The sequence below is a fragment of the Streptomyces sp. NPDC006372 genome, from assembly GCF_040612515.1.
In the GTDB taxonomy this organism is placed as follows: domain Bacteria; phylum Actinomycetota; class Actinomycetes; order Streptomycetales; family Streptomycetaceae; genus Streptomyces.
In genome coordinates, this window is sequence record NZ_JBEXQJ010000011.1 from 122,239 (window position 1) to 178,427 (window position 56,189).

At 70.4% G+C, this 56,189-nt stretch carries 56 protein-coding genes, 4 tRNA genes and 1 other RNA gene (2 of these 61 only partly in view); 42 read left to right on the top strand and 19 right to left on the bottom strand.

Annotated elements, in window-relative coordinates:
* From ABZ016_RS19260 to ABZ016_RS19275, 4 genes are all read left to right on the top strand, one after another.
* A protein-coding gene (locus ABZ016_RS19260) for a penicillin acylase family protein (RefSeq protein WP_356917824.1) crosses the window boundary here: on the top strand, positions 1-2,093 show its 3' portion. It extends 34 nt beyond the left edge of the window; the window shows 2,093 of its 2,127 coding nt (coding positions 35-2,127); its start codon lies beyond the left edge, outside the window; it ends in the stop codon at positions 2,091-2,093.
* On the top strand, positions 2,086-2,694 hold the full coding sequence (locus ABZ016_RS19265) for a GNAT family N-acetyltransferase (RefSeq protein WP_356917825.1): 609 nt from the start codon (positions 2,086-2,088) through the stop codon (positions 2,692-2,694). The genes ABZ016_RS19260 and ABZ016_RS19265 overlap by 8 nt, the downstream gene beginning before the upstream one ends.
* The gene (locus tag ABZ016_RS19270; RefSeq protein ID WP_356917827.1) at positions 2,691-3,182 is read left to right on the top strand and encodes a cupin domain-containing protein; all 492 of its coding nucleotides are present in this window, start codon (positions 2,691-2,693) and stop codon (positions 3,180-3,182) included. The genes ABZ016_RS19265 and ABZ016_RS19270 overlap by 4 nt, the downstream gene beginning before the upstream one ends.
* Positions 3,183-3,304: 122 nt before the next feature.
* A complete protein-coding gene (locus tag ABZ016_RS19275) occupies positions 3,305-5,218 on the top strand; it encodes a copper resistance protein CopC (RefSeq protein ID WP_356917882.1) in 1,914 nt (637 codons plus the stop codon).
* On the opposite strand, the gene ABZ016_RS19280 is transcribed toward ABZ016_RS19275, so the two are convergent.
* Complete coding sequence (locus ABZ016_RS19280; RefSeq protein ID WP_356917828.1) at positions 5,118-6,128, bottom strand: DUF72 domain-containing protein; 1,011 nt, start codon at positions 6,126-6,128, stop codon at positions 5,118-5,120. The two genes, ABZ016_RS19275 and ABZ016_RS19280, sit on opposite strands and share 101 nt — an antisense overlap.
* Positions 6,129-6,308: 180 nt before the next feature.
* On the opposite strand from ABZ016_RS19280, the gene ABZ016_RS19285 reads away from it, so the two are divergent.
* The 4 genes from ABZ016_RS19285 (at position 6,309) to ABZ016_RS19300 (ending at position 13,503) form a co-directional block, all read left to right on the top strand.
* Entirely contained in the window at positions 6,309-8,927 is a 2,619-nt protein-coding gene (locus ABZ016_RS19285; RefSeq protein WP_356917829.1) for a SpoIIE family protein phosphatase, read from the top strand.
* An 11-nt stretch (positions 8,928-8,938) separates the two neighbouring features.
* Entirely contained in the window at positions 8,939-9,406 is a 468-nt protein-coding gene (locus ABZ016_RS19290; RefSeq protein WP_356917830.1) for an MSMEG_6728 family protein, read from the top strand.
* 156 nt (positions 9,407-9,562) lie between these two features.
* Entirely contained in the window at positions 9,563-11,878 is a 2,316-nt protein-coding gene (locus tag ABZ016_RS19295; RefSeq protein WP_356917831.1) for a hypothetical protein, read from the top strand.
* 5 nt (positions 11,879-11,883) lie between these two features.
* Entirely contained in the window at positions 11,884-13,503 is a 1,620-nt protein-coding gene (locus ABZ016_RS19300; RefSeq protein WP_356917832.1) for an ABC transporter substrate-binding protein, read from the top strand.
* Between the two features lie 23 nt (positions 13,504-13,526).
* Here the strand turns inward: ABZ016_RS19300 and ABZ016_RS19305 are convergent, their stop codons facing one another.
* The gene (locus ABZ016_RS19305) at positions 13,527-13,787 is read right to left on the bottom strand and encodes a hypothetical protein (RefSeq protein ID WP_356917833.1); all 261 of its coding nucleotides are present in this window, start codon (positions 13,785-13,787) and stop codon (positions 13,527-13,529) included.
* Between the two features lie 360 nt (positions 13,788-14,147).
* Positions 14,148-14,369 (bottom strand): hypothetical protein, encoded by a 222-nt coding sequence (locus ABZ016_RS19310; RefSeq protein WP_356917834.1) that lies wholly within the window; start codon positions 14,367-14,369, stop codon positions 14,148-14,150.
* Between the two features lie 457 nt (positions 14,370-14,826).
* On the opposite strand from ABZ016_RS19310, the gene ABZ016_RS19315 reads away from it, so the two are divergent.
* The 3 genes from ABZ016_RS19315 (at position 14,827) to ABZ016_RS19325 (ending at position 16,763) form a co-directional block, all read left to right on the top strand.
* The gene (locus tag ABZ016_RS19315; protein WP_356917883.1) at positions 14,827-15,837 is read left to right on the top strand and encodes a hypothetical protein; all 1,011 of its coding nucleotides are present in this window, start codon (positions 14,827-14,829) and stop codon (positions 15,835-15,837) included.
* A 27-nt stretch (positions 15,838-15,864) separates the two neighbouring features.
* On the top strand, positions 15,865-16,116 hold the full coding sequence (locus ABZ016_RS19320) for a hypothetical protein (protein WP_356917835.1): 252 nt from the start codon (positions 15,865-15,867) through the stop codon (positions 16,114-16,116).
* A gap of 86 nt (positions 16,117-16,202) precedes the next feature.
* Positions 16,203-16,763 (top strand): cysteine hydrolase, encoded by a 561-nt coding sequence (locus tag ABZ016_RS19325; protein WP_356917836.1) that lies wholly within the window; start codon positions 16,203-16,205, stop codon positions 16,761-16,763.
* A 108-nt stretch (positions 16,764-16,871) separates the two neighbouring features.
* On the opposite strand, the gene ABZ016_RS19330 is transcribed toward ABZ016_RS19325, so the two are convergent.
* Positions 16,872-17,345, bottom strand: coding sequence for an ArsI/CadI family heavy metal resistance metalloenzyme (locus ABZ016_RS19330; RefSeq protein ID WP_356917837.1), 474 nt, complete (start codon positions 17,343-17,345; stop codon positions 16,872-16,874).
* 79 nt (positions 17,346-17,424) lie between these two features.
* Here ABZ016_RS19330 and ABZ016_RS19335 point away from each other — a divergent pair, with 79 nt between their 5' ends.
* The 6 genes from ABZ016_RS19335 to ABZ016_RS19360 all read left to right on the top strand — a co-directional run bounded on the left by ABZ016_RS19335 (position 17,425) and on the right by ABZ016_RS19360 (position 22,202).
* A complete protein-coding gene (locus ABZ016_RS19335; RefSeq protein WP_356917838.1) occupies positions 17,425-17,832 on the top strand; it encodes a metalloregulator ArsR/SmtB family transcription factor in 408 nt (135 codons plus the stop codon).
* A 23-nt stretch (positions 17,833-17,855) separates the two neighbouring features.
* Complete coding sequence (gene arsB / locus ABZ016_RS19340; protein ID WP_356917839.1) at positions 17,856-18,932, top strand: ACR3 family arsenite efflux transporter; 1,077 nt, start codon at positions 17,856-17,858, stop codon at positions 18,930-18,932.
* Positions 18,925-19,344, top strand: a complete 420-nt coding sequence (locus ABZ016_RS19345; RefSeq protein WP_356917840.1) for an arsenate reductase ArsC — start codon at positions 18,925-18,927, stop codon at positions 19,342-19,344. Before arsB ends, ABZ016_RS19345 begins: the two co-directional genes overlap by 8 nt.
* Entirely contained in the window at positions 19,341-19,847 is a 507-nt protein-coding gene (locus ABZ016_RS19350) for an N-acetyltransferase family protein (RefSeq protein WP_356917841.1), read from the top strand. Before ABZ016_RS19345 ends, ABZ016_RS19350 begins: the two co-directional genes overlap by 4 nt.
* Before the next feature lie 649 nt (positions 19,848-20,496).
* A complete protein-coding gene (locus ABZ016_RS19355) occupies positions 20,497-21,093 on the top strand; it encodes a hypothetical protein (protein WP_356917842.1) in 597 nt (198 codons plus the stop codon).
* Between the two features lie 5 nt (positions 21,094-21,098).
* The gene (locus ABZ016_RS19360; protein WP_356917843.1) at positions 21,099-22,202 is read left to right on the top strand and encodes an XRE family transcriptional regulator; all 1,104 of its coding nucleotides are present in this window, start codon (positions 21,099-21,101) and stop codon (positions 22,200-22,202) included.
* A 147-nt stretch (positions 22,203-22,349) separates the two neighbouring features.
* Here the strand turns inward: ABZ016_RS19360 and ABZ016_RS19365 are convergent, their stop codons facing one another.
* From ABZ016_RS19365 to ABZ016_RS19380, 4 genes are all read right to left on the bottom strand, one after another.
* Complete coding sequence (locus ABZ016_RS19365; RefSeq protein WP_356917844.1) at positions 22,350-22,832, bottom strand: hypothetical protein; 483 nt, start codon at positions 22,830-22,832, stop codon at positions 22,350-22,352.
* 805 nt (positions 22,833-23,637) lie between these two features.
* On the bottom strand, positions 23,638-24,027 hold the full coding sequence (locus tag ABZ016_RS19370; protein WP_356917845.1) for a hypothetical protein: 390 nt from the start codon (positions 24,025-24,027) through the stop codon (positions 23,638-23,640).
* Positions 24,027-24,452 (bottom strand): ATP-binding protein, encoded by a 426-nt coding sequence (locus ABZ016_RS19375; RefSeq protein WP_356917846.1) that lies wholly within the window; start codon positions 24,450-24,452, stop codon positions 24,027-24,029. The genes ABZ016_RS19370 and ABZ016_RS19375 overlap by 1 nt, the downstream gene beginning before the upstream one ends.
* 46 nt (positions 24,453-24,498) lie before the next feature.
* Positions 24,499-24,906, bottom strand: a complete 408-nt coding sequence (locus ABZ016_RS19380) for an NUDIX hydrolase (protein ID WP_356917884.1) — start codon at positions 24,904-24,906, stop codon at positions 24,499-24,501.
* Positions 24,907-25,013: 107 nt separating this feature from the next.
* On the opposite strand from ABZ016_RS19380, the gene ABZ016_RS19385 reads away from it, so the two are divergent.
* The 11 genes from ABZ016_RS19385 (at position 25,014) to ABZ016_RS19435 (ending at position 32,244) form a co-directional block, all read left to right on the top strand.
* Positions 25,014-25,802, top strand: coding sequence for a GntR family transcriptional regulator (locus tag ABZ016_RS19385; RefSeq protein ID WP_020274970.1), 789 nt, complete (start codon positions 25,014-25,016; stop codon positions 25,800-25,802).
* A 166-nt stretch (positions 25,803-25,968) separates the two neighbouring features.
* Positions 25,969-26,325: a hypothetical protein gene (locus ABZ016_RS19390; RefSeq protein WP_094055939.1), complete on the top strand. Its 357-nt coding sequence runs from the start codon at positions 25,969-25,971 to the stop codon at positions 26,323-26,325.
* Positions 26,325-27,701 (top strand): FtsK/SpoIIIE domain-containing protein, encoded by a 1,377-nt coding sequence (locus ABZ016_RS19395; protein WP_356917847.1) that lies wholly within the window; start codon positions 26,325-26,327, stop codon positions 27,699-27,701. The genes ABZ016_RS19390 and ABZ016_RS19395 overlap by 1 nt, the downstream gene beginning before the upstream one ends.
* 88 nt (positions 27,702-27,789) lie before the next feature.
* Positions 27,790-28,452: a DUF2637 domain-containing protein gene (locus ABZ016_RS19400; RefSeq protein ID WP_356917848.1), complete on the top strand. Its 663-nt coding sequence runs from the start codon at positions 27,790-27,792 to the stop codon at positions 28,450-28,452.
* Positions 28,453-28,468: 16 nt separating this feature from the next.
* Entirely contained in the window at positions 28,469-28,654 is a 186-nt protein-coding gene (locus tag ABZ016_RS19405) for a hypothetical protein (RefSeq protein WP_356917849.1), read from the top strand.
* A gap of 2 nt (positions 28,655-28,656) precedes the next feature.
* Positions 28,657-28,848, top strand: a complete 192-nt coding sequence (locus tag ABZ016_RS19410) for a mobile element transfer protein (RefSeq protein ID WP_102910782.1) — start codon at positions 28,657-28,659, stop codon at positions 28,846-28,848.
* 15 nt (positions 28,849-28,863) lie between these two features.
* Positions 28,864-29,058, top strand: a complete 195-nt coding sequence (locus ABZ016_RS19415; protein WP_102910781.1) for a hypothetical protein — start codon at positions 28,864-28,866, stop codon at positions 29,056-29,058.
* A gap of 24 nt (positions 29,059-29,082) precedes the next feature.
* Positions 29,083-29,328 carry a SpdD protein gene (locus tag ABZ016_RS19420; protein WP_356917850.1) on the top strand — a complete coding sequence of 82 codons (246 nt, stop codon included), beginning with the start codon at positions 29,083-29,085 and terminating at the stop codon, positions 29,326-29,328.
* A gap of 136 nt (positions 29,329-29,464) precedes the next feature.
* The gene (locus ABZ016_RS19425) at positions 29,465-30,766 is read left to right on the top strand and encodes a replication initiator (RefSeq protein WP_356917885.1); all 1,302 of its coding nucleotides are present in this window, start codon (positions 29,465-29,467) and stop codon (positions 30,764-30,766) included.
* Positions 30,759-30,995, top strand: coding sequence for an excisionase family DNA-binding protein (locus ABZ016_RS19430; RefSeq protein ID WP_356917851.1), 237 nt, complete (start codon positions 30,759-30,761; stop codon positions 30,993-30,995). The genes ABZ016_RS19425 and ABZ016_RS19430 overlap by 8 nt, the downstream gene beginning before the upstream one ends.
* 10 nt (positions 30,996-31,005) lie before the next feature.
* Complete coding sequence (locus ABZ016_RS19435) at positions 31,006-32,244, top strand: tyrosine-type recombinase/integrase (RefSeq protein ID WP_356917852.1); 1,239 nt, start codon at positions 31,006-31,008, stop codon at positions 32,242-32,244.
* A gap of 79 nt (positions 32,245-32,323) precedes the next feature.
* Here the strand turns inward: ABZ016_RS19435 and ABZ016_RS19440 are convergent.
* Positions 32,324-32,411, bottom strand: a tRNA-Ser gene (locus tag ABZ016_RS19440).
* Between the two features lie 72 nt (positions 32,412-32,483).
* Between ABZ016_RS19440 and ffs the strand changes: the two genes are divergently transcribed.
* The 6 genes from ffs (at position 32,484) to ABZ016_RS19470 (ending at position 41,380) form a co-directional block, all read left to right on the top strand.
* An RNA gene (ffs, locus tag ABZ016_RS19445) (signal recognition particle sRNA small type) lies at positions 32,484-32,580 on the top strand.
* A 71-nt stretch (positions 32,581-32,651) separates the two neighbouring features.
* Positions 32,652-35,090: a DNA polymerase III subunit gamma and tau gene (locus ABZ016_RS19450; protein ID WP_356917853.1), complete on the top strand. Its 2,439-nt coding sequence runs from the start codon at positions 32,652-32,654 to the stop codon at positions 35,088-35,090.
* A 136-nt stretch (positions 35,091-35,226) separates the two neighbouring features.
* On the top strand, positions 35,227-36,477 hold the full coding sequence (purD, locus tag ABZ016_RS19455; protein WP_356917854.1) for a phosphoribosylamine--glycine ligase: 1,251 nt from the start codon (positions 35,227-35,229) through the stop codon (positions 36,475-36,477).
* A 375-nt stretch (positions 36,478-36,852) separates the two neighbouring features.
* Positions 36,853-38,634, top strand: a complete 1,782-nt coding sequence (locus ABZ016_RS19460; RefSeq protein WP_356917886.1) for a hypothetical protein — start codon at positions 36,853-36,855, stop codon at positions 38,632-38,634.
* A gap of 298 nt (positions 38,635-38,932) precedes the next feature.
* Positions 38,933-40,411, top strand: coding sequence for a N,N-dimethylformamidase beta subunit family domain-containing protein (locus ABZ016_RS19465; RefSeq protein ID WP_356917855.1), 1,479 nt, complete (start codon positions 38,933-38,935; stop codon positions 40,409-40,411).
* A 69-nt stretch (positions 40,412-40,480) separates the two neighbouring features.
* The gene (locus ABZ016_RS19470; protein ID WP_356917856.1) at positions 40,481-41,380 is read left to right on the top strand and encodes a phosphoribosylaminoimidazolesuccinocarboxamide synthase; all 900 of its coding nucleotides are present in this window, start codon (positions 40,481-40,483) and stop codon (positions 41,378-41,380) included.
* Between the two features lie 46 nt (positions 41,381-41,426).
* On the opposite strand, the gene ABZ016_RS19475 is transcribed toward ABZ016_RS19470, so the two are convergent.
* From ABZ016_RS19475 to ABZ016_RS19510, 8 genes are all read right to left on the bottom strand, one after another.
* Positions 41,427-41,502 (bottom strand) — tRNA-Gly (locus ABZ016_RS19475).
* A gap of 22 nt (positions 41,503-41,524) precedes the next feature.
* Positions 41,525-42,145, bottom strand: a complete 621-nt coding sequence (locus ABZ016_RS19480; protein WP_356917857.1) for a response regulator transcription factor — start codon at positions 42,143-42,145, stop codon at positions 41,525-41,527.
* Entirely contained in the window at positions 42,142-43,422 is a 1,281-nt protein-coding gene (locus ABZ016_RS19485) for a sensor histidine kinase (protein WP_356917858.1), read from the bottom strand. Before ABZ016_RS19485 ends, ABZ016_RS19480 begins: the two co-directional genes overlap by 4 nt.
* A gap of 41 nt (positions 43,423-43,463) precedes the next feature.
* Positions 43,464-44,267, bottom strand: coding sequence for an ABC transporter permease (locus tag ABZ016_RS19490; protein ID WP_356917859.1), 804 nt, complete (start codon positions 44,265-44,267; stop codon positions 43,464-43,466).
* Entirely contained in the window at positions 44,264-45,235 is a 972-nt protein-coding gene (locus tag ABZ016_RS19495; RefSeq protein WP_356917860.1) for an ABC transporter ATP-binding protein, read from the bottom strand. Before ABZ016_RS19495 ends, ABZ016_RS19490 begins: the two co-directional genes overlap by 4 nt.
* A 146-nt stretch (positions 45,236-45,381) precedes the next feature.
* Positions 45,382-45,454, bottom strand: a tRNA-Gly gene (locus ABZ016_RS19500).
* 83 nt (positions 45,455-45,537) lie between these two features.
* Positions 45,538-45,609, bottom strand: a tRNA-Gly gene (locus ABZ016_RS19505).
* A gap of 134 nt (positions 45,610-45,743) precedes the next feature.
* The gene (locus ABZ016_RS19510) at positions 45,744-46,061 is read right to left on the bottom strand and encodes an Lsr2 family protein (protein ID WP_356917887.1); all 318 of its coding nucleotides are present in this window, start codon (positions 46,059-46,061) and stop codon (positions 45,744-45,746) included.
* Between the two features lie 268 nt (positions 46,062-46,329).
* On the opposite strand from ABZ016_RS19510, the gene purS reads away from it, so the two are divergent.
* From purS to purM, 7 genes are all read left to right on the top strand, one after another.
* On the top strand, positions 46,330-46,593 hold the full coding sequence (gene purS / locus ABZ016_RS19515; RefSeq protein ID WP_003991326.1) for a phosphoribosylformylglycinamidine synthase subunit PurS: 264 nt from the start codon (positions 46,330-46,332) through the stop codon (positions 46,591-46,593).
* On the top strand, positions 46,590-47,270 hold the full coding sequence (purQ, locus tag ABZ016_RS19520) for a phosphoribosylformylglycinamidine synthase subunit PurQ (RefSeq protein ID WP_356917861.1): 681 nt from the start codon (positions 46,590-46,592) through the stop codon (positions 47,268-47,270). The genes purS and purQ overlap by 4 nt, the downstream gene beginning before the upstream one ends.
* Positions 47,267-49,525 carry a phosphoribosylformylglycinamidine synthase subunit PurL gene (purL, locus tag ABZ016_RS19525; RefSeq protein ID WP_356917862.1) on the top strand — a complete coding sequence of 753 codons (2,259 nt, stop codon included), beginning with the start codon at positions 47,267-47,269 and terminating at the stop codon, positions 49,523-49,525. The genes purQ and purL overlap by 4 nt, the downstream gene beginning before the upstream one ends.
* Before the next feature lie 118 nt (positions 49,526-49,643).
* A complete protein-coding gene (locus ABZ016_RS19530; protein WP_356917863.1) occupies positions 49,644-50,441 on the top strand; it encodes a sterol carrier family protein in 798 nt (265 codons plus the stop codon).
* Between the two features lie 37 nt (positions 50,442-50,478).
* Positions 50,479-51,252 carry an META domain-containing protein gene (locus tag ABZ016_RS19535; protein ID WP_356917864.1) on the top strand — a complete coding sequence of 258 codons (774 nt, stop codon included), beginning with the start codon at positions 50,479-50,481 and terminating at the stop codon, positions 51,250-51,252.
* Positions 51,253-51,314: 62 nt separating this feature from the next.
* Positions 51,315-52,844 (top strand): amidophosphoribosyltransferase, encoded by a 1,530-nt coding sequence (purF, locus tag ABZ016_RS19540; RefSeq protein WP_356917865.1) that lies wholly within the window; start codon positions 51,315-51,317, stop codon positions 52,842-52,844.
* A 44-nt stretch (positions 52,845-52,888) separates the two neighbouring features.
* On the top strand, positions 52,889-53,968 hold the full coding sequence (purM, locus tag ABZ016_RS19545; RefSeq protein WP_356917866.1) for a phosphoribosylformylglycinamidine cyclo-ligase: 1,080 nt from the start codon (positions 52,889-52,891) through the stop codon (positions 53,966-53,968).
* Positions 53,969-54,049: 81 nt separating this feature from the next.
* Here the strand turns inward: purM and ABZ016_RS19550 are convergent, their stop codons facing one another.
* Together ABZ016_RS19550 and ABZ016_RS19555 are read right to left on the bottom strand one after the other, a co-directional pair.
* Positions 54,050-54,301, bottom strand: coding sequence for a DUF3073 domain-containing protein (locus ABZ016_RS19550; protein ID WP_345661650.1), 252 nt, complete (start codon positions 54,299-54,301; stop codon positions 54,050-54,052).
* 307 nt (positions 54,302-54,608) lie between these two features.
* Complete coding sequence (locus ABZ016_RS19555; RefSeq protein WP_356917867.1) at positions 54,609-55,715, bottom strand: Glu/Leu/Phe/Val dehydrogenase dimerization domain-containing protein; 1,107 nt, start codon at positions 55,713-55,715, stop codon at positions 54,609-54,611.
* A gap of 223 nt (positions 55,716-55,938) precedes the next feature.
* Between ABZ016_RS19555 and ABZ016_RS19560 the strand changes: the two genes are divergently transcribed.
* On the top strand, positions 55,939-56,189 hold the 5' portion of the coding sequence (locus ABZ016_RS19560; RefSeq protein WP_356917868.1) for a hypothetical protein. The gene runs 595 nt beyond the window's last position; only the first 251 of its 846 coding nucleotides appear in the window; the start codon lies at positions 55,939-55,941; the stop codon falls past the right edge of the window.

The following is a 56,189-nucleotide window of genomic DNA, read 5'->3' on the forward strand; positions in this document are numbered from 1 at the left end:
TTCCGCATCTGCGCGCGGGCAGCGCGGCCGAACTCGCCCACGCGCAGGGTCTCGTCACGGCCCGGGACCGGGCCTGGCAGCTGGAGACCGAGCGGCACCGGGCCGAGGGCACCTCGGCGTCCTTCCTCGGCACGAACGCCCTGGACTGGGACGTTTTCGCGAGACGCGCAAGACTCGACGACACGGCCAGGCGCTGCTTCGCGGACCTGGAGAAACGGGACCCGGAGACGGCGGACTGGGTGCGGGCGTACGTGGACGGGGTGAACGCGGGGCTCGCGGAAGGCGCCGAGGACGCCCCCGAGTTCCGCCGCACCGGCCTCACCCCCGGCACCTGGCACCCCTGGACCCCCCTCGGCGTCTGGCTCGCCACGCACATCCTCTTCGCCGGGTTCCCGGCGAAGCTCTGGCGGGAGCAGGTCGTGGCCCACCTGGGCGCGGACGCCGTCGGGCTGTTCGCCACCGACGGACCGGGCACCTCCGGCAGCAACGGCTGGCTGGTGAGCGGGGAGCGGACCGTCACCGGGCAGGCGGTCATCGCCGGTGACCCGCACCGCTGGATCGAGGACCCGGGCGTCTACCAGCAGATCCACCTGTCCTGCCCGGAGTTCGACGTCGTGGGCCTCGCCGTACCGGGCATCCCCGGCATCGCCCACTTCGGCCACACCGGCACGGTCGCCTGGGCCATCACCAACGCCATGGCCGACTACCAGGACCTGTACCGGGAGCGGCTGCGGCGCACCGGGGCCGGAGTGGAGGCCCTCGGACCGGACGGCGTCTGGCACCGGGCGGCCCGGCACACGGAGGTCGTCGAGGCGGCGGGCGAAGAGCCCGTCGAGATCGAGGTGATCGAGACCGACCGCGGCCCGGTGATCATCGGAGGCCCCGAAGGGATCGACGGCGATCCGGCCGACCGGGCCGACCGGGACGATCGGGCCGACCGGGAAGATCCCTTGGGGGCCGTCGCGATCAGCCTTCGTTACCCGCCCCGCGTCACCGGCGACCTCGGCTTCGGCGCGCTGCTGCCGCTGCTGCGCGCCCGTCGGGTCGATGACGTGGACCGGGCGTTCGACCGGTGGGCCGAGCCGGTCAACGTCGTCCAGGCCGCCGACACCGAGGGCGGTGTCCTGCACCGCGTGGCCGGGTGGGTGCCGTCGCGCGCCGAGGCCGACCGCCTGCGCCTGGTGCCCGCCTGGGAACCCGGCCACGAGTGGCACGGCCGGCGGGAGACGCCCCGGGCCGGGCTCACCGACGGCGTCGCCGTCATGGCCAACCAGCGCGGCCCGGCGGCACCCCTCGGCGTCGAGTTCGCCCCGCCGCACCGCGCCGACCGCATCACCGAGCTGCTCGCCGGCAAGGAGCGCTGGTCCGCCGCCGACATGCCCGCGATCCACACGGACACCCACCTCGCCTCCGCGTCCGCCCTCCTGGACCACCTCCGCACCCTCGACGGCCTCACTCCCGAGGCCGCCGCCCTGAGGCACCGCCTCCTCGCCTGGAACCGCCGGATGGACGCGGGCAGCGCCGACGCGGCCCACTACGCGGCGGTGCGCGGCGCCCTCGTACGGCAGCTGGCGGCGCACCCGGCCTTCGCCACACTCGCCACCCCGCCGCCGTACCCGGAGCTGTTCCAGCCCTGGCTGGCTCTCCTCCCGCGCGTCGGCTTCGCCCTCGAACACCTGCTGCGGGCCGGGGAACTGTACGGCGTCGACCGCCCGTCGGCCGTCCGCGCGGCGATCGAGGAGGTGGCCGCCGATCCCCCCGCCGGCGTCTGGGGCGACACCCACCGGCTCACCCCCTGGCGGGCGCTGGAGCCCGAGACGCCGTACGACGAGCCGGCCCTGTCCGGCGACCACGACTGCGTGCTGTGCACCTCGGGCGTGCCCGGCCTCACCGACGGGGCGGCGCGCGGCCCGGCGGCCCGCTACGTCTGGGACCTGGCCCGCCGCGACGACAGCCGCTGGGTCGTCCCGCTCGGCGCCTCGGGCGTCCCCGGCTCGCCCCACCACCGCGACCAGCTGCCGCTGTGGCTGGCCGGAGACCTCGTCCCGGTCGTCACCGACTGGGACCGGCTGAACAAGGAGACCGATGTCTGACCCGTACGCCTCCCGCACCGCCGTCCACGAGGAGACGGCCGACGGCTTCGGCACCGTCCGCGTCCTGCCGCTGGACCCGGAGGCCGACGCCGAGGTGATCCACCGCTGGGTGAGCGAGGACCGAGCCGCCTTCTGGGGCATGAACGACCTCACCGAACGGCAGGTCGCCGACATCTACGCCCACATGGCCACGCTCACCACCCACCACGCCTTCCTCCTCGTCCGGGACGGCGAACCGGTCGCCCTCCTCCAGACCTACGAACCCGAGGCCGATCGCGTCAGCGAGTGCTACGACGTCCGGCCCGGCGACATCGGCATCCACCTGCTGCTCGCACCCCCCGGCCCGGGCGGCGCGCGCACCGGCTGGACCGCCCGGCTGGTGGCGGTCATCGCCGGGTACGTCCTGCTGGGCCTGGGCCGCCGGCGGGTCGTGGTCGACCCGGACGTACGCAACGAGAAGGCGGTCGACCGTTTCCGCGCTCTGGGCTTCGCACAGGGCCCGGTGGTCGTCCTGCCGGAGATCGACCTCCCGGACGTGTACCTCCCGGAGAAGAAGGCTCAGCTCGCCTTCCTGGAGCGGGAGATACTCTTCCCCGGGTGACGCCCGACGACCTCATCGCCCACTACGGCCTCGAGCCCATCCCCCGTGAGGGCGGCCTGTTCCGCCAGACCTGGGCGGGCCCCGAACGCCCCGACGGCAGGCCGGAGGGCACGGCGATCGTCGCGCTCCTGACAGCGGACGACTTCTCCGCCCTCCACCGCCTGCCCACGGACGAGATCTGGCACTTCTACCTGGGCGATCCGCTGGAGCTCCTTCTGCTCGCCCCGGACGGGAGCACCCGAACGGCCGTCCTGGGCCCGGATGTCCTCGGCGGCCAGCACATCCAGTTCACCGTCCCGGCGGGCACCTGGATGGGCGGCAGGGTCCGCGAGGGCGGCTCATGGACCCTGTTCGGCTGCACGATGGCCCCCGGCTTCACCTTCCAGGGCTACGAACACGGAGACGAAACGGACCTGACGGCCCGCTACCCGGCAGAGGCGGACAAGATCGCAGCACTGTCCCGACCTCTCCCACCCCCTCCTCGTTGAGCGCTACACCGATCCCATCCGTACATAACCGGGAGCCGAACAGCCCGACCCCGGAGACACACGTGGACCAGCGGCGGAACGAGGAGCGCAATGGCGGACGAAACCGGCGGCTTCAAGTCCTGGTGCTGCTCGGCACCCTGCTGGTCCTGCTCCTCGGCGGAGCAACCCCCGCCTCGGCCCACGCCGCCCTCCGCAGCACCGACCCCGACGACGGATCAGTCGTCCAGCGGGCACCCCGCCACGTCACCCTGACCTTCACGGAGTCCGTCGGCCTGCTCGACGACTCCTTCCGGGTCTTCGGCCCGGACCAGCGCCGCGTCCACACCGGCGAGGCACAGCACGCGGACGGCCGCTCCGACACGGCCCGGGTCGGGCTGCCCGGGAAACTCGCCGAAGGCACATACACGGTGGCCTGGCGCGTGGTCTCCGCCGACAGCCACCCGGTCTCCGGCGCGTTCACCTTCTCTGTCGGCAAACGATCCGCCACCGGCGTGCAGATCGACACCGGCCCGGCCGAGGACCCGCTGACCGACGCCCTTTACGACGCCGCCCGCTATCTCGCCTACCTCGCCGCCGCGCTGCTCGTCGGTGCGGTGGCGTTCGCGCTGCTGTGCCGGCCGGCGGACACCTCTCCGCTGCGCAGGCCGGTGGTGGCGGCCTGGTGGACGCTACTGGGCTCGACGGCCGTCCTGCTCCTGCTCCGCGCCCCCTACGAGACGGGCGCGGGCCCCGCGGCGGCGTTCGACGTGTCGGCCTTCGAGCGCACCCTGACCAGCCGCCCGGGTCTCGCCCTGCTCGCCAGGCTGGCCGTCCTCCTGCTGACCGCCGCGTTCCTGCTCCGGCTGGCCAAGCGCGGCGAGTCCCGGCAGCCGACCCCGGCCGTCCTCGCGGCCGGCACGACCCTGGCTGTCGCGCTCGCGCTGACCTGGGCGGCGGCCGAGCACGCCTCCGCCGGGATCCAGGTGCCGCTGGCGATGACGTCCTCGGTGCTGCACCTGGTGGCGACCGGGGTCTGGCTCGGTGGTCTGGTGGCGCTGCTCCTGACCATCCGCCGGGCGTCCGGCGACGCCCTCAGGTCGGTCGTGCCCCGCTTCTCGCGGATCGCCTTCGTCTCGGTGACCGTGCTGGCGGTGACCGGCCTCTACCAGTCCTGGCGCGGCCTCGGCTCCCTCTCCGCGCTGACCGGCACATCGTTCGGCCGGTTGCTGCTGGCCAAGCTGGTCGCGGTGACCGTGCTGGTGCTGGCGGCCGGTTACTCGCGGCGCTGGACGGCCCGCCTCGCGGTCCCGGCTGCCACCGCCCGTACGGCAGCAGCCGTACGGGAACGGGTACCGCAGCCCGTGGGCGCACCGGCGCCCGAGGAGCACGCGGAGCCGGAGGCCCCGGGGGGACCGGGAGAGCCGGGGGTCCCGGACGAGCCGTCCGCGTCGGTGCCTGCGTCTGCGTCCACATCCACATCCGCGTCCACATCCGCGTCCACATCCGCGTCCACATCGGCATCCGCGGCCGCGTCCGAGGGCGATGACGCGGATGCCGAACGCCGTGGCCTGCGCCGCTCCGTCCTCGTCGAAGTAGCCGTCGCCGCCGTGGTTCTGCTGATCACCACGCTGCTCACCACCACGCTTCCCGGCCGTGCGCAGGCCGAGGCGGCGCAGCAGGCCCCGGCGGGCGCGCTGCCGCCCACGACCCTCATCTCGGTTCCCTTCGACACGGGGGGAAGCACCGGTACCACGCTGTCAGGCCGCGGCAAAGTGGAGGTCACCCTGGACCCGGCCCGCGTCGGCGAGAACGGTGTCCAGGCCGTGGTCTTCGGCGGCGACACGGGCCTGGTCGTGGTCCCCGAGGTCCGCATCACCTTCACCCTCCCGTCCCGCAAGGTCGGCCCGATCGACGCCGAACTCACCGACGCGGGCGGCTACTGGAGCACCAACTCCGTCAACCTGCCTCTCGCCGGGACCTGGACGATGAAGACGACCGTGCGGGTGTCGGACGTCGACCAGGTGACGGTGTCGAAGCAGGTGCGGATCGTGCCCTAGGCACCCTCGGGACCGCCGCCGACCGGGCGCCGTCGCTGAGGCCGTCGCCGCCGTCGTCGTCGCCGTCTCCGCCGAGGAGCCGTGTCATGCGCTCGGCGGCGCGTACGGCCGCGTCTCCGCAGCAGTTGTTGAACAGCACGTGCACCTGCTCGGCCCGCTCGGCGAGCCGCCGCACCCGGGGAAGCCACTCGGCGAGTTCGTCCTCGTCGTAGTCCCACCGGAAGCGGTCCTCCTTGCTCCCGGTCCCCCAGGCGGTGCTGCGTCCGTGGAACCGCACGACGGACAGCCGGGGCGAGGTGACGGGCGTGACCGGCGGGACGGAGGAGGGCAGCGTCTGCGTCATGTCGACGGCGACCGCGGCCATGCCGTACCGGGCGAGCAGCGCACACGTCGCCCCGGCCCGGTCCGGCTCCCACCACGAGGGGTGCCGGAACTCCACGGCGACGGGCCATCCGTCCGTCCGCTCGGCGCACTCCCGCAGGAACACCTCCGCCCGCTCCCCGGGCCGGAACCACGGCGGGAACTGGAACAGCACGCTCCCGAGCCGTCCGGCCCGCCGCAGCGGTTCGACGCCCGCGCGGAACCGGTCCCACACCTCGTCCAGCACCGCCGGGTCCCGGTGGTCGGCCGGCAGCCCGGCCGGCATCGCCGACTCCCTGGTGGGATGTCCGGTGAGCAGCGAGAACGCCTTGACGTCGAAGACGAACCCGTCCGGTGTCCGCTCGGCCCACAGCCGGCTGTTCCGCTCGCCCGGCAGCGCGTAGTACGACGCGTCGACCTCGACGACCGGGAACCGCTCGGCGTAGTGCCGTAACCGCCCCTCGGCGTCCCGCCGCCCCACCGGATACCAGCCGCTGCCGACCAGCGCCCGGTCGGTCCACGAACATGTGCCCACCAGGATGTCGCCCATGGGGGACCGGTTACCCGGGCCGGACACCGGCAGGCTCACCCCCGGGCCGACAGCAGCACGGGCCGTCTCCGTCGCGTCCCCGCCGCCTGGAGTTGACACCTCACCCAATCGGGGTAATCAGGGAGATAGTGCACTTTCCGGGTCATGGCTGAAACCTCCGCGAGAGCGAGATGACCGATCATGGAGCAGCCCGTCACCGTCGGCCGGGCCACCCCGTCGGGCGGAGCAGGACCCGAAACCCCGGAAGCCCTCGCCGATCTGGTCGGCGAAGCCCTCACGGCCCGCGTCGCCCTCGACGAACAGGGCAGGGTGACCGGCTGGAACGCGGGCGCCGAGCGGCTGCTCGGGTACCCGGCCGGGGAGATGACCGGCCGCCGCGCCGGGGACCTGCTGGCCGAGCCGATCCCGGTGCGGGGCGGTCTGCCCACCCTCGCCGGGCTGCCCAGGTGGAGCGGCGACATCGCGCTCAGGCACCGCGACGGCCGGAAGCTGACGGTCCGGGTCCTCGCCCACCACAGGCCGCCCGGCACCGACGCCCCCGCATGGCTCCTCGTCTCCGCCCTGACCCGCAGGCCACCCGGGCCCGACCTCGACGAGTCCCTGGTGACCTGGAGTTTCGCCCAGTCCCCGTGCTGTGCCCTGGCGATCTACGACACCCGGCTGCGGCTCCTGCGGGCCAACGCGGACATGGAGCGGGCCACCGCGCTCACCGAGGCGGAGATGCTGGGCCTGCGGGTGTCCGAGATCGCCGACGACGAGGCGGGCGAGCGGGCGGAACGCGGTATGGCCCGGGTGCTGCGCACCGGCGAACCGCAGTACCAGGAGAACTTCCTGCTCGCCCCGGGGGAGACTCGCGAGCACGCCTGGTCGGTCTACACGTCCGCGCTGCGCGACGCCGACGGCACGATCCGGGGCGTCTGCCTCTCCGCGCACGACATGACGGAACAGTTCTGGGCCCGCAAACGGCTCCAGCTGATCGGCGAGGCGGGCCGCCGTATCGGCAGCACCCTCGACGTGACGCGCACGGCCCAGGAGCTCACGGAGGTGACCGTCCCGGCGCTGGCCGACTTCGTCAGCGTCGATCTGCTGGCCGCGCTGGACGACGTGCACGAACCGCCCGCGCAGGCCCTGCCCCCGGACGGGCCGCTGCTGCTGCGGCGGGTCGCCCTGCGGTCCGTGACCCCGGGCGCGCCGGAGGCCGCCGTCGCGGCCGGCCAGGTGGAGTCCTACCCGGAGGGCTCGACGCCCTTCGAGAGCCTGCGCGCCGGACGGGCCACCCTGCACGAGGCGACCGACCCGGCGTTCACCGCCTGGCTCGCGCGCGACCCGGCCCGTGCCGCACGGGTCCGGGCGTTCGGCATCCACTCGGTGATGACCGTGCCGCTCGCCGCCCGCGGCACCACCCTGGGCGTCGCCTTCTTCGTCCGGTACGCCACCCCCGACTCCTTCGGCCACGACGACCTGGTCCTGGCGGGCGAGCTGGCGGCCCGGGCCGCGGTCAGCATCGACAACGCCCGCCGCTACACCCGGGAGCGCGCCACGGCGGTCACGCTCCAGCGCAGCCTGCTGCCGCAGCGACTGCCCCGGCAGGCGGCGGTCGAGGTCGCCTCGCGCTATCTGCCGGCGGGCGGACACGCGGGTGTCGGCGGGGACTGGTTCGACGTCATTCCCCTCTCCGGGGCGCGGGTGGCCCTGGTCGTCGGCGACGTCGTCGGCCACGGTCTGCACGCCTCCGCGACCATGGGGCGGCTGCGGACGGCCGTACGCACCCTCGCCGACATCGACCTGCCCTGCGACGAACTCCTCACCCACCTGGACGACCTGGTCGCCCGGCTGAACCGGGAGGAGGAAGGCGGAGAGCCGGCCGGGCCCTCGGAGGCCCCGGAGACGATGAGGGGCGCGGAGACCGGAGAGGCCTGGCAGACAGGTCACCTGGACGCCGCCAGTCACCCGGACGCCACTGGTCGCTGGGACGCCGCCGGTCACAGGCCCCCCACCGAGCCGGGGCCGGTGGAAACCTCCGGGGACGTGGGCGCGACCTGCCTGTACGCCGTGTACGACCCCGTGTCGCGCCGCTGCTGCTTCTCCGGAGCCGGGCATCCGAGGCCCGCCGTCGTGAGCCCCGACGGCAGCGTCGACCTCGTCGGCCTGCCCGCCGCGCCCCCGCTCGGGGTGGGCGGCCTGCCGTACGAGGCCACCGAGGTGGACATCCCCGAGGGCAGTCTCCTCGCGCTCTACACCAACGGCCTGGTCGAAACCCGGGACCGGGACCTCGACACCGGGGTGCACCGGCTGCGGGAGGCCCTGGCCCGCCCGGCGCGCTCGCTGGACGCCCTGTGCGACACGGTGCTGGCCGACCTGCTGCCGCAGCGCCCGGCCGACGACGTGGCCCTGCTCGTCGCCCGCACCCGGGCGCTCGACGCGAGCCAGGTCGCCACCTGGCCGGTGCCGGCCGACCCGTCGGCGGTCGCCCAGACCCGCAAGGACGTGGTGACGCAGATGGAGAGGTGGGGGCTGTCCGACGCGGTCTTCGTCACCGAACTGGTCGTCAGCGAACTCGTCACCAACGCCATCCGCCACGCAGAGCCGCCGATCCAGCTCCGCCTGATCCACGACACCGCCCTGATCTGCGAGGTCTCCGACGGCGGCAACACCGCACCCCACCTGCGACGCGCCCGCACCTACGACGAGGGCGGCCGCGGCCTGCTCCTCGTGGCCCAGCTGACCGACCGCTGGGGCACCCGCCAGAGCGCCACGGGCAAGACCATCTGGGCGGAACAGAGCCTGTCTCTCCAGTGAGGATCCACGGCGTGCAGACGTTCCTCCCCTACCCCGGCTTCCGGGAGTCGGCCCTGGTCCTGGACCGCCGCCGGCTCGGCAAACAGCGGGTCGAGGCCCTTCAGGTCCTGCGCGGCCTGGTGGTGCCGGACTACGGGTGGCGCCGGCATCCTGCCGTGCGGATGTGGGCCGGGTACGAGGAGGCCCTGGTCCGCTACGGCCTGGAGATCTGCCGCGTCTGGCGCGAACTCGGCCACCAGGACAGCTGCGCGGCCACGCTGGTCGCCGACCTCGCGACGGCCCGCCCCCACGCGCCGGTCCGGGACCAGCGGGATCTCGCGGACGACGGCGAGCTGCCGCCCTGGCTGGGCGACGACTCCTTCCACCGCAGCCACCGCTCCGCCCTGGTCCGCAAGGACCCGACGGCCTACACCCGGCACTTCCCGGGCGTCCCCGACGACCTCCCCTACGTCTGGCCCGCCTCGGATCGGCGGCCGTAGCGGGGAGTCGTGGCCGACGGGCACAGCATTTTCGCAACTCCCTTCCACGCAGCCCCCGTTGTAGGACCGGATGATTCCGTGTTCCACTGGATCTTTTCTGGCACATCGGTCACCGGTCACCCGCCCCCGGGCGGGCAGGCACTCCATGGGGGGTCCGTGTGTGAAGAACTGGGGTTCGAGAGACTCCTCGACGAGGAGGGCTTCTTCGCCCGTCTGCTCGGCCGGGCACCGTCGGGGGCCGGCCGTGAGCCGCTGTACGGTCCCGACCTGCCCGTGGTGCTGCTCACCGGCGGCCCGGGCATGGGCAAGGGACGGCTGCTGCGGGCCGTACGGGACCGTTTCGCCGCCAAGGTGCCGCTGATCCACCTGGACTGTGCCTCCCCGGTGTACGCGGATCGCGCGGACCCGGAGCCCGGCGCCCGCTCGGCCGCGACCGAGGCCCTCGTGGAGGTGGCGCGGCGGCTGTGCTCCTGGCAGGGGACGGGCGGCTCGTTCGCCTTCCCGCGTTTCTTCGCGGGCGTCGCCATGATCGCGACCGGCGTCGCGGAGGGCACGCCCGAGGCGGTCGCGACGGAGGCCGAACGGTACGAGGGCCTGGCCCAGAAGCAGCGCATGCGCGGCCTGGTCACCGGCGACTTCTGGCGGGGCGTCCTGCGCGGCACCATCCGCAACCTGCTGACCACCCTGTCCGGGCAGGCCTTCGAGACGTACTCGGCGGCCGTGAGCAACGCCCTCGTGGACGCCCTCTTCGAGCGTGTGGCGCCGCGCGGCAGGGAGGAACTGGAGCGGATCTACGGCGCGTACCCGGGCGCGGCCGACCAGCCCCGGATCGGCCTGCGCATCCTCGCCGCCGACTTCCGGGCCGGCGGCGAGGCCCGGGAGGTGGCGGAGAGCTTCCTGTTCCGGGCCCTGCGCGAGGACCTCGAGGCGGCCTACGCGTCGACCTCCGGCTGGCTGCGCCGGGTCGGCCGCCCCGGCCTGCTGCTGGATCACGCCGAGTCGCCCTTGGGCGAGCAGATGCTGCGGGCCGTACTCACCGACCGCCGGGCCGGGCAGCGCGATCGCGTGGTGATCGTCGGCACGGCACGCCGTTTCGACGGTGGCGCCTTCCTGCACGGCGGTCTGCCGGCCCAGGAGGTGACACCACCGGCGGAGTACCGCCCCGCCGACGGCGCCCCGCCCGCCTGGTCCCGCCGTACCGACGCGGGCGCGGACCGGGCTCCCCTGGCCGAGGGCGTGCTCCTGCTGCGGATGCCGTTGCTCACCGGCGACCAGCTGCGCCGGGAGACCGTGCGAAGACAGCAGCGCGCCGAGCCGGAAGGCGGCACGAACCGCCGCCGTATCGACGCCGCCGTGGCCCGGCTGAGCGGCGGCCGGCCGCACACGGTGATCCGGCTGGCCGAGGCCGCGGCCGGCTTCCGCATGCCGGCGGACGCCAACGACCGCGACATCCTCGACGCCCCGTTACCGCTGCCGGGGCTGCCCGGTGACGACGCCCCCGAACACCCGGTCGCGGAGGTGCTCCTGCGCGAACTGATCCTGGACCAGTTGCCGGTACGGCTCCCGACCGAGCACCACGCCCACTGGCTCGACCTCCTCACGCACCTGTCGGTGGCCCACGACACCGAGTGCGCGGACGTCCTGCTCCGCCATCACCAGTCGGGCCACGTCCACCACCTGACCGCCCATCACGTCTCCCAGCTCCTCACCGACACCGGCTGGCCCTCCTGCGAACGCCACTTCATCGGCGACTTCGGCCTCCGCCAGCTCCTGGTGCACCGGCTGTACGGCCTACGCCCCGGCGGCGCCGCCTGGTACGCCGACCACCACCTGCTGCGCGACCACTACGAGCGGCGGGCGGTGGGGGAGGGAGGCGTTCAGGGCGACGGGGCGTCGGCCCACGGGGCTCCGGCCGACGGAAACTCGTCCGTCGGTGCCTCGGCCGGCGGTGCCTCGGCCATCGGAAACTCGGCTGACGGCGCCTCGGCCGACCGAAACCGGGCCGACGGAACCTCGACCGACAGAGCCTTCCGCTCCCTCACCGCACACCGCATGAACCACCACCTGGTCTCGGGCGGCGCGGACGACGTCGTCAGCCACCTCGCCGCGACCCTGCCCGGCCGCCCCCGCGAGTGGTGTGCCGACCTCCTGGAGATCGCCCAGGCCCCCTACCCGGGCGGAGCGGACGCCCGGCGGGACCGCGCCCAGGGCCTGGTCGCGGCGGACGGCCCGCCCCTGCGCCGCACGGTCGACCAGCTGCTGCACGCCGTATGGCTGTGCGAGGAACGCACTCGCCCCACCGGCAAGGAGACGGCCCGCACGCTGGCCAAGCTGCTGGACCTCCTCTCGATCATGGACTTCGAGGGCGCGGGCCGCCTCAGCAGGACGGCGACGGACTGGAGCGGCCTCGCGGAGAACGAACAGCCCCTGTTGCGCTGCACCTGCACCGAACAGCTCCGGCGAAGGAGATAACGGGCATGCCCAGATGGCGGAAGATCCTCTTCTCACTGCTGGCCGTGATGGCGGTCGTCGCGGGCGTGGCGCTCACCACCTCCCTCATCCGCAAGCCGGACACCTGCGCCGAGGGTGTGGAGCGGATCGACGGCGAGTGCGTCGGCGTCAACGGCGAGGGCTACGACTTCGGCACGAAGGAGATAGCCGACGTGGCCCGGGCCATCGCACGCGAGAACGAGCGGATCGCGAAGCAGCCGCATGTGACGGTGGCGATGATGCTGCCGCTGCAGTCGGACCGGGAGGCGCTGCGCCGGCAGATGCGCAGCGACCTCCAGGGCGCGTACCTGGGGCAGCGGCAGGCCAACGAGGGCGAGGGCGAACCGCCCAAGATCCGCCTGGTGCTGGCCAACCCCGGGCAGGACTACGGCCGTCAGGAGAAGGTCGTCGACCAGCTGCTGCGGATGGCGGCCTCGTCCGAGGACCGGCTGCGCGCGGTCACCGGCTTCAACCTGAGCCTCGCGGCCACGGAGGCGGCGGTCAAACGCCTGACGGAGAACAAGATCGCGGTCCTGGCCGCCCGTATCAGCGGCGACCGGATCGCGAACGAGGACCGGCCGGACGGGATGGCCAAGCTCCGTTTCCCCGGTCTGGCCCGCATCCTGCCCACCAACAACGACGCGGCCCAGGCCCTGGCCGACTTCAACGGCGAACGAGGCCGGCAGAACATCAGGACGGTCCTGGTCTACGACAAACGCCCCGACGGCTACAACGAGTCACTGGCCAGGGCGTTCAGCAGGATCGAGGAGAAGGGCCCGGCCGGCCCCGCGGCGATGTCCTTCGAGTCCCCGTCGATCGACGAGGCGGGCTCGACGGGCAACCAGTTCACCCAGACGGTGAACAACATCTGCGACTCCGAGGCCGACACGGTCTATTTCGCCGGCCGCACCCTGCACCTGCGCATCTTCGCCCTGAAGCTGGCCCAGGTCGGCTGCAAGGGCCGCCACTACACCATCGTCAGCGGCTCCGACGCCGCTTCCCTGCGCCAGGACATGACGGACAAGGACTGGGCCCGGCTCCGCGGCGACGACGGCAGGCCGAAGGTCACGGTGCAGTACGCGGCCCCCGCCCACCCCGACGCCTGGACGACGGAACTGAAGGCCTGGACGAAGCGCTGGACGGCGGCCCACCACCGCAAGCCGGCGGACCAGGACCTCCCCCAGTACCTGACGGAACCGAAGGCGGCCCTGGACACCCTGAGGAAGCTGATCGACACGACGAGGAACGAGGGCACGAAACTGGGCTCCACCCCTGCCCTGGACGACTCCCGCACGATGCTGGTCCACGACGGCCTCCTCACCATCGGCAAGGCCCTCCACCAGGCTCAGAAGAGCGACCCCGAAACGGTCCCCAGCCGTGAGGACGTGGGCCGCCAGTGGTCACTCCTCCAGTCCCGCCACCGCGTCCAGGCGACCAGCGGTCTGATCTGCCTCACCACGGGCGGCAACGCCTACGACAAACCGGCCGCGATCGTCGAACTCGACCCGGGCCGCGAGGGCCCCGGCACCCTCAAGTTCGTGGGCCTGGGCTGGCCGACGGGCGAACCGCAGCCGAGGAACTGCGTGATCCCGAGCAGCACTCGGTGAGACGGGACGGGGGCTCGGGAAACTCACTGCCGTGAGTGCCGGTGCGACCGTCGGCGCACGGTGAAGACACAGGCGAGCATGCCGAGCCCCCAGGCGATCAGGAGGGCGCCCCACAGCGGCATGGTCACCAGTGGAATGAGAAGGCGGACCTCCACACGCGTGCGGTTCTCGAAGACGAAGATCAGAGCGACTGCGGTGATCAGGACGAACGGTATGGCGCGGCGGACGCCGGGACGGGAAAAGAACGGCGTGCGCGCTCTGTGGTGCGGGGTGGTCTGTGCCATGGGGCGTCACTCCCTCACGTTGCCCCCGCACCCAGCGTCCTCTCTCACCAGGTGGCGCGCCACCTGCGCCGGGCGGGCTCGTGAGGAGCCCCGGCCACCACTAGGCAGCCTTGGATCGCGCGGCACGGGTGCCCCGGGCGGGCACCTGTGCCTCCTCGGATGCGTCCCCGGGCCGGTAGGTCTCGTCCAGCTCGAAGTCCGGGGCCTGGAAGGGGTTGGTCGCCGGGGGCGGCGACGCCGCGGTGGGTCGGCGGGGTTGCCCTTCCAGGGCGGAGAACAGCGATGTCGGTTCGATGGGGGGACTCTCTTTCGTTACAGGTCCCTGAAGGAACCTGGTGTGCCGTGACCGGCACAGCGGTCCTACAACTTGGTCATCTTGGCGTACGGGCTCAAGATCCGCATCTGCGCCGAGCCGAAATCAACGAGCGCCGCGATCCCGTCTTCGACGCCGATCACCCGGCCGAGGCCGTAGACGTCGTGGGTGACCTGGTCGCCCGTGGCGAAGTGCTTGGGGGCCGGTGTGACGGGGGCCTTGAAGGGGCTGGTGGGCAGATGGCGCTTCGGTGCCGCAGGCTTTGTCATGGCTCAGTATGCGCCTTCGCGCGGCCGGCCCGCTGTGGCCATGAGCACAGATCCGGACGGGACTCGACCTGAGGTGAGCCTGCGACTGTGCGCAGCACCCCTCCGCACGCAGCTCAAATGCCTGCCAGGCCCAACCGCCCCTCAGTCACATCACCCCGGTCAAGGGCACCTTCTCCTACGGCAGTTGTGACGGAAGTTTCTACGCCGGAACCCGCTTCCAGCTCACTTCCGGTAGCTCCAAGGCGGAGCAGGTCGCCCTCCAGGACGACGGAGCCGCGATGAAGTACTTCGTCCCCGCCAACCCTCAGGGGTATGCCGCCATCCCCCAGATCCCGGCCCGCCTCGCCGCCCTCTGGGACGACTGCCGGTGACCTTCTGAGCCACCGCACGACTGCGCATGGATCCCGACAATGGAACAAAATGGTCGGAACGTGTGCAAAGGTGCGGAGGCGTGGCGATGCGCGACAACGCCGAGAACGATGAGGGCTCGGTCGAGGAGTACGACGAGCACGGGGACGAGTACGGGGACGAGTACGCCGATTCCGAGGCTTACGACGAGGAGGACGCGGCCGCCGCGAGCCCTGACGTCTTCCTCGACGTGCCGGTCCTGAAGGTCGACGAGATCGACCTGGACGTCGAGGACCTGCGGGCGCGTGTCTCGCTGCAGGCCGAGGTGCTGGACCTGCTCAAACTGAACGTGGGCGCCGACGTCACGCTCGGCCGGGTGCACCTGGGCATCTCGGGCGTCGAGGCCCAGGCCCAGCTCAAGGTGCGCCTCCACCACGTCGCCGAGATCATCGACCGAGTCCTCACCACGCTCGACCGCAACCCGGAGATCCTGCACGAGCTGGCGCGTGGAGTCGGATCCGCCGTACAGGACGTCGGCGGCGGAGCCCGGCAGGCCGTGGGGGAGGTGGGTGCGGGCGCCGGAAGGGCCGTCCAGGAGGTCGGCCAGGGCGCGGGGACCGCAGTCCGCGACGTGGGCCAGGGCGCCGGGTCCGCGGTACGGGATGTCGGGCAGGGCACCGGTTCCGCGGTCCAGGATGTGGGCCAGGGCGCCGGAGACGCTGTGCAGGACGTGGGCCGGGGCGTCGGGTCGGTGGCGCAGGATGTCGGCCAGGGAGCCGGGAGGGCCGTCGAGGACGTGGGCGGTGGTGCCGGACGCGCGGTGGAGGACGTCGGCCACGAGGCGAGCCGGACCGTCGCAAGCGCCGGCGAGGTGGTGCGCGGCACCGCCGGAAGCGTGGCCGGACAGACCGCGGACGAGACGGAAGCGGCAGCCGACACGGAAGGGGCCGAGCCGGCCCAGCCGCGCGCGGCCCGCAAAGGCGCGCAGGAGGAGCGGGGGCGAGCCGGCCGCAGCCAGGGCGGCGCCCGCACGCGCCGGGTACGCGGAGAGGACGGGAAGCTGCCACCCAGGTCGTCCAGCCGCCGTCGTGCCGCCAGGGAGCCCGAGGAGCCGCCCTGAACGCGAGCCGAGGGAGCCCGGGACCCGGTGGAGGACATCTCCTTCCGGTCAACGATCCAGGCCGAACGACTCCACTTCACACAGGAGCCCCAGACAGCCGTCCACTTCCCCGGCACCGGAAAACGACAGTCGACAAGCCACAGCGACCGCACCCACCTACCGGACCCGGTGACCCCCGGCCGTGAATACCAGGACGTCACCGTCACCTACCACCTCGCGACCCGGCTCATCAGTGACCAGGAGACCGGGCCGAGCGGCGACGACGGCACGGGCAGGTGATGCGCTGGATCTCCGAAACCTCCACCGCAGCCCGGTAGGTCCACCAGACTTGCTCTTGGTTCCCCACGGAGATGAAGAGGGCAAGCATGGCGAACAGCGCACTTCTGGTGATGGACATCCAGCGGGACATCGTGGCCATCGCCGACGACGGTTCCGAATATCTCCCGCGCTTGCGCAGGGCGATCGACGGAGCCCGGGCTGCAGACATTCCCGTCATCTACGTGGTGATCGGGTTACGGCCAGGCGATCCACAAATCAGCCCCCGCAACAAGGTGATGACGAACATCGTGCAGGCCGGCCTGTTCACCGAGGGTGAGCCCGGCACTGAGATCCATGACGACGTCGCGCCCCAGCAGGGCGACGTCGTGGTGACCAAGAGGCGAGGGAGCGCGTTCTCGGGCAGCGACCTCGACTTGGTTCTCAGGGCCCGCGATGTCGACAGCCTCGTCCTCACCGGCATCGCCACCAGCGCTGTGGTGCTGTCCACCCTGTGGCACGCCATCGACCTGGACTTCGGCCTCACGGTCCTGGCGGATGCCTGTCTCGACACCGACCCTGAGGTGCACCGGATGCTGACCGAAAAGCTGTTCCCGCAGTGGGCGGATGTCCTCGACGTCGATGACTGGCTCAAAGCCATCGCACCGTAGCAGGGCGGAGCCTTCGTTACGGGGACGAGGCATGCCCACATCGGGCTGCGCCGCTGGAGCTGCGTGCGAGACCAGGGCACCTGTCAAACGCGCTTGACAACGATCGAATCACTGGCCGCACGCACATCCAGCGGCCGCCGTGGCCTCCTCGGTCGCCTGACTGGTGCAGCAGGCGTCCCCGGCGGTGCTGGGATCGGCACTCTTGCCGAGATTGTCGGCGTCAGCCTTCACGACGTAGACCTCCCAGGGCTCCTTGCCGGGACCGTGGACCCACACCTTGTCCTGGAGGGCGTAACAGCAGGAGGTGTCGTTCTCCTCGAAGGTGGCGAGGCCGGCGTCCTTGAGCCGGGTGGTGGCGGCGTTGACCTGGTCGGTGGACTCGACCTCGACGCCGAGGTGGTCCAGGCGCGTTTCCTCGCCGGGCCGCCCCTCGATCAGGACGAGCTTGAGCGGGGGCTCTGCGATGGCGAAGTTGGCGTAGCCCTCGCGCCGCTTGGCCGGTTCGGTGCCGAACAGCTTCGAGTAGAAGGTGATCGACGCTTCCAGGTCGCTGACACGGAGGGCGAGCTGAGCGCGAGACATGGCACGACTCCCAACTGGTTGCATTGACGTCTCTCGATTCAACATTGCGCCCTGAATCGAAGAGTGTCAACATAGAGAAATGTCGAATCAAGAGTTGGTCGTGCTGGGTCAGGACGAGGCGGCCGGCGGCTGTTGCCCAGCACTGCTCACGACCCCCTTGGACGAGAGTCAGGCAGGAGAGCTGGCCAAGGTGTTCAAGGCGCTGGGTGATCCCGTGCGGCTGCGTCTGCTGTCGATGATCGCCTCACGTGCGGGCGGCGAGGTCTGCGTGTGCGACCTGACCCCGGCCTTCGACCTGTCCCAGCCGACGATCTCGCACCACCTCAAGCTGCTCCGGCAGGCCGGTCTGATCGACTGCGAGCGGCGCGGCACCTGGGTCTACTACTGGCTGGTCCCGGAGATGACCGACCGACTGGCCGCGATCCTGACCCGCCCCGCCGGAGAACCGCTGCCCGACCGCACGGCCTCTGCCGGGGCCGCCTCGTGAACACTGCGGCTGCTGAGGGGAACGTGGCGGGACGCCTGTCCTTCGTCGATCGCTACCTGGCTGTCTGGATCCTCGCGGCCATGGCCGTCGGGCTCGGCCTGGGCCGCCTGGTCCCGGGCCTGGGGGACGCGCTGGCCGAGGTGACGGTCACGGGCGTGTCCCTGCCGATCGCCCTGGGCCTGCTCGTGATGATGTACCCGGTGCTGGCCAAGGTCCGATACGACCGCCTCGGCACCGTCACTCGCGACCGCCGTCTGCTGCTGCCGTCCCTGTTGCTGAACTGGGTCGTCGGCCCTGCGCTGATGTTCGCGCTGGCCTGGCTGTTCCTGCCGGACCTGCCCGCTTACCGCACGGGCCTGATCATCGTCGGCCTGGCCCGCTGCATCGCCATGGTCATCATCTGGAACGACCTGGCCTGCGGACACCGTGAAGCCGCTGCCGTCCTGGTCGCCCTGAACTCCGTCTTCCAGGTGATCGCCTTCTCGGCACTGGGCTGGTTCTACCTCTCCGCCCTGCCCGGCTGGCTCGGCCTGGAACGGACCGGCCTGGACGTGTCGGTGTGGGAGATCGCCCGCAGCGTGCTCATCTTCCTCGGCATCCCGCTCGCGACCGGTTACCTCACCCGCCGCATCGGCGAGAAGAGCAAGGGCCGCACCTGGTACGAAGCCAAGCTCATCCCGCGCATCGGCCCCTTCGCCCTCTACGGCCTGCTCTTCACGATCGTCATCCTCTTCGCCCTGCAAGGCGACGCGATCACCTCACAGCCGCTGGACGTCGCCCGCATCGCTCTGCCACTGCTGGTCTACTTCGCCGTCATGTGGGCCGGTTCCATGGCCCTGGGCCGTGCCGTCGGCCTGGACTACTCACGCGCCACGACGCTGGCCTTCACCGCTGCTGGCAACAACTTCGAGCTCGCTATCGCCGTCGCCATCGCCACCTTCGGAGCCACTTCCGGCCAGGCACTTGCCGGCGTCGTGGGCCCCCTCATCGAGGTGCCCGCACTCATCGGCTTGGTGTACGTCGCCCTGTACGCGCGCCGCCACTTCCCCACCACCCCAGCCGCTGTCCCCGCACCCCAGGAAGACGCAGCCCATGTCTGACACAGCCACCCCGTCCGTCCTGTTCGTCTGCGTCCACAACGCCGGACGCTCACAGATGGCCGCCGCCTTCCTCACCCACCTCGCAGGCGACCGCGTCCAGGTCCGCTCCGCAGGCTCCGCCCCCGCCGACACCGTCAACCCGGCCGTCGTCCAGGCCATGGCGGAGGCGGGTATCGACATCACGTCCGAGGTACCCAAGGTGCTCACGGTGGAGGCGGTCCAGGCATCCGACGTCGTCATCACGATGGGCTGCGGGGACACCTGCCCCGTCTTCCCCGGGAAGCGCTACCTCGACTGGGAACTGCCTGACCCGGCCGGGCAGGGCGTAGAAGCGGTTCGCCCGATCCGCGACGAGATCGAGAAGCGCATCCGTGCCTTGGTCGCCGAGATCGCACCGGCGAGCCAAGCATGAGCACCCCAGGCACAGTTCGCATCGTGGCCATGGGCCCCGAGCATGCCGACGAGGTCCTGACGATCTACCAGCTCGGTATCGACGAGGGCAACGCCACCTTCGAGACGGTCGCACCCACGTGGCAGGAGTTCGACGCTGCCAAGCTGCCCCAACATCGGTACGCCGCTCTCGACGACTCCGGCAGGGTGCTGGGCTGGGTCACTGCCGTGCCCGTCTCCGATCGGTGCGCGTATGCCGGCGTGGTCGAGCACTCGGTGTATGTCCATCCCGGAGCTCGCGGCCGGGGGGCGGGCTCAGTCCTCCTGCAAACCTTGATCAGATCGACCGAGGCGGCGGGCATCTGGACGATCCAGTCCGGCATCTTTCCCGAGAACGCCAGCAGTCTCGCCTTGCATCAGCGAGCCGGATTCCGCGTCATCGGCACTCGCGAACGCATCGGCCGACACCGCGGCGTATGGCGCGACGTCGTCCTGGTCGAACGCCGCACCCCTCTCGTGGCGTAGAGCGAAGGCCTGCTTGTTTGCTCTCGGCCGGTTTCGAACCACCTCCGAGTTTCTGATCCGTAGCGAGGCCCGAGACTGGAAGTGAGACAGGCAACGTCGAAGGGGCCCCACCGCAACGGTGGGGCCCCTTCGACATCGTGCCCGGTGAGGCACTGGCGGAGGATACGAGATTGGAATTCGTGAGGGGTTGCCCCCAACACGCTTTCCAACTGTGTTGGCGGTACGGAGGCCTTCGACCGGGGCCGTTCACCTGCGTTCATGGGCGGCCGGTCATCTGACCGGCTACCGCCTCCGGTCTCCTCTGAACGGCCGTGCACGGTGCTGAATGAGACGGAAACTGAGACGGACCTGTCCGACGGCCGTTGTCAGTGGCCTCGCCTAGTCCCCGGCCATGAGCGATCGGTGAGTACCTGCGCGTTACGGCTGCTGAGCTTGACCGAGCGATCCAAGACCTCGACTGGCACTGGACTTCGTCGAAGAGGCCCAGGACGCCGAGGAGGAGACGGAGCCTGCGCCGGCCGATGCGCGCCAACCGACGCCATGGACATCCGCCAAGCCTCACAAGCGGACGAACGTTCGAGCACCCTCTGCCGCGATCAATCTTCGGAAGGGGTGACGGGAGGGTGAACTTGCGTGGCATATTATGCGCATGGCACTCTACGCAGAGTCGGTGCGACAGCTTCAGCCTGTCATCCCCCTGATCTTCAGCGCGCTTGAGGCTGGACTGGAAGCCGCCAACGAGCATCACACGAACAACGGACTGGTTCGGTCTGACGATCCGTGGCACTACGCTCACACCGCTCGTCGAATCGCACTGGAGCAGTTGCGAAGCGAAGGCCTCCAAGCTGAGACGGAGTCAGGTCGGCCACTGTACGCAATGTCTGGCTTGCTCCTGTTTTACAAGGACATGGCCGTTCGTATCCTGCGTCCGAGCGATGACGCTCGAACCGGGGGAGTGACCATCCCTCTCCCTGGCCGGTCCAAGAAGCGGCAGGCGTTCTGGAGCCAGGCCGAGGGGTCCGCGATTCCAGGTCTTGAGACAGATAACCTGCTGCTTCTGTGGCGGGACCAGGAAGGTAAGTTGGCTGACCCGATGACCCTCGTCAGGCCAACTGCGGGTGGCCATCGGCGTAACAGCTTGAGGATCGACTGGGTCGGCAAGCTCAGCAAGGGGATGGCTACCCTCCGCGCGGCCGACCTGGACGAGCTTGAACCTGACCAGCAGTACAGGCAGCTAGGAGACTAGGCGAAATGATCTACGGCGAGCGCGTCAAGCAGGTGCGTGAGATGCACCAGATGACGCAGAGCGAGCTCGCCCAAGTCGTCCCCGGGCTGTCTCAGTACCAACTGTCACGCATGGAGAAGGGAAGCGCACAGCCAGACGAGGAGACGGAAGCTCTTCTGGCTGCCACCTTCGGCGTTTCTGTGGACTTCTTTCGCCGACCGCCAGCAGTGGACCTGCATGCGTTGTCACCTCAACTGCGGGCGCGGAGTCGGCTGACGCAACGAACCAAGACAGCCGCGATGCAGTGGGCAAAGCTTGTCCATGAGGAATATCGGAGCTTGAGCTCAAGCGCGCGTCCCATCCCCTTCCAGTTGCCTGCCATGCATGGTGGAGATCCTGTAGTCGCGGCCGCCAAGACAAGGGAAGTGTTGGGTTTTACCCCGAATGAGCCCCTGCCATATCTGATTCTTGCCGTCGAGCGAGCAGGGGTGACAATTCTTGGTTTGCCATTCCATGCCGAGAACTTGGACGGCTTCTGTGCTTGGCAGGGCGAGGAGCCGGTGATGGCGCTCCTCGCCGGCGTACCTGGGGATAGGATTCGGTTCACCGTTGCTCACGAACTCGGCCACCTAGTGCTACACCACCCGGGGCAAACGGGAAGTGCAGTCGAAACGGAAGCGGATGCGTTCGCTTCCGAGCTCTTGACGCCGCGCGCTGCACTATCAAAGGTACTTCCCGCGCGGCCCACTTTGAGCTCCCTCGCCATGCTAAAAACACAGTGGGGCGTATCGATTAAAAGCCTGGTCCGCACAGCGAGAGAAATCGGTGCAATCGACCAAGAGCGGGCGATTAGTCTCTACAAGCAAATTAGTGCCCGTGGCTGGAATAAGAAAGAGTCAGGGCATGTCCCTCAAGAAAAGCCTCGCGCTTTCCGGAAAATTATGGAAATCCACTATGGCTCAGGGCTTAGTGTGAGCGCTGCTGCTCGTGGCGCGGGCTGGTCCGAGGAACTCACCATGAAAGTACTGGAACAGCATGCTAAAGCTGACGAGCTCCCGCATGCACCCGTGCGATCCGTCTCCACCCAGGGCACTAACGTGATTCAGCTCCGCCAACGCGCCGCGTTTTAGAGGCTCCTGTGCGCCTTGCCTAGCTAGCGAAGCCGCAGCAAGGTGCCATCGGGATGTGATTGAAGGTGGCAGCTAAGATGATCTCGCCGGTTTGACCAGGCCTTTCGCGCTGCAGCCCACGAGCCCCGAGCTTGGTGATTTTCGCTCCTAGGTATTTTCATGCGAAGCGTGTTTGCCGTTTCCCGGAAAGGGATGCCCGGTTGCCCGCCACCACCATCTGTAAACGCGAACGCTAAAGCGATACCGGTCAGCTACACGCCTAATCAACGCGTGCCGTGGTGGTGCACTCAATAGAAGTTCAGATCGCCGCGTGTTCTCAGGAATCCTTCCGCAGACCCAGGCGAGCTGGATGGCCAGTTCCTCAAAATACAGAAATCCAGCACTGCTGGAGTATCTCTCTTCGTCCCATTTTCTGATTTGTCGAAGGTAGGCTCGAACCTCGGGATTCTGCCAGGATCGCAATACCGCGTACCCGATACTGGTCGGCAAAATGTCGGAAATTGGCATAACGCCGCGGCGCCAGTTGTGTCCTACCATGTTGAAGTAATCCAAGAAGCGAATTAGATCGAGTTCTTTTTCGGTCCCCAAAATGCTTTCATCGTATTTGAATCGGTCGTGATCGATGTCCATGAAGAGGCCGGTCAGCTTATCGCTCTCATAGAAGTCGTTTGTGCAGTGTCGAACAAATTCAGCCCTCCGGGTGCGGCGTGCAGACCTGCTGTTAAGCGCCCATGTCACCAACGTGATCATAACTGCAGTAATAGCTACGACAAGTTGCGGTGTTCGATACAACGGAGATCTGCCTTCTATCTCACGAGCCGGGCGGAGAGGTCTGCCGTGGCGACTCGGGCGCATATGCAACCTGAATCATTTACACCTTAGCCGGGCAGTGCGCAAGCGGAGAAAAATCGGGCCTTCCAGCCTTAGCCGCGATCCTCGGGCCGCACGCTTTGCCCCTCGCTTAGTGCCGTTGGGGCTAGGCCTGTGCGTCGGTGGCTAGGAGAATTTCGAGGTCGGTGGAGCGGCTTTGGGCTGGAGCTGCTTTGGCGCGAGTGATCGTGGCCCCGTAAGCTTCCGGCGCGTCGGGCAGTCTGTGGACCTGCCCGGTAAAGCACGACGTTGGGGCCATGATCTTCGAGGCTCGCGCCAAAGTGGCTGCCTAAAGCCGTGGAGCCGACCGCCCCAGCCACGACGCACCCCTTCTCTGGCATCAGGTGGCTGATCGCTGTGCGCGCGGCATGGGCGCCGGCCGGGCTGGAGCGGGGCGGAGACAGGAGCGCAGGCCCGGCCGGGGGCCGGGCCGCGCGCGGTGAGCGCAGCGAGCCGCCTTGAACCAGTAGAGAAAGTTGTAACTCAGTCGGCTGGCTGGGGCTGTGTCCGGTCCCGGTAGATGCTTGACACTTCGGTCCCAGCTGATGGTTGACAGTGGCCGTGTTCACATGGAATTGGACGACGGCTGAGGCTTGAAGTCGTGTGCGCAGGGCGGTAGTTCGATGCCTTGCCGGTGGGCTATCGGCAGGAAGATCACTGGCCGGATCGTCCAGGTGATGCGGGTGCTGGCGTGGGTCAGAGAGACTGTGCAGGGTTCCATGCGTAAGAGGGCTCGTCGCGTGTCGATGCGGCCGTCGTAGAGCCAGGCCCAGGCCTCGTCGGAGGCGTCCGGGTCGAGTGCAGGTGAGATGGTGCGCAGGGCGACTGCTACCCATCTGTCTGCCTGTGGTGCCGAGTACGCGTCGAAGGAGGCCCGGAGCGCCGGCCACCCCGTCTCGTCGCTGACGTCCTGCGTCCAGCACTCGCACCAGAAGCCCCGCTGAGGCTTGTCCATCAGCACGGGTGTCCTCCCGGCTGGGTGTCAGTGAACAGCTCGGCGGTGACGGTGTAGCCGCTGTGGCTGCCGTGGACGATGACCCGGTGTGCGATGACGCTGACCATGCCCAGGCCGCGGCCGTGTACGGCGTCCTCGTTCGGCTGCTCGACCTTCGGGGCGGTGCCCGTCCCTCCCTCGTCTGTGACTGACAGGGCGACGACCTTGGGGGAGACCGCGAGGGCCAGGTGGAAGCTGCCGAGTCCGCCGCTCGCGGTGTGGAGGATCGCGTTCGCGCTCAGCTCGCTCACGATCAGTTCGGCGTCGTCGGCCAGGGGTGATCCGCGCAGGATGTCCCGTGTCCAGCGGCGGGCCCGGCTGACCTCTTCCGGAAATCCTGGGCAAGTGAGTCCCCAGACCCGGGCGGTGCTCGTATACTCGTGCATACAAGTTCCTTCGTGCTGGTAGGCCGCCATGTGCAGCGGGTTCGGGCTAGACGAGTTTCACGCCGTCGTGGGCGCGGATGGCGGGCGGGGATACCGCGTCGAGTGCGTCCAGGACGCGGATCGCGTATGCCTCGTCGGCGAGGTCGATGACTTCTTCGCGGGTGGCCCAGCGCAGTGCGCGGGTCTCGTCCCCGGTGGTGGGCGTGCCGTCGGCGGCCTCGCAGCGGAAGACCATGGAGACGATCAAGCCCTTCATGTTCTTGTAGATCCCGGTCAGCATCGCGGGAAGCGCGATCTTGATGCCGGTCTCTTCGAGAACTTCGCGCTGGAGGGCCTCGGGGATGGTTTCCTCGCGTTCGAGGATTCCGCCGGGGGGTTCCCAGTGGCCGTTGTCGCGGCGTTTGATCAAGAGGGCTCGGTCCTGGTCATCGACGATGACTCCGGCGACGCTCACGGAGTGCGGACGTTCGGTGCTCACGTTCCTCTGCCCTCTCGGATGGCTAGGCTCTCCACCGTAGCAACAAAGCTCGCCCACTCGTCTAGATACCTAAAGGAGTACACGTGCCCTCTCTTTCCTCCGGCCTCCTCGGCGATCTCGACCCCACGAGCGATCGTGCGGTCTTCCGGCAGATCGCCGACCAGCTGCGCGAGGCCATCGACCGTGGGCGATTCAAAGAGGGCGAAAAGCTGCCCTCCGAGGCCGAACTAGTCGAGCATTACGGGGTTTCCCGAATGACGGTTCGAAACTCCTTCTCCGTCCTCCAGGGCGAGGGCCTGGTGCACGCCGAGCACGGCAAGGGCGTCTTCGTACGACCACGACCGCCTGTACGGCGGCTCGCCTCCGACCGGTTCGCCCGGCGCCACCGCGAGCAGGGGAAGTCCGCGTTCATCGTCGAGGCTGACGCCGCCGGCAGTCACCCCCAGGTGGACAGCCTGGAGGTCAAGGAAGAGAAGGCCAGCCAGGACGTCTCCACCCGGCTCGGTTCCGTGCGGCGAGTGCTCGCCCGGCGTCGGCGGTATCTGCTGGACGGGCGGCCGGTGGAGTTCGCCACCTCGTATCTGCCGCTCGACATCGCACGGGGCACACCCATCGCCGAGCCCAATCCCGGGCCCGGTGGCATCTACGCCCGGCTTGAGGAGCTGGGGCACCGCCTCGACCACTTCGAGGAAGAAATCCGTGCCCGGATGCCCTCGCCCGACGAGGTCCGGACTCTGCGGCTGGCCTCCGGCGTGCCGGTCATTCACCTGATCCGCACCGCATTCGACCAGGAGGGACGGGCCGTAGAGGTCTGCGACACGGTCATGGCGGCCGACGCCTACGTCCTGTCGTACCAGCTCCCGGCGACATGAGCGCCTGACCGGTGGTGGTGCGCGGGGAGGCTTCTCCGAACTCGTACACCCCAACACGCTTACTCGTATAGACGAGTTAGCGAGTTGTGTGGCAAGGTGGTTGCCGTTCCCGAGAGATCGGGTTCGACCGCCGCATCTTGTATAGACGAGTAGATGGGAAGAAGCTTTGCGCACCATCCGTGTAGAGACCTCCGCCGCAACGATCCTGCTGACCGAGGCGCCCGAGCCCAAGGTCCGCGACCGGCAGACGGGCGAGATCGCCAAGGACGCCACCAGCGGAGAGGCACTGATGACGATCGGCGTCGTCTACCTGGAAGACGGCGAATCGTCGCTGATCAAGGTGACCGTTCCCGAGAGCGGAGTGTCCGAGGGGCTGACGCTCGGGGCTCCGGTCTCGCTGCCGGGTCTGGTGGCCCGGCCGTGGGAGAGCGTCTTCAACGGTCAGCAGCGTCACGGCATCGCGTTCCGCGCCGCTGCTGTGACTCCGGCCGCGTTCCCGGCCGCGACCGGGGCCGCTGCCTGATGACCGATCTGACGGCACTCCTGGAGGTGGGTGGTCCTGTCGCCGCACTCGGCGGCGGGGCCGCCTACGCCCGGGCCAAGCATCCCGGGGTGTACTGGTCCACGGTCGGCCTGCCGATATCCACGGCCCGGCTCCTCAGCTCCTACGGCTCGGTCATGGAGGCCTGCGGCCTGACCGTGGCTCCGTCCCGGCTGCGGATGCTGGCGGTCAAGGCCACCACCCGCCGTGAGGTCCGTCCCGTGCCGCCGCGTCGGGGCATCATCCGGCCCACCTCGACCGGGCTGCGGCTCCGTCTCCGGCTCGCTCCGGGGCAGGAACCGGCTGATGTCGCCGCCTCGGCGGAACGGCTGCGGCATGCCTGGGGCGTTCACGCTGTGTACGTCTCGACGGTCAAGCCGGGTGTGGTTGAGCTGCGGTTGGTCGGCTTCGATGTGCTGCGGCGGGTGCGGATGCCGCGCAAGGTGGACGCCGGGTTCCTTCAGGTGCCGGTGGCCCTGCGAGAGGACGCCATGCCGTTCATACGCGACTACCGGACCGTGCCCCACCAACTCACACTCGGCGCCACACTGTCGGGCAAGTCCATGTACCTGCGGCACCTGATCGCCGGGCTCGCCTCTCAGTCGGTCGCCCTGGTAGGGATCGACTGCAAGCGCGGTGTGGAGCTGGCGCCGTTCGCCCCCCGCCTCTCCGCGCTGGCGACCGATCCGGAGCAGGCCGCCGAGTTGCTGCCCGTGCTCGTGAAGGAAATGGAGGACCGCTACGACCTGATCAAGGCCCGGCAAGGCATTGCCCCGGACACCCCGGCCGAGGAAATCACCTCGGACGTCTGGGGACTGCCCGAGTCCGAACGTCCCGTTCCCCTCGTGCTGTTCGTGGACGAGGTGGCCGAACTCTTCCTCGTCGCCACCAGGAAGGACGAGGAACGCCGGGACGAGATGGTCACCCAGCTCATCCGCCTCGCCCAGCTCGGCCGCGCGGCCGGCATCTACCTGGAGGTCTGCGGCCAGCGCTTCGGTGCCGAGTTGGGCAAGGGCGCGACCATGCTGCGGGCCCAGTTGACCGGCCGCGTCTGCCACCGCGTCAACGACGAAGCCTCCGCGAAGATGGCGCTCGGCGACATCGCACCCGAAGCGGTCACGGCCGCCTGCGCCATTGCCCCCGAACGGCCCGGCCTCGCCGTGGCCGGTGACACCTCCGGCGGCTGGTCCCGCATCCGCACGCCGTACCTGTCCCTCGGTGACGCTGCCGAGACCTGCCGCGAGTCGGCCCACCTGGTCCCCGACCTGCCCGCGCTCAAGCCCTTCCGGCCCGACGTGCCCGTACGGCCCGTCGAGACACCGGGCCCTGCCGTGCGGCCCCGGCCCGTGACCGACTGACCCACGCCCCCACTCAACCCCGGTCGGCGTGACCGCCTCACGCCACGTCCCTACCCCTCCCATGCCCGAACCCGGAAGGAGCCGCAACATGCGCGCCCAACTGGCCCGCGTCGATGCGGTGCTCGTTCAGGCAGTCATCGCCGCCGCGCTGTCCTTCGCCCACCTCCACGATGTCGCCTCGGCGGCCGGACAGGACGGGTGGAAGGCCTGGGCCTACCCGATCAGTGTTGACCTGCTGCTCGTCGCCGCCTGGCGCCGACTGCGCTCCGGAGAGGCGAAAACGGCCGGGTGGTGCTGGTTCCTGATCGCACTCGCCGCGTCCCTCGGCGCGAACGTCGCCACCGCCGGACTGCTCGACCTGGATCACGTACCGGCCTGGCTGCGCATCCTCGTGGCGGGCTGGCCCGCGGTCGCCTTCCTCGGCGGAACCCTCCTGGTCCACTCGCCGCCGACAGCGCACGACGAGACCAGTGACGCCGTAGACCAACAGGATGCTGACGACATCGAGGACCAGGAGAACGCGCCCGATCCGGCGCCAGACCCCCCGACGCCACCGGCGGCCGACCCGGCACCGGCCCCACCGTTGGCCCCGCCTCCGGTCGCTGTCCCGGCCGCCCTAGTCGAGCACGCCCGCAAAGTCGCCGCCGACCACCGCACCCGCACCGGAACAGCCATCGACACCCCGACCCTGCGCGCCCGCCTCGGCGTCCCGCCGCCCATGGCCGAAGCCATCGCCGCCCAACTCACCTGACCAGCAAAGGGAGATCATGCCGCTCTACTGCTTCAACACGGCCGCCGACTACCTCGCAGCGGCCCGCGAGATGGCCGCCAGTGGCCGATCGGCACTCGCCCGGCTCCTCGCCGAGGAAGCCGCCGACCGCACGCCGGATCCGGAGGAAGCCGCCCGGATCCTGCGCGACTTCCCCCGCCCCAGCCCGCGACAGGAGGACTGACCATGCCCGCGCCGAAGCGCTTCCGCCACGTCAGCCGCATCGGCCCCGTCCAGGTCGGCACGTCCTACGACGGCCGCGGCCGGGAGAAGCACACCGCCGCCTGTACGGCCCCGCGCTGCGGCTTCTCCGCCGACTACGACAGCCGCGCCGCCGCCGAGCTGGCCGCCCGCACCCACCGCTGCCCCGTGCGCTGAGAGGATCCCCGACCCGTGACCGTCAGCCTTCCGCTTGTCGTCGTCCTCGGCTTCTTCGCCTGGGGAGCAGTCAGGTTCCTCGGCGTCCGCGTCTGGATCGTCGTCCTGATCGCCCTCTTCGGCTTCTGGCTCTCCCGCACCTTCCTCGCACCCGCTATCGAGTCCGGCACACGTTCCGGCGTGACCGTCATAAACGGCTCGCACGCCTAGACGAGTAGATAAGGAGCCCTGATCGTGTTCCTCCCGAAGTACCCCGACAGCCCGACCCCGCCGCCCGCGCACACCCACACCCCCGCCGAGCCGGCACCCGTACGGCGCTCGCTCCCGTCTGTCTCCGTCGATCAGAAGACCGTCGTGGCCTTGGTCGTCGGCGGGATTGTCCTTACCGCGCTCCTGGCGGCCGTCGCCGTCACGGCCATCTCCGTAGCCGTTGCCGCCGTCGTCCTGCGCTCCATGCTCCGCGACCACCACCGCCGCTGAACCACACCGGCCTCCGGGGCGGCGGCACACGACCAAGCATCTCGCCGCCCCGGGCCCAGTTCCTCCCGACCAAGCCAGAAGGGGAAACGTCATCTTCACCCGCACCACTGAGGCACCACTTACGGAACTCGCGAACCTGGCCGCGCAGGGCACGCTGCCGGGTATCCTCCGCCAGCTCTCCGGACTCGGCGGCTGCACCAACCCGATCCGCCTCGATGGCCACCGCACCGAGTACGACGTCGACACCCGCACCGGCGAGATCGGCAACGTGCTCCATCGCCTCGACTCGACCAGGCTCCCGGCCGGACAGCTCCTCGTCCGCTGCAACAACCGCCGCACGACCCGCTGCGCCGCCTGCGCCGAGGTCTACCGCTGCGACACCTTCCACCTGATCACGTCCGGACTTCGCGGCGGCAAGGGCATTCCTGAGCACGTCGCCGCCCACCCGCGCGTCTTCGCCACTTTCACCGCACCGAGCTTCGGCCCGGTCCACAACCGCCCCTCCAGCGGACGCCCCTGCCGCTGCGGTACCCACCACGACCAGGACGACGACGTACTCGGCTCCCCGCTCAACCCGGACACGTACGACTACGAAGCCGCAGTGCTCTGGAACGCCCACGCCGGTCCGCTCTGGCGGCGCTTCTCCACCTACCTGCGCCGAGAGGTCGCCAAGCGCGCCGGCCTGTCCCAGCGGCGCTTCCGCGAGCACGCCCGCGTGTCCTTCGCCAAGGTCGCCGAGTACCAGAAGCGCGGAGCCGTCCACTTCCACGCAGTGATCCGCATCGACGGCCCCAGCGGCGGCGACACCACGCCCCCTACCTGGGCAACCGCCGAACTGCTCACCGACGCTATCCGCACCGCAACAGCCAAGGTCCGCGTCGACGGCCCGGTCATCGACGGCCGCACCCACACCTTCACCTTCGGCCGCCAACTCGACGTCCGCACCATCCGCTCAGCCGACTTCAACGACGGCCAGGAACTCACTGAACGGGCCGTCGCCGCCTACATCGCCAAGTACGCCACCAAGGGTGCCGAGACCGCGACGGGAGCTCTCGACCGGCCGCTCAAGTTCGCCGCCGAACTCGCACAGCTCGACATCAGCGACCACGCCCGCCGCCTGATCCGCACCGCCTGGTTCCTCGGCGCACGCAAGGACCTCGAACACCTCCGCCTGCGCGCCTGGGCCCACATGCTCGGATTCCGCGGCCACTTCTCCACCAAGTCCCGCCGCTACTCCACCACCCTCGGCGCTCTCCGTGACGCCCGCGCCGAATGGCGCCGCGCCCAAGCCGCCGCAGCCAACGGCCCCGCGCCCGACACGACGTACGTCCTCGCGCACTGGGTCTTCGCCGGAACTGGCCTGTCCGACACCGAAGCCTGGCTTGCCGCATCCCTCGAACCCGCCCCCGGAACGGAAGGAGAACCAACCCATGGCTGAGCCCCGCATCCACGCCACCACTCCAGATCCCCACGACGATCCCGCCTTGGTCCTCCTGACAGTCGAGGAGGCAGCCCGGCGGCTCCGCATCGGCCGCACGACGTGCTTTCGGCTCGTACTGGCCGGAGAGATCGAGTCGGTGACGGTCGGGCGGCTCCGCCGCATCCCCGCTGACGCTGTACCCGCCTACGTGGCCAAGCTGCGCCACCGACCCGCCGAAGCGGCCTGAGGGGGAAGCCATGGCAGAGAAGAAGCGCACCCGGCAGCCCAACGGCGCCTCGTCGATCTACTTCGGCAAGGACGGGAAGTGGCACGGACGAGTGACCGTCGGCGTCCGTGATGACGGCAAGCCGGACCGCCGCCACATCGAGCGCAAGACGAAGGCGGAGGTGACCAAGGCCGTCCGCCAGATAGAGCGGGCGCGGGACGAGAAGAAGCTCAGGAAGCCCGGCCAGAGCTGGACGGTCCAGGCCTGGCTTGAGCACTGGGTCGAGAACATCGCCAAGCCGTACGTCTCCGAGAACACGTACGACGGCTACGAGGTCGACGTACGCGTTCACCTCGTCCCCGGCCTGGGCGCCCACAAGCTCGACCGCCTGGAGCCCGAGCACCTTGAGCGCTTCTACCGGAAGATGCAGCAATCCGGGAGCTCCGCTGGCACTGCCCACCATGCACACCGGACGATCAGGGTCGCCCTCGGCGAGGCCGTGAGGCGCGGGCACGCCGCCACCAACGTTGCGGAGATCGCCAAGGCTCCGCGCCTCGAAGAAGAGGACATCGAGCCGTACACGATCGAGGAGGTGCAGAGCGTCCTCGTCGAGGCGGCCAAGCTCCGCAACAGCGCGCGCTGGGTCGTCGCGCTGGCGCTCGGCCTCAGACAAGGGGAGGCACTCGGTCTGCACTGGGAGGACGTCGACCTCGACGCGGGATACGTCCGCATCCGCAAGAACCGTCTGCGCCCGAAGTACGCCCACGGCTGTGGCGATGATCCGTGCGGTCGGAAGGCTGGCTACTGCCCTCAGAAGCAGCAGACCCGCCGCGAGCACAAGTCCACCAAGTCACGGGCCGGACGGCGCACCATCGGCCTGCCCGACCCGCTGATCAAGATTCTCCGCCAGCACCAGGAAGCCCAGGAGCGGGAGCGGATCGCGGCTGGTGCCGACTGGAAGGGCAAGGGCTACGTGTTCGCCTCGCCGACCGGCGGGCCGCTGAGCCCCAACACCGACTTCCACACCTGGAAGCGGCTCCTGCGGGACGCTGGCGTACGAGACGGCCGTCTCCATGACGCTCGCCACACCGCCGCGACCGTGCTCCTGATCCTCGGCGTCCCGGACGTCGTGATCGACTCGATCATGGGTTGGGAGCCTGGGGGAGCGGCCCGGATGCGCGCCCGCTACATGCATGTGACGGGGACCATGCTCCGCAAGGTCGCGCAGCAAGTCGGCGACGCGCTGTGGGAGCTCCCGGAAACCGACTGAGACGGAAACTGAGACGGACAACGACGAAGGGCCCCACCGCGAACGGTGGGGCCCTTCGACATCGTGCCCGGTGAGGCACTGGCGGAGGATACGAGATTCGAACTCGTGAGGGGTTGCCCCCAACACGCTTTCCAAGCGTGCGCCCTAGGCCTCTAGGCGAATCCTCCGCTGGGAACATTACATGACCGAGAGGAGTGCTCGCGAACTCGTTCCCTGCCCCTGACATCAGGTAGCCTTGGCGCAGCCCCTCACGCGGCGCTATCTGACTGAACTCCCCCAGGGCCGGAAGGCAGCAAGGGTAGGTCGGCTCTGGCGGGTGCGTGGGGGGCGTCTGCGTTCCCGGGATGCGGTCGGGTCGGTACCTCGGGCGGGTTCCGTTGTCAGTGGGCGCCTATAACCTCGTAAGCGTGTCGTCTCTCGCTCTGTACCGCCGCTACCGCCCGGAGACCTTCGCCGAGGTCATCGGGCAGGAGCATGTCACCGACCCGTTGCAGCAGGCGCTGCGGAACAACCGGGTCAACCACGCGTACCTGTTCAGCGGGCCGCGCGGCTGTGGCAAGACGACCAGTGCGCGGATCCTGGCCAGGTGCCTGAACTGCGAGCAGGGGCCCACGCCCACGCCGTGCGGTGAGTGCCAGTCGTGTCAGGACCTCGCGCGCAACGGACCGGGTTCCATCGACGTCATCGAGATCGACGCCGCTTCCCACGGCGGTGTGGACGACGCCCGTGACCTGCGCGAGAAGGCCTTCTTCGGACCCGCCCGCAGCCGGTACAAGATCTACATCATCGACGAGGCCCATATGGTCACGTCGGCGGGCTTCAACGCACTGCTGAAGGTCGTCGAGGAGCCGCCGGAGCATCTCAAGTTCATCTTCGCGACCACCGAGCCCGAGAAGGTCATCGGGACGATCCGGTCGCGGACCCATCACTACCCCTTCCGGCTCGTCCCGCCCGGCACGCTCCGCGACTACCTCGCCGAGGTGTGCCAGAAGGAGAACAACCCGGTCGAGGAGGGTGTGCTCCCCCTCGTCGTGCGGGCCGGCGGCGGGTCCGTGCGTGACTCCATGTCGGTCATGGACCAGCTGCTCGCCGGTGCCACGGCGGACGGTGTGACATACGCCATGGCCACCGCGCTCCTCGGATACACCGACGGCTCCCTCCTCGACTCGGTCGTCGAGGCCTTCGCCACCGGAGACGGAGCCGCCGCCTTCGAGGTCGTCGACCGTGTCATCGAGGGTGGGAACGACCCCCGCCGGTTCGTTGCCGACCTGCTGGAGCGGCTGCGCGACCTGGTGATCCTCGCCGCCGTGCCGGACGCCGCGGAGAAGGGGCTCATCGACGCCCCCGCCGATGTCGTCGAGCGCATGCAGGCCCAGGCGGGCACGTTCGGTCCCGCCGAGCTGACTCGGGCCGCCGACCTCGTCAACGAGGGGCTGACCGAGATGCGCGGCGCCAACTCGCCCCGTCTCCAGCTCGAGCTGATCTGCGCCCGTGTTCTGCTTCCCGCCGCGTACGGCGACGAGCGGTCCGTCATGGCGCGTCTGGACCGGATCGAGCGCGGTGTGAACTTCTCCGCCCAGGGCCCGGCCGGCCTGCCCGCCATGGGGTACGTGCCTGGGCCTGAGGGGCATGGTGCGCCGGCCGCCGCCGCGCCGGGAGGCCCGCCCGTTCCGCCGGGTGGCGGTCCGGCCGCGGCCCGGGCGGCCGTCCGTGCTTCCGGAGCGCCGGCGGGCCAGAGTGCTTCGCCTTCTGCGCCGGGCTCACCCGCGGGACACGCCGGAGATGCTCCGGGACACGCCGGTGGTGCTCCCGGAGCCCCCGGTGCCGGTGTTCCGGGCGCTCCCGCCGACGCCCCGGCCCCCTCCGACCCCGCCACCAGCGCGGCCACCCCGGCGCCCCAGCCTGCCCAGCCGCCCCAGCCCTCCCAACCGACACCCCCTCCCGCCGCCCCGTCCGCCCCGGCACCGGGCGCCTGGCCCACCGCGGCCTCCGCGGGCAGCGGCCGTCGCCCTGGTGGCTGGCCCACCACCGCCCCGGGAACCTCTGGCGCGAGCGCCCCGGCAGCGAATGCCCCGGCCCCCGCTGCCCCGAGCACCCCCGCACCCAGCACCCCACCGTCCGCCGCACCGCAGTCACCCTCGACCCCGGCCCCGGCCCCGGCGGCTCCCGCCCCCACCGGCGGTATCGACCCCCGCCAGCTGTGGCCGAACATCCTGGAAGCCGTCAAGAACCGCCGTCGTTTCACCTGGATCCTGCTCAGCCAGAACGCCCAGGTGGCAGGGTTCGACGGCACGACCCTCCAGCTCGGGTTCGTCAACGCGGGCGCGCGTGACAACTTCCTGAGCAGCGGCAGCGAGGACGTGCTGCGGCAGGCGCTGGGCGAGCAGTTCAACGTGCAGTGGAAGATCGAGGCGGTCGTCGACCCCTCCGGCGGCTCCGCGCCCGCCCCGGCGCCGGGCGCCGGGCCCTCCGGTTTCGGCGGGGGCGGCCAGGGCGGAGGCAACGGCGGTGGCTACGGCGGCGGTGGCGGCTACACCGGCACCGGAGGCGGTGGCGACTACAACGGCGGCGGCGGCAGCGGCACCGGCGGTACGGCGACCGCCCAGCGCCCGGCCCCGGCCCGGTCGACGGCCCCGTCCGCCCCGGCCCAGGGGTCGAGCAGACCCGCCCCCGCCCCGGCCGCACCCGTTCCCCAGCCCTCCGCCCCGAAGCCACGGCACGTGTCCGTCGAGGACGACATCCCCGAGGACGACGACCCCGACCTCGACGAGTCGGCCCTCTCCGGCCAGGAGCTGATCGTCCGGGAACTGGGCGCGACGGTGGTCGAGGAGTTCTCGAACGAGTAGCCCGGCTCGAGGGAGTACCGGAGCGCCGAAGCACCGTTCGCGACCCCTGGCTTGGAGGAATCTCCAAGCCAAGATCCCTGCCCCTCTCGGAAGCCCGCACAAAGGAAACCCGGCACCTCCGGTTAGGCTGACCCACGTGAAGGTCCTCGTCATCGGCACCGGCGCCCGCGAACACGCCCTGTGCCACTCCCTGTCCCTCGACCCCGACGTCACCGCGCTGCACTGCGCCCCGGGCAACGCCGGCATCGCCGAGGTCGCCACGCTGCACCCGGTCGACGCCCTGGACGGCACGGCCGTCACCGCGCTGGCCACCAAGCTCGGCGTGGAACTCGTGGTCGTCGGCCCGGAAGCGCCGCTGGTCGCCGGTGTCGCCGACGCCGTACGCGAGGCGGGCATCCCTGTCTTCGGGCCGTCCGGTCAGGCCGCGCAGCTCGAGGGCTCCAAGGCCTTCGCCAAGGACGTCATGGCGGCGGCCGAGGTGCCCACGGCACGGTCGTACGTCTGCACCACCCCGGAAGAGGCCGCCACCGCCCTCGACGCCTTCGGCGCCCCGTACGTCGTCAAGGACGACGGGCTCGCCGCCGGCAAGGGTGTCGTCGTCACCGACGACCTCGAAGCCGCCAAGGCGCGTGCCGCCGCCTGCGAGCGCGTGGTCATCGAGGAGTTCCTGGACGGCCCCGAGGTCTCCCTGTTCGCCGTCACCGACGGCGAGACGGTCGTGCCGCTCCAGCCCGCCCAGGACTTCAAGCGCGCCCTGGACGGCGACGCGGGCCCGAACACCGGCGGCATGGGCGCGTACTCCCCGCTGCCCTGGGCCGACCCGAAGCTGGTCGACGAGGTCCTCCAGACCGTGCTGCAGCCGACCGTGGACGAGATGAAGCGCCGCGGCACGCCGTTCTCCGGTCTGCTCTACGCGGGGCTCGCGATCACCTCGCGCGGGGTCCGCGTGATCGAGTTCAACGCCCGGTTCGGGGACCCCGAGACCCAGGTGGTCCTGGCCCGGCTGAAGACGCCGCTGGCCGGTGTCCTGATGGCCGCCGCCACCGGCAACCTCGCCCACCTGGAGCCGCTGCGCTGGAGCGACGACGCGGCCGTGACGGTGGTCGTCGCTTCGCACAACTACCCGGGTCCTCCGCGCACCGGCGACCCGATCACCGGTCTCGACGAGGTCGCCGCCCAGGACGCCCCGCACGCGTACGTGCTGCACGCCGGGACCAAGCGGGCCGGTGACGCGATCGTCAGCGCGGGCGGCCGCGTCCTGTCCGTCACGGCCACCGGCCAGGACCTCACCGAGGCCCGTGACCGCGCCTACACCGCCGTCGGCCGTATCCGCCTCGACGGCTCCCAGCACCGCACGGACATCGCCGCGAAGGCGGCAGGCGCGTAACCGGCAGGCGCGTAACCGGCAGGTGCGTGACCGGCCGTTCGCGCGGCTGTTCGCCCGTCGCCCGCAAGGGGTAAACGGCCCCGATCGATGAACCTCACAGGCCCCGGATCCGTCTCAGGATCCGGGGCCTGAAGTTTTCGGTATCTGTGGGCCTGACCTTCGCTGTCCGTCATTCACCTCTCCCCAAAGCCATTCCATCGAGTGACCGATGTCCTATCCGGCTGACGGGGGGCGGGGCCCCAACTAGGGTGCCGCGCAAGCGTTCCGGCACTTGGCTCATCGGCATTGCGATGTCAGTGACGGGTGCCACAGTGGGGGAGTGAGCAAGGCAAGAGTCAGGTCAACGGGGAGGGGGTGAGGTCGGTCGTGACCGGTATGGGTGTGGAGGTGGGCGCGCAGGTCGCGCGGGCCCGTGCGCTGGTCGTGCTGCGCATCCGCAGCCGCGCGCTGGCCGTCGCCCTGCTGCCCGCCGCCGTGGCGGTGATCCTGCTCGCGGGCGCCGCCACCAGCCGTCTCGTCGGCCCAGGCTGGGACGCCGCCCGCTGGGTCGTGACGCCGCTCGCCGCGCTGGTGCTGATCGCCGCCGCAGGTGTCGCCCTGGTCATCGCCCGGGCCCGTCCGGCCATGAGCCCGACGGTTGCGATCGCCGAGGAGGCGGCTCCCGACCTGTACCGGATGGTGCGCGACCTCGCCGACCGCCTCGAAGTGCCCGCGCCCTCCGCGATAGCGCTCACCCCGGACTGCGACAGCTGGCTGGAGGACCGCACCCACCGGGCCCACGGGCCGCCCCCCGCCGCGAAGCGCGACGAGATAGCGGGCGCGGGGAGACACCCGCACCGCCGGCACCCCGTCGCGCCGGTCCTGGTCATCGGCTCCCCGTTCCTGTGGTGGATGCGGGTCGGCGAACTGCGCGCGGTCCTCGCCCCGGTCGTGGCCGGTACGGGCCCCTCGTCCCACCCGGACATAGCCGCCGCCCGGCGCTTCGTCCGGGGGCTGGACGCCGCGGTGGCCGTGGCCTCGGCGCCCCACCGCGGACCGGTGTCGCGGGGTGCGCTGGCCGGGGTCGGCTGGGCGGCCCGGTTGCTGCTGCGCGGCTGCCGCCTCCATGCCGGTGAGATGGAGCGGGGGGTGGCGGCCGCGGCCGCGGAGCGTGCACAGGCTGTGGATTACGGACTGCGGATCGTCGCCCAGGAGCAGGTGGGCCTCGCGTACGCGGGCTGGGACCGGCTGCTCACCCGGGTCGCGCTGCCCGCCTGGCGGATGGGCCGCTGGCCTTCCCGGCTGGACGCGGGTGTCGTGGCGGCGCTCACGGAGCTGTCCCGGCGCGACCGTCTGGCCGAGGGGTTCGCCTCCCGGCTCGGGGAGCGGCCCGCCTGCGACCTGCTCGAGGAGCCGGGCACGATCGACGAGGCCGCCTCCCTGCTCGCCGCCCGCCTCTTCCACGGCGTCCCCGCCGGACCAGGGCCCGACTGGTCGCCGGTGGGCTGGAGCGAGTATCCGGAGGAGGTCGTGGACCGCAAGTGGCGCATCGACGCGGCCCGCCTCCACCGCGTCCTGGACGCGATGGGCGTCCGCCCGGCCCCGGGAGGAGCCGCTTCGGACACCGGCGGCCCGACTCTGTCCCGCGTCCTCGACCACCTGACGGACCGGACCGACCAGGTGCCCTTCCCCGTCAGATCCCCGGAGCCACCCCCCGACGACGAGGAAGACCTCTCCGGCACCACCCCTCACAGCGCCGCCCTGGCCGCCGGCCTCACCGCCGAACTGGCCCGCGAGGAAGCCGCCGCGACAACCGGCCGGTCCACGGCCTCCGCCCCCTCGGCCACCTCCTCACCCGCCGGTTCCCCGGCCCACTCGGACCCCGCCCTCTGGGACGACCGGGACCTCCCCCTCTTCCCCCTCCAGCCCCCGCGCACGGCCCGTGAACTGCTCGCCGACCACCTCACCGCGATGGTCTGTTGTGCGGCGATGGACACCGCCGACGCGACACCGGGCCTGGACTGGCTGGACGGCCCGACCCTCCTGCACAACGGCGAACGCACCGCCGATCTGGCCCCCAAGGTCCTCACCCTGATCGAGGAGGGCGACCCGACCCCGCTGCGCGCCTGGCTCGCCGAGCTGGGGATACGGCCGGAGAAGCCGGTCCGGCTCGCCTGACCCGACGCCGGCCGAGCCATCCCGCCCCCGGAGCCGCAGCTTCCGCTTCTGGCCAATTCGAAACGAACAGTAACGAAGTGCGCGCGTTATGTGATGTGCTTGGACCGTTCTCGTGCATGGCAAAGGCGTGCGACATACGACAAACACATAAGCGCGCCGCTACCGCTCGGGCCGCAAGGCACCGCACACAGCGCAGACACCGCACACAGCACAGCACCGCACACAGCGCAGACGCCGCACACCGCACACACCACACGAGTACGCACCACCACGGGGGCGAAGGGGAGGGGAAGCACTCATGGGTTCGGAGCAGACCACCCGCCGCTGGGAGTCGGGAGCGCTGGCGCACGCCGTGACAGATCCCTTCGGACAGGGCCCCGTTCCGTGGCTGCGCGGCAATGCGACGTACTTCGACGACACCGGCCAGGTCGTCCCCTGGTACGTGGACCAGGAGACGCCCACCGCGTCGAAGACGGGCAGCCGTTCCGGCGGCCCCCGCGCGGCCGACGACGTCCACCGCCAGATCAAGGGCTTCACCTCGACCGGCGCGGTCGCCCCCGGCGAGGCCATCGACTTCCACATCACCGTCGACCCGCCCCAGGAGTTCGGCGTCGACATCTACCGCATCGGCCACTACGGCGGTGACGGCGCCGCGAAGATCACCACCAGTCCGCGCCTGTCCGGCATCGTGCAGCCCACGCCGCTCACCGCGGACCGTACGGTCTCCTGCCACCACTGGTGGCTGTCCTGGCGGCTCCAGATCCCGTCGTACTGGAACATCGGCGCGTACGTCGCCGTCCTCACCACCGCCGACGGCTACCGCTCCCACGTCCCCTTCACGGTCCGCCACGACCAGCCCGCCGACCTGCTGCTCGTGCTGCCCGACATCACCTGGCAGGCGTACAACCTCTACCCGGAGGACGGCCGCACCGGCGCCAGCCTCTACCACGCCTGGGACGAGAAGGGCCGGCTGCTGGGCGAGGCCGACGCGGCGACCACGGTCTCCTTCGACCGCCCCTACGCGGGCGCGGGCCTCCCCCTGCACGTCGGACACGCCTACGACTTCATCCGCTGGGCCGAGCGCTACGGCTACGACATCGCCTACGCCACCGCCGGCGACCTGCACGCGGGCCGCGTCGACCCCACCCGCTACCGCGGCCTGGTCTTCCCGGGCCACGACGAGTACTGGTCGGCCGGGATGCGCGGCGCCGTGGAACTCGCCCGCGACGCCGGCACCTCGCTGGTCTTCCTCTCCGCCAACTCCATGTACTGGCAGGTCGAGCTGGGTCCCTCCCCGTCCGGCGTGCCCGACCGCCTGCTGACCTGCCGCAAGCGCAAGGGCCCGGGCAAGCCGGTGCTGTGGCGGGAGATCGACCGGGCGGAGCAGCAGCTGATCGGCATCCAGTACGCCGGGCACGTCCCCGAGCCGCACCCGCTGATCGTGCGCAACGCCGGCCACTGGCTGTGGGAGGCGACCGGAGCGGAGGAGGGCGACGGGATCGAGGGCCTGGTGGCGGGCGAGGCCGACCGCTACTTCCCGCGCACCCCGCTGCCCGAGCACGAGGAGCGCGTGCTGCTCGCCCACTCCCCGTACACCGACAAGGAGGGTGCCACCCGCCACCAGGAGACGTCCCTCTACCGCGCGCCCTCCGGTGCCTGGGTCTTCGCATCCGGAACGTTCGCCTGGACGCCCGCCCTGGACCGCCCCGGCCACGTGGACGCCCGCGTCCAGCGCGCCACCGCGAATCTCCTGGACCGCATCTGCAAACGCGACTGACCCACTGTCCGTGATCAGGCTCGGATACGGGAGAATCGAGCCACTTAGACAGAACCACGGGGAGGAACCGTGTCCGGATTCGTAGAAAAGCCCGAGCCGCTTCAGGTTCCGGGCCTGGTGCACCTGCACACCGGCAAGGTGCGCGAGCTGTACCAGAACGAGGCGGGCGACCTCGTGATGGTCGCCAGCGACCGCATCTCGGCGTACGACTGGGTGCTGCCGACCGAGATCCCCGACAAGGGCCGCGTCCTTACGCAGCTCTCCCTGTGGTGGTTCGACCAGCTCGCCGACCTGGTCCCGAACCACGTCCTGAGCACCGAACTGCCCGCTGGCGCCCCCGCCGACTGGGAGGGGCGCACCCTGGTCTGCAAGTCCCTCCAGATGGTCCCCGTGGAGTGCGTGGCCCGCGGCTACCTCACCGGCTCGGGCCTGGTCGAGTACAACGAGACCCGCACGGTCTGCGGCCTCGCCCTCCCCGAGGGCCTGGTCGACGGCAGCGAACTGCCCGCCCCGATCTTCACCCCGGCCACCAAGGCGGAGGTCGGCGAGCACGACGAGAACGTCTCCTACGAGGAGGTCGCCCGACAGGTCGGCGCGGACACCGCGGCCCGGCTGCGCCAGGCGACCCTCGCCGTCTACTCGCGGGGCCGGGACATCGCCCGGGAGCGGGGCATCATCCTCGCGGACACCAAGTTCGAGTTCGGCTTCGACGGCGACGATCTGGTCCTCGCGGACGAGGTCCTCACCGCGGACTCCTCCCGCTTCTGGCCGGCCGACCAGTGGCAGCCGGGCCGCGCGCAGCCGTCGTACGACAAGCAGTTCGTCCGTGACTGGCTGACCTCGGCGGAGTCCGGCTGGGACAGGAAGAGCGAGCAGCCGCCGCCCGCGCTGCCGCAGCAGGTCGTCGACGCCACGCGGGCCAAGTACGTGGAGGCGTACGAGCGCCTGACCGGCACGAGCTGGACGTAGGCAGGACACGCAGAAGCCCCCCGGCCGGAACCGGGGGGCTTCTCACTGGAGCGAACGACGAGGTTCGAACTCGCGACCTCAACCTTGGCAAGGTTGCGCTCTACCAACTGAGCTACGTTCGCATGCGCCGTGGCGCGACAACCACTATACCCAACCTCTCTCCCGTGCGAGCCGCACCGCCGCATGCCGGTTCTCCGCCCCGAGCTTCGACACCGCCGACGACAGGTAGTTCCGCACGGTCCCCTGCGACAGCGCGGCCCGCTCCGCGATCTCCGCCACGGGCGCGCCGTCGGCGGCCAGTTCCAGCACCTCGGCCTCCCGCACGGTAAGTGGCGAGTCCCCGGCGGCGATCGCGTCGGCGGCCAACTCCGGGTCGACGTACCGGTTCCCCGCGTGCACCGTGCGGATGATCTCCGCGAGCCGCTGGGCGCTCACGGTCTTCGGCACGAATCCCCGCACCCCGGCCTCCAGTGCCCGCTTCAGATGCCCGGGCAGCCCGTGACTGGTGACGATGAGCACCTTGCAGGCGGGCAGTTCGGTGCGCAGGGATGTGGCGACCTTCACACCGTCGGCGCCGGGCATCTGGAGATCCAGTACCGCGACGTCGGGCTTGTGCGCCCGGGCCATCGCCATGGCCTCCGGCCCGGTGGCCGCCTCGGCGACGATCATGAGGTCGTCCTCCAGCGCCAGCAGCGCGGCGAGCGCCCCACGGATGAGGTGCTCGTCGTCGGCGAGCAGCAGGCGTACGGGCTCCACGGCCGTCATGGCGTGACCTCACTCACGGAGCGCACAGCGGCAGCGGACGGGACGAGGCCGGAAGCGGCAGGCACCGACGGCAGCGGAATCTCCGCCGTCAGCCGGAAGATCCCCTTCCCCGCAGGTCCGGCCTCCAACGTCCCGTCGATCTCCGCCAGCCGCTCCCGTAGGCCGGCGAGTCCCGAGCCGGATGATCCGGTCACCGCGGCCTCGGCCTCCGGGAGCGCCCCGTCGTTCTCCACGGACAACACCACTCGCTCCTCCGACACCCGCAGCCGTATCCCGCACCGCCGCGGGTCCCCGTGCCGCAGCACATTCGTGGCCGCCTCCCGGACGACCCATCCCAGGGCGGACTGCACCCCGGCCGGCAGCCCCGCCGGGGGCCGTCCGGTCACCGTGCAGTCGATGCCGGCCGCGGTCAGTACGCCCTGCGCCCCGGCCAGTTCCGCCCCGAGGTCGACCTCGCGATAGCCGCGGACGACCTCCCGCACCTCTCGCTGCGACTCGTGCGCGAGCCGCTGCACCTCGACCATCTGCGCCACGGCCTCCGGCCGCCCCCGCTGGGCGAGCTGCACCGCCAGTTCGCTCTTGAGCGCGATCACGGCGAGGTTGCGTCCCATGACGTCGTGCAGATCCCGCCCGAACCTGAGCCGCTCCTCGGCGACGGCGAGCCGGGCCCGGGTCTCACGGGCCTCGTCGAGTTCGTAGACGATGTTCAGCAGCCACACGGAGACGACGGCCGTGAAGGCGAGGAGACCACCGCCGAGCAGCACCATGGCGGACGCGAAGAGCGATTCGCCCATCGGGGCACCCCGGGTGAACGCCACGACGAATGAACCTGCGGCGAAGCCTGAGGGGATCGCGAACACGCGCCGCCGCCCGCGTACGCCGAGCACGATGATGCCGGTCCCGACGATGACGACGAGCCCGAACGCCCCGCCGGCGGCGGCGTCCACGCTCTCGTGGTCCGGTCCGCGGTCCGCGATGCCGACCGCGGCGACACCGACCGCGGCGGTGACGGCGGCGAGTGTCCACAGCAGCCGGACGGGCTGCGGCCGCCTGCCTCGCGTCCAGTCCAGCGCCCGCGACACGGTGACGCAGCAGACCCCGACATGCACGGCCACCGTCAGCAGCAGCGCCACCCCCGGCCATGCCCCCAGCGGGACAGCCATGAGCCCCACTGTCACGAACTCCGTCACCGCGAAGAAGTGGAACGACCACCGGGTGTACGTCTCGACCTTCTCCGGCTTGCTCTGCCGCCGCCACCACCTGCCCGGCCCACGCATCAGCCGTCACTCCCCCCTGCGGTCTCAGCGCCGCTGTGGTCTCAGCGCCGGGGTTCCCAGCGGAACCTCCGCCGTACAGCAAACACGGCGATGAGGATCCAGGCCACCGCGGTGGCGACGGCGCCCAGTGCCTCGTAGGCGGACAGGTCGCCGGTCCAGCCGCCGCGCACCAGGCTGACGACCGGCGTCAGCGGCAGCAGTTCGCAGACGGAGGCCACCTTGTCCGGCAGCAGCTCCAGCGGGACGAACATGCCGGAGCCCATCATCGAGACGAGCATCAGGGGCATGGGTGTGGCCTGGGCGCTCTCGCCGGTCCGGGTGAAGGCCGCGGTGGCCGCGGCGAGGGCGGCGCACAACACGAGCCCCAACAGCACGCCGAGGACGACCAGATGGGGCGCCGACGGCGCGGACAGGTCCAGCAGCGCGGTGCAGGCCGCCGTCAGCAGCAGGCACTGCCCGAGCCCGGTGAGGACGGCGGGCAGCGCGGAGCCGGCCAGGATCTCGCCGTCCCGCAGTTCACCGGTGCGCAGCCGCTTGAGGACGAGTTCCTCGCGCCGGACGACGTAGCTGCCGACGAGCACCGAGTAGACGGCGAAGAGCAGGGAGAAGCCGATCGCGGCGGGCAGCACCAGGGTGCCGGTGTCCAGCCCGGCTTCGGCGAGGTCCATGTCCTTGGCCGCCGCCCGCACGCTGACCGGCATCACCAGCGGCACGAACACGGCGGCGACCAGCGCGCCCTTGGTCCGTCCCAGGAGGGTCAGTTCGGCGCGGGCCAGAGCCGTCATCCGGCTCAGCGGAGTGGTCGCCGCCGACGTCGGGCGGGCCGTCGTGTGGGTGGCGCTCATGCCGCGTACTCCTTTGCGTTCGTGCCGGTGGTCCGCCCGGCGGAGACCTCCTGGGCGATCCCCAGGAACGCCTCTTCCAGGGAGGCCGACCGCATGTCCAGGCGCCGCAGTTCGACCCGGGCCTGTGCGGCCCACATCAGCAGCCCGGTGGCCGTCCGCTGCAGTTCACGGGTGCGCAGCCGGACGATCCGGCCGTCGGTGTCGTGCGCGCCCACGCCCAGCTCGTCGAGCGGCGGAAGGTCGCCGACGAAGTAGCCCTCGGGCAGCTCGAAGGAGATCCGCGACGGTTGTGCGGCGGTCACCTCGGACGGTGTGCCGGTGGTGGCGATCCGGCCCTCGTGCATGATCGCCAGCCGGTCGGCGAGGTATTCCGCCTCCTCCAGGTAGTGGGTGGTCAGCAGCACCGTCGTTCCGCCGTCGCGCAGCGCGCTGACCAGCTCCCAGGTGTCCCGGCGGCCTTCGGCGTCCAGTCCGGTGGTCGGCTCGTCCAGGAAGAGCACCTCGGGGTCGCCGAGCAGTGCGAGCGCCAGGTCCAGGCGGCGCTTCTGGCCGCCGGACAGCTGCTTCACCCGTACACGGGCCTTCGACTCCAGGCCGACCAGTGTCAGCACCTCCGCCGGAGGCCGGGCCCCGCTCACACAGCCCGCCCACATCCGTGCGGTCTCCGCGACGGTCAGCTCGGACGGAAAGCCCCCTTCCTGGAGCATCACGCCGGTGCGGGGTCGTACGAGGGCCCGCTCGGTGTACGGGTCGTGCCCGAGGACCCGCACCCGGCCGTCCGCCGGTGCCGCGAGTCCCTCCAGCAGCTCGACGGTCGACGTCTTTCCCGCGCCGTTGGTGCCCAGCAGGGCGAAGATCTCCCCGCGTCGTACGGAAAAGTCGATTCCGCGTACCGCCTCGAACCCGCCCCCGTAGACACGTCGCAGGTCAGTGACCTCAATCACGTGTTCGTGTTCGTTCGTCTCCATGCCTTCAGCGTCCCGGCCCGCCGGGCCCGGTTGCAGTGCGCGCTGTCATCACTCGGCATGACAAATGTCAGACGGACGCTTGCCGTATACGACGCTCGCCACATACGAAAAGACCCCGGTCCATCAGGACCGGGGTCTCATTCCCGAGCGGACGACGAGGTTCGAACTCGCGACCTCAACCTTGGCAAGGTTGCGCTCTACCAACTGAGCTACGTCCGCACTTTTGCCCCCGACCAGCTTTCACTGGCCGGTGCGAGCACCAGCCTACCTGATCCACAAGAGTGGTCGGTACGGCGGTGCAGAGCGGGTGACAGGAATCGCACACTGCGCCTTCCCCCTGGAAGGGGGATGTTCTACTACTGAACTACACCCGCATGTTTCCGTGAGCTGGGCCTTTCGGCCTCGCCCCTCGGCGTGCTCCAGACTCTAACTGATCAGCAGGGGTGCTGCGCAAGTCGGTTGCCGCGAGGGGCGGGTGGCCGGCCGTGGGCCCGGGCTCACGGCGCCGTCACTGCGCGGCGGTGAACGCCTCGTAGACCTTCTTCGGGATGCGCCCGCGCGCGGGGACCTCCATCTTGTTGGCCTGGGCCCAAGCCCGTACGGCCGACGGGTCGGGGGCGACCTCCGTCTGCCGGTACGCCCGGCCCGAGCGGGACCGCTTGCGGCCGGCCTCCACGTAGGGCGCGAGCGCCTTCCGCAGTTCTCCGGCGTTGACTTCGCTCAGGTCGATCTCGTACGACTTGCCGTCCAGTCCGAAGGCGATCGTTTCCGTCGCTTCCGAGCCGTCGATGTCGTCAAAGAGAGTGACCACGACCTTCTGCGCCACGAATATCGGTCCCTTCATGCGGCACTTTGCCAAATAGTTTGTACAGTGCCCGGCAATACATTGTGAAGCCCGACTAAATACTTCCGCGTGTCCGAACGCAATAGGTTTCGGGTGTCGGGGCGGAATCTTTCCCGGAAATTCTCGTACGCGCCCCTGTCGATGCCGGATCGTGATGACGGTCACGTAGATTCCTACAAGTCGACGCGCGTAGAAATTTTGTGCGGGTAGTCTGAAGGGACCTGCTCAGCACCACACACCGGGAGTGCCAGTGGCACGCGTCGTAGTCGACGTCATGCTCAAGCCGGAGATCCTCGACCCCCAGGGCCAGGCGGTCCAGCGCGCACTGCCGCGGCTGGGTTTCGACGGGATCTCGGACGTCCGCCAGGGAAAGCGTTTCGAACTGGAAGTTGACGGGCCGGTCGACGAGGCCGCCCTCGCCCGCATTCACGATCTTGCGGAGTCCTTCCTCGCGAACACCGTGATCGAGGACTTCACCGTCCGGGTCGAGGAAGTCGCGGAGGCCGCGAAGTGACCGCTCGTATCGGCGTCGTCACTTTCCCCGGCAGTCTGGACGACCGCGACACGCAGCGCGCGATCCGGGTCGCGGGCGCCGAGCCGGTCGCCCTGTGGCACAAGGACAAGGACCTCAAGCAGGTCGACGCGGTGGTGCTGTGCGGTGGTTTCTCCTACGGCGACTATCTGCGCGCCGGGGCCATCGCCCGTTTCTCGCCGGTGATGGAGCCCCTGCTGGAGCAGGCGAAGGCCGGCCTGCCGGTGCTCGGCATCTGCAACGGCTTCCAGATCCTCACCGAGGCGCACCTGCTGCCGGGCACGATGCTGCGCAACGACCACCTGCACTTCATCTGCCGCGACCAGAAACTGCGCGTGGAGAACGCCGAGACCTCCTGGACCACCGACTACACGGCCGGCCAGGAGATCCACATCCCGCTGAAGAACAACGACGGGCAGTACGTCGCCGACGCGTACACCCTCGACCAGCTGGAGGCCGAGGGCCGCGTCGCCTTCCGCTACCTGGACTTCAACCCCAACGGCTCGCAGCGGGACATCGCCGGCGTCACCAACGAGGCCGGCAACGTGGTCGGCCTCATGCCGCACCCCGAGCACGCCGTCGAGCCGCTGATCGGCACCGGCCGCACCGACGGTCTCCCGTTCTTCACCTCGATCCTCAAGAAGCTGGTCAACGCATGAGCCGGACGCCTCTGGACACGGTCGAGCACGCGGCCGCGACCCCCGACGTCGAGCTGCCCTGGGCCGAACTGGGCCTGAAGAAGGACGAGTACGAGCGGGTCGTGGAGATCCTCGGCCGCCGCCCCACCGGGGCGGAGCTCGCCATGTACTCCGTGATGTGGTCGGAGCACTGCTCGTACAAGAGCAGCAAGGTCCACCTGCGCCAGTTCGGCGAGAAGGCCCCCCAGTCCGACGCGATGCTCGTCGGCATCGGCGAGAACGCCGGTGTCGTCGACGTCGGCCAGGGCTACGCGGTCACCTTCAAGGTCGAGTCGCACAACCACCCGTCGTACGTCGAGCCCTACCAGGGCGCGGCCACCGGTGTCGGCGGCATCGTCCGCGACATCATCGCGATGGGCGCCCGCCCGGTCGCGGTCGTCGACCCGCTGCGGTTCGGCGCGGCCGACCACCCCGACACCAAGCGTGTGCTGCCGGGTGTCGTCGCGGGCATCGGCGGCTACGGCAACTGCCTGGGTCTGCCCAACATCGGCGGCGAGGTCGTCTTCGACGCCTGCTACCAGGGCAACCCGCTGGTCAACGCCGGTGCCATCGGCGTCATGCGGCACGAGGACATCCACCTCGCGAAGGCGTCCGGCGCCGGCAACAAGGTCATCCTGTACGGGGCCCGGACCGGCGGCGACGGCATCGGCGGCGCCTCGATCCTGGCGAGCGAGACCTTCGACGACGCCAAGCCGTCGAAGCGCCCTGCCGTGCAGGTCGGCGACCCCTTCCAGGAGAAGCTCCTCATCGAGTGCACCCTGGAGGCCTTCGCCGAGAAGCTGGTCGTCGGCATCCAGGACCTCGGCGCGGCGGGCCTGTCCTGCGCGACGAGCGAGCTGGCGTCCAACGGCTCCGGCGGCATGCGCGTCACCCTGGACGACGTACCCCTGCGCGACTCCACGCTCTCGCCCGAGGAGATCCTCATGAGCGAGTCGCAGGAGCGCATGTGCGCGGTCGTCGAGCCGGAGAAGGTCGACCGCTTCCTGGAGATCTGCGAGAAGTGGGACGTCATCGCCACGGTGATCGGTGAGGTCACCGACGGCGACCGCCTGGAGATCTACTGGCACGGCGGCAAGATCGTCGACGTCGACCCGCGCACGGTCGCGCACGAGGGCCCGGTCTACGAGCGCCCGTACGCCCGCCCGTCCTGGCAGGACACCCTCCAGGCCGACGACGCGAACAAGCTGCCCCGCCCGGCGACGTCCGAGGAGCTGAAGGACCAGGTCCTGAAGCTGGTCGGCTCCCCGAACCAGGCTTCCAAGTCCTGGATCACGAGCCAGTACGACCACTTCGTGCAGGGCAACACCGTCCTCGCCCAGCCCGAGGACTCCGGGATGATCCGGATCGACGAGGAGACCGGCCTCGGGGTGGCCATCGCGACGGACGGCAACGGCCGGTACGCGAAGCTGGACCCGTACCACGGCGCCCAGCTGGCCCTGGCGGAGGCGTACCGCAACGTCGCCACCACCGGCGCCAAGCCGCTCGCCGTCTCGGACTGCCTGAACTTCGGCTCGCCCGAGGACCCCGCGGTGATGTGGCAGTTCGCGGAGGCCATCCGCGGCCTCGCCGACGCCTGCCAGCAGCTCGGCACCCCGGTGACCGGCGGCAACGTCTCCCTCTACAACCAGACGGGCGAGGTGGCCATCCACCCGACCCCGGTGGTCGCGGTCCTGGGCGTCATCGACGACGTGGCCCGCCGCACCCCGGTCGCCTTCCAGGAGGAGGGCCAGCTGCTCTACCTCCTCGGCGACACCCGCGAGGAGTTCGGCGGCTCGGCCTGGTCGCAGGTCGTCCACGACCACCTGGGCGGACTGCCGCCGCAGGTTGACCTGGAGCGTGAGCGGCTGCTCGCCGAGATCCTGATCTCCGCCTCCCGCGACGGCATGATCGACTCCGCGCACGACCTGTCCGACGGCGGTCTGATCCAGGCCGTGGTCGAGTCGGCGCTGCTGGGCGGCAAGGGCGCCCGCCTGATCGTCCCGGACGGTCTGGACGCCTTCACCTTCCTGTTCTCCGAGTCGGCGGGCCGCGCGGTCGTGGCCGTTCCGCGTTCGGAGGAGGTCCGCTTCAACGACATGTGCGGGGCGCGGGGCCTTCCGGTCACCCGTATCGGTGTCGTGGACGGCGACTCCGTGGACGTCCAGGGCGAGTTCGCGCTCTCCCTGGCCGAGCTGCGCGAGGCCCACGAGGCAACGATCCCGGCGCTGCTGGCGTAACAACCGAGGCAGTCCGACGACAGGCCCCGCACGGTGACGTGCGGGGCCTGTCGGTGCGGGGCGTCCCCGCGGGGACCTTCGAGACGCCGTCCGAGGCCCCCGCCCTAGGCTGACCCCCATGCCACCGGCCAAGAAGCGCACCCGTAGCTACGACCCCGTCAAGATCCGCGCGGCCGTGCTCGCCCAGTTCGGGAACGTACGGGCCGCCGTGGCCACGCTGACGCCCGATCAGCTCGCCCTGCCCACCCGACTGGGCGACTGGGCGGTCCGGGACCTGGTGGCGCACGTCGGGATGAGCCTCCGGGCGGTCTCCCGCCTGGTCGGGCTGCCGGAGCCGGCCAAGCAGGACGGCACGCTGCTCGACTGGCCCTCCGCGATCGCCGCCGAGGCACCGGACATCGCCGCGTACGCCCGCGACCTGGCAGTACGCCACCCGGACCCGGCCGCCTACCTCGCCGCCACCGAGGAACGCTTCACCGCCGACCTCGCCGCGCACCCCGGCACCAGGCTGCTCCCCACCAGCGCCGGCGCGCTCCCCCTCGCCGACTACCTCGTCACCCGCACCGTCGAGCTCGTCGTCCACACCGACGACCTCAACTCCGCCGTCCCCGGCCTGGACATCCCCTACGAGCGTCAGGCCCTGGCCGCCTGCACCCGGCTGCTCGCCGACGCGCTGGCCGCGAAGGCGCCCGGCGGCTCCACGGAGGTACGGGTGCCGCCGTACGCGGTGGTGCAGTGCGTGGCGGGGCCGAGGCACACCCGCGGCACCCCGCCCAACGTCGTCGAGACGGACCCGCTCACCTGGATCCGGCTGGCGACCGGGCGGCTGACCTGGACGCAGGCGCTCCAGGACGCCAAGGTCAGCGCGAGCGGCGAGCGCGCGGACCTGTCCGCCTACCTGCCCCTGATGACCTAAGGGGAACCGATCGCCCCGGGTGCCCCGTCGAAGTGGCATGGACAGGCAGAAGCAGCGCATCACCCTGACGGCCGCCGCCATGCTCGTCCCGCTCCTGGCGGCCTGTGGCAACGAGAAGGCGGACAGCGGCAGCGCCTCGGTCGGTGCCGGGAAGCCGGTGACCGGCGTGCGATGGAACGTGGACAGCGTCACGGCCGACGGCAGGACCCAGCAGGCCCCGACCGGCGCCCACATGACCATCGACAAGGGCCGGGCGGAGGGCAGCTTCGGCTGCAACAACTTCGGCGCCGAGGCCACCGTCGACGGCGACCGCATCCGGCTCAGCAAGACCAGGGCCACGGAGATGGCCTGCGAGAACAAGCCCATGGAGTTCGAGAAGACCCTCGCGCGCACGCTCTCCGACCAGGAGTTCGAGGCCCGGGTGGCCGGCGACCGCCTCACCCTCACCACCGGGCGCGGCGACACCGTCCGCCTGACCAAGGCCGGGGACACCCCGCTGAGCGGCACCAGGTGGACCGTCACGACCCCGCGCACCGACGGCCGCGCCCACCTCACCTTCGAGGAGAAGAAGGGCACCGTCTCCGGCAGCCTCGGCTGCAACAAGGTGAACGCCGAGGCCACCGTGCGCGACGGCGATATCACCCTGGGCCCCCCGGCCACGACCCGAATGATGTGCGAAGACTCACTCATGGCCGACGAGAAGGTCCTGCTGCGTCTTTTCGACGGGAAGCTGAAGTACGAAGTCGATCACCGCACCCTCACGCTGACCAGCCAAAACGGCACGAGCGTGCAAGCCGTCGCCGAGCGGTGAGCCACGAAAAGTCCGGAATCCCCAATTCGGACCAGTGGTCGACCTCGCCTACACTCGGTGGCGTGCCACGTGGTGACGGACGACTCAACCACGACCTGCTCCCCGGTGAGAAGGGCCCCCAGGACGCTTGTGGCGTCTTCGGTGTCTGGGCTCCGGGCGAAGAGGTCGCCAAGCTCACGTACTTCGGGCTCTACGCCCTCCAGCATCGAGGCCAGGAATCCGCGGGAATCGCGGTCAGCAACGGCTCACAGATCCTCGTCTTCAAGGACATGGGCCTGGTCTCCCAGGTCTTCGACGAGACCTCCCTCGGTTCGCTCCAGGGTCACATCGCGGTCGGTCACGCCCGCTACTCGACCACCGGTGCGTCCGTCTGGGAGAACGCCCAGCCGACGTTCCGTGCCACCGGGCACGGCTCCATCGCGCTCGGCCACAACGGCAACCTCGTCAACACCGCCCAGCTCGCCGAGATGGTCGCCGACCTGCCCAAGCAGGAGGGCGGCCGGACGCCGCGTGTGGCGGCCACCAACGACACCGACCTGCTCACCGCGCTCCTCGCGGCCCAGGTCGACGAGGACGGCAAGCCGCTGACCATCGAGGAGGCCGCGCACAGCATCCTCCCGCAGGTCAAGGGCGCCTTCTCGCTCGTCTTCATGGACGAGCACACCCTGTACGCGGCCCGCGACCCGCAGGGCATCCGCCCGCTGGTCCTCGGCCGGCTGGAGCGCGGCTGGGTCGTCGCCTCCGAGTCCGCCGCCCTCGACATCTGCGGCGCCAGCTTCGTCCGCGAGATCGAGCCAGGCGAGTTCGTCGCCATCGACGAGAACGGCCTGCGCAGCTCCCGGTTCGCGGACGCGAAGCCCAAGGGCTGTGTCTTCGAGTACGTGTACCTGGCCCGCCCCGACACCGACATCGCCGGCCGGAACGTCTACCTCTCCCGTGTGGAGATGGGCCGCAAGCTGGCGAAGGAGGCTCCGGTCGAGGCCGACCTGGTCATAGCGACCCCGGAGTCCGGCACCCCCGCCGCCATCGGCTACGCGGAGGCCTCCGGCATCCCCTTCGGCAACGGCCTGGTGAAGAACGCCTACGTGGGCCGTACGTTCATCCAGCCCTCGCAGACCATCCGCCAGCTGGGCATCCGCCTGAAGCTGAACCCGCTGAAGGAAGTCATCAAGGGCAAGCGCCTGGTCGTCGTCGACGACTCGATCGTGCGCGGCAACACCCAGCGGGCCCTGGTCCGCATGCTCCGCGAGGCGGGCGCCGCCGAGGTCCACATCCGGATCTCCTCGCCGCCCGTGAAGTGGCCCTGCTTCTTCGGCATCGACTTCGCCACCCGCGCCGAGCTCATCGCCAACGGCATGACCGTCGACGAGATCGGCACCTCGATGGGCGCCGACTCCCTGGCGTACATCTCCATCGACGGCATGATCGAGGCGACCACCATCGCCAAGCCGAACCTCTGCCGCGCCTGCTTCGACGGCGAGTACCCGATGGACCTCCCGGACCCCGAGCTGCTCGGCAAGCAGCTCCTGGAGACCGAGCTGGCCGCCGGCCCGGCCGCCACGGCCGCAGCCGACGCGATCCGCCGCCCGTAGTCAGCCCGTATCACCTGCCGTACGACACGAAAGCTCTCACAGCCATGTCTGAGAACCCCAGTGCCGAGGGCGGCGCCAGCTACGCAGCCGCGGGCGTCGACATCGAAGCCGGCGACCGCGCCGTCGAGCTGATGAAGGAGTGGGTCAAGAAGGCCCAGCGCCCCGAGGTCCTCGGTGGCCTCGGCGGCTTCGCCGGACTCTTCGACGCCTCCGCCCTGAAGAACTACGAGCGGCCCCTGCTCGCCTCCGCGACGGACGGCGTCGGCACCAAGGTCGACATCGCCCGGCAGATGGGCGTCTACGACTCCATCGGCCACGACCTGGTCGCCATGGTCATGGACGACATCGTGGTGTGCGGTGCCGAGCCGCTGTTCATGACCGACTACATCTGCGTCGGCAAGGTCCACCCCGAGCGTGTCGCCGCCATCGTCAAGGGCATCGCGGAAGGCTGTGTGCTGGCCGGCTGCGCCCTGGTCGGCGGTGAGACGGCCGAGCACCCGGGCCTGCTGGGCGAGGACGACTTCGACGTCGCCGGCGCCGGTACGGGCGTCGTGGAGGCCGATCGGCTGCTCGGCGCGGATCGTATCCGGACGGGTGACGCGGTGATCGCCATGGCGTCCTCCGGTCTTCACTCGAACGGGTACTCCCTCGTCCGGCACGTCCTGCTGAACCAGGCCGGTCTCGCCCTGGACACCCACATCGACGAGCTCGGCCGCAGCCTCGGCGAGGAGCTCCTGGAGCCGACCAAGATCTACTCGCTGGACTGCCTGGCTCTGATGCGCACCACCGAGGTGCACGCCTTCAGCCATGTCACCGGCGGCGGACTCGCGGCCAACCTGGCCCGGGTCGTCCCCGACGAGCTGCACGCGATCGTCGACCGCTCCACCTGGACCCCGGGGCCGATCTTCGACCTCGTCGGCCGGACGGGGAACGTCGAGCGCCTGGAGCTGGAGAAGACCCTGAACATGGGCGTCGGCATGATCGCGATCGTGCCGCAGGAGTCCGTGGACGTGGCCCTGGCGACCCTGGCCGACCGTGGCGTGGACGCCTGGGTGGCCGGAGAGATCACGGACCGGGGCGAGCACACCACCGGTGCCGCCCTGATCGGTGACTACGCGAGCTGAGGCACGGGGGTAACCCTGCGGGCAGCACAGAACCCGGTCGGTGACCTTCAGTCACCGACCGGGTGAGTGCTCAGTGCAGGGTCAAGCGCCGCGACGGTGTTGCGAGGACTGGCCGTCCTCGTCCTCGTCGTCGTCCTCATAGAGGTCGGCGTACCGTGCGTACAGGTCCTCGTCCTGATCATCGTCTTCGAACGGCTCGCCGTTAGGCGGCTGCGGATTCGAAGGCGATGCACCCAGCTCCTCAGCCAGGCGTGAGAGGTCAGTCCCACCGCTGTTGTACTTCAGCTGGCGGGCGACCTTCGTCTGCTTGGCCTTGGCCCGGCCGCGCCCCATGGCTCGACCCCCTCAACGACGGGGCTCGACGGCCCCAGAGTCTTGACACGCGTTCATGGTCCGGCACGGACTCTCCGCAGAGAGACCGGTCCGTAGGGCTTCCACGGTACCTGAGCCCGCGCCCATACGGTACGTCGCCCGCATGACGTGCCCGTGCTCAGGGCCTTCGAGGCGCCCCGTCCTCGCTGGTCAACCGCGATTTTAACCACTTATCGGCGGTCGACCCGCCGGTAGAAGTGAGAGTTCTCTCTAACTGCCCACCGACGGGTACCGGCCAAACGTGCGAGACTCCGCGGATCGCCCCGGTTCAGCCCGCCCGGCGTGCCTTCGCCGCGTCGTGCATCCGCTGCTCGGCGATCCGGTCGGCCGCGGCGGCCGGCGGAATGCCGTCCTCCTTCGCACGTGCGAATATGGCCAGCGTGGTGTCGAAGATCTTCGCCGCCTTCGCCTTGCACCGCTCGAAGTCGAAGCCGTGCAGCTCGTCGGCCACCTGGATGACACCGCCGGCGTTCACCACGTAGTCCGGCGCGTAGAGGATCCCGCGGTCGGCGAGGTCCTTCTCGACGCCCGGGTGGGCGAGCTGGTTGTTGGCGGCGCCGCAGACCACCTTCGCGGTCAGCGCGGGCACCGTGTCGTCGTTCAGGGCCCCGCCGAGCGCGCACGGGGCGTAGATGTCGAGGCCCTCGGCGCGGATCAGGGTGGCGGTGTCGGCGACGGCCGTCACGCCCGTCGGGTGCGCCGCGAGGATCCGGCCCACGGCCTCCTCGCGCACGTCCGTGATGACGACCTCGGCGCCCTCGGCCCGCAGGTGCTCCACCAGGTGGTGGCCGACCTTGCCGACACCGGCGATGCCGACCCGCTTCGCCCGCAGCGACGGGTCGCCCCACAGGTGCTGGGCGGAGGCACGCATGCCCTGGTAGACGCCGTAGGCGGTGAGGACGGAGGAGTCACCGGCGCCGCCGTTCTCCGGGGAGCGCCCGGTGGTCCAGCGGCACTCACGGGCGACGACGTCCATGTCGGCGACGTACGTGCCCACGTCGCAGGCGGTGACGTACCGGCCGCCGAGCGAGGCCACGAACCGGCCGTAGGCGAGGAGCAGCTCCTCGCTCTTGATCGTGTCCGGGTCGCCGATGATCACGGCCTTGCCGCCGCCGTGGTCGAGACCGGCCATGGCGTTCTTGTACGACATGCCGCGGGCGAGGTTCAGCGCGTCGGCGACGGCCTCGGCCTCGTTCGCGTACGGGTAGAAGCGCGTACCGCCGAGCGCGGGGCCGAGGGCGGTGGAGTGGAGGGCGATGACGGCCTTGAGGCCGCTCGCGCGGTCCTGGCAGAGCACGACTTGCTCATGTCCTCCCTGGTCCGAGTGGAACAGGGTGTGCAGTACATCAGCAGGTGCGCCGGTTACGTCGGTCACTGTGGTGACTCCTGAGTAAGTTGCGGCGGGTGGAGACCGGCTCCCGTGCGGGTGGCGGGAACTGTTGAGCATGAGATTAGAGCCTGGCCGCCCCGCCGGCCGCACAGTGCTCAGGATCACCTCCGACCGGAGTACACCCGTGCGACGATTTGCATAGATTTCCCGCGCGTTTGTGAGTGGGTTCCGCAGGTTTTCCCGTCGGAGCGCGGGGGAGGGAGCAGGCGTGCCCAAGGTGTCCTCGGTGATCGTCCCCTACGCGACCTACCTGCGCGTGTACGAACCGCTGGCCGCCTTCCCCGAGCCGGAGCGCAGCCACTGGGACCGCTACGCCCGCCGCCCGGACCGCCCCTCGTACCAGGACGAACTCCGCCGCGCTCTCGCCGACTTGGCACCCACCCCGCCGGTCCCGGTGCCGGTGCACGAGAGCGAGGACGCCTTCGTGCTGGAGGTCGACGGTGTCGTCTGCGTCTGCCC

What these genes read in the sequence shown, in the direction of transcription:
- ABZ016_RS19265 (WP_356917825.1), top strand. Translation starts at nt 2,086, where the DNA reads ATGTCTGACCCGTACGCCTCCCGCACCGCCGTCCACGAGGAGACGGCC.
- ABZ016_RS19280 (WP_356917828.1), bottom strand. Translation starts at nt 6,128, where the DNA reads ATGGGCGACATCCTGGTGGGCACATGTTCGTGGACCGACCGGGCGCTG.
- ABZ016_RS19285 (WP_356917829.1), top strand. Translation starts at nt 6,309, where the DNA reads ATGGAGCAGCCCGTCACCGTCGGCCGGGCCACCCCGTCGGGCGGAGCA.
- ABZ016_RS19300 (WP_356917832.1), top strand. Translation starts at nt 11,884, where the DNA reads ATGCCCAGATGGCGGAAGATCCTCTTCTCACTGCTGGCCGTGATGGCG.
- ABZ016_RS19305 (WP_356917833.1), bottom strand. Translation starts at nt 13,787, where the DNA reads ATGGCACAGACCACCCCGCACCACAGAGCGCGCACGCCGTTCTTTTCC.
- ABZ016_RS19310 (WP_356917834.1), bottom strand. Translation starts at nt 14,369, where the DNA reads ATGACAAAGCCTGCGGCACCGAAGCGCCATCTGCCCACCAGCCCCTTC.
- ABZ016_RS19315 (WP_356917883.1), top strand. Translation starts at nt 14,827, where the DNA reads ATGCGCGACAACGCCGAGAACGATGAGGGCTCGGTCGAGGAGTACGAC.
- ABZ016_RS19325 (WP_356917836.1), top strand. Translation starts at nt 16,203, where the DNA reads ATGGCGAACAGCGCACTTCTGGTGATGGACATCCAGCGGGACATCGTG.
- ABZ016_RS19330 (WP_356917837.1), bottom strand. Translation starts at nt 17,345, where the DNA reads ATGTCTCGCGCTCAGCTCGCCCTCCGTGTCAGCGACCTGGAAGCGTCG.
- ABZ016_RS19335 (WP_356917838.1), top strand. Translation starts at nt 17,425, where the DNA reads ATGTCGAATCAAGAGTTGGTCGTGCTGGGTCAGGACGAGGCGGCCGGC.
- ABZ016_RS19345 (WP_356917840.1), top strand. Translation starts at nt 18,925, where the DNA reads ATGTCTGACACAGCCACCCCGTCCGTCCTGTTCGTCTGCGTCCACAAC.
- ABZ016_RS19350 (WP_356917841.1), top strand. Translation starts at nt 19,341, where the DNA reads ATGAGCACCCCAGGCACAGTTCGCATCGTGGCCATGGGCCCCGAGCAT.
- ABZ016_RS19355 (WP_356917842.1), top strand. Translation starts at nt 20,497, where the DNA reads ATGGCACTCTACGCAGAGTCGGTGCGACAGCTTCAGCCTGTCATCCCC.
- ABZ016_RS19360 (WP_356917843.1), top strand. Translation starts at nt 21,099, where the DNA reads ATGATCTACGGCGAGCGCGTCAAGCAGGTGCGTGAGATGCACCAGATG.
- ABZ016_RS19365 (WP_356917844.1), bottom strand. Translation starts at nt 22,832, where the DNA reads ATGGACATCGATCACGACCGATTCAAATACGATGAAAGCATTTTGGGG.
- ABZ016_RS19370 (WP_356917845.1), bottom strand. Translation starts at nt 24,027, where the DNA reads ATGGACAAGCCTCAGCGGGGCTTCTGGTGCGAGTGCTGGACGCAGGAC.
- ABZ016_RS19375 (WP_356917846.1), bottom strand. Translation starts at nt 24,452, where the DNA reads ATGCACGAGTATACGAGCACCGCCCGGGTCTGGGGACTCACTTGCCCA.
- ABZ016_RS19395 (WP_356917847.1), top strand. Translation starts at nt 26,325, where the DNA reads ATGACCGATCTGACGGCACTCCTGGAGGTGGGTGGTCCTGTCGCCGCA.
- ABZ016_RS19400 (WP_356917848.1), top strand. Translation starts at nt 27,790, where the DNA reads ATGCGCGCCCAACTGGCCCGCGTCGATGCGGTGCTCGTTCAGGCAGTC.
- ABZ016_RS19405 (WP_356917849.1), top strand. Translation starts at nt 28,469, where the DNA reads ATGCCGCTCTACTGCTTCAACACGGCCGCCGACTACCTCGCAGCGGCC.
- ABZ016_RS19410 (WP_102910782.1), top strand. Translation starts at nt 28,657, where the DNA reads ATGCCCGCGCCGAAGCGCTTCCGCCACGTCAGCCGCATCGGCCCCGTC.
- ABZ016_RS19430 (WP_356917851.1), top strand. Translation starts at nt 30,759, where the DNA reads ATGGCTGAGCCCCGCATCCACGCCACCACTCCAGATCCCCACGACGAT.
- ABZ016_RS19435 (WP_356917852.1), top strand. Translation starts at nt 31,006, where the DNA reads ATGGCAGAGAAGAAGCGCACCCGGCAGCCCAACGGCGCCTCGTCGATC.
- ABZ016_RS19460 (WP_356917886.1), top strand. Translation starts at nt 36,853, where the DNA reads ATGGGTGTGGAGGTGGGCGCGCAGGTCGCGCGGGCCCGTGCGCTGGTC.
- ABZ016_RS19465 (WP_356917855.1), top strand. Translation starts at nt 38,933, where the DNA reads ATGGGTTCGGAGCAGACCACCCGCCGCTGGGAGTCGGGAGCGCTGGCG.
- ABZ016_RS19480 (WP_356917857.1), bottom strand. Translation starts at nt 42,145, where the DNA reads ATGACGGCCGTGGAGCCCGTACGCCTGCTGCTCGCCGACGACGAGCAC.
- ABZ016_RS19485 (WP_356917858.1), bottom strand. Translation starts at nt 43,422, where the DNA reads ATGCGTGGGCCGGGCAGGTGGTGGCGGCGGCAGAGCAAGCCGGAGAAG.
- ABZ016_RS19490 (WP_356917859.1), bottom strand. Translation starts at nt 44,267, where the DNA reads ATGAGCGCCACCCACACGACGGCCCGCCCGACGTCGGCGGCGACCACT.
- ABZ016_RS19495 (WP_356917860.1), bottom strand. Translation starts at nt 45,235, where the DNA reads ATGGAGACGAACGAACACGAACACGTGATTGAGGTCACTGACCTGCGA.
- purL (WP_356917862.1), top strand. Translation starts at nt 47,267, where the DNA reads ATGAGCCGGACGCCTCTGGACACGGTCGAGCACGCGGCCGCGACCCCC.
- ABZ016_RS19530 (WP_356917863.1), top strand. Translation starts at nt 49,644, where the DNA reads ATGCCACCGGCCAAGAAGCGCACCCGTAGCTACGACCCCGTCAAGATC.
- ABZ016_RS19535 (WP_356917864.1), top strand. Translation starts at nt 50,479, where the DNA reads ATGGACAGGCAGAAGCAGCGCATCACCCTGACGGCCGCCGCCATGCTC.
- purM (WP_356917866.1), top strand. Translation starts at nt 52,889, where the DNA reads ATGTCTGAGAACCCCAGTGCCGAGGGCGGCGCCAGCTACGCAGCCGCG.
- ABZ016_RS19550 (WP_345661650.1), bottom strand. Translation starts at nt 54,301, where the DNA reads ATGGGGCGCGGCCGGGCCAAGGCCAAGCAGACGAAGGTCGCCCGCCAG.